The organism is Leeuwenhoekiella palythoae (assembly GCF_900130045.1).
Classification (GTDB): Bacteria; Bacteroidota; Bacteroidia; order Flavobacteriales; family Flavobacteriaceae; genus Leeuwenhoekiella; species Leeuwenhoekiella palythoae.
Genome location: NZ_FQXT01000006.1, coordinates 3,488 through 61,158 on the forward strand (window position 1 = coordinate 3,488; position 57,671 = coordinate 61,158).

49 protein-coding genes (1 of these 49 cut by a window edge) are annotated in these 57,671 nt (G+C 39.1%); 19 read left to right on the top strand and 30 right to left on the bottom strand.

Features of this window, described 5'->3' with window-relative positions:
* From BUA96_RS14895 to BUA96_RS14910, 4 genes are all read left to right on the top strand, one after another.
* The coding region (locus BUA96_RS14895; protein WP_175546505.1) for a T9SS type B sorting domain-containing protein at positions 1-1,872 on the top strand (1,872 nt) is incomplete at its 5' end.
* A gap of 32 nt (positions 1,873-1,904) precedes the next feature.
* Positions 1,905-2,828: a PorP/SprF family type IX secretion system membrane protein gene (locus BUA96_RS14900; protein WP_072984424.1), complete on the top strand. Its 924-nt coding sequence runs from the start codon at positions 1,905-1,907 to the stop codon at positions 2,826-2,828.
* Positions 2,829-2,839: 11 nt separating this feature from the next.
* Positions 2,840-4,765 carry an OmpA family protein gene (locus tag BUA96_RS14905; protein ID WP_072984426.1) on the top strand — a complete coding sequence of 642 codons (1,926 nt, stop codon included), beginning with the start codon at positions 2,840-2,842 and terminating at the stop codon, positions 4,763-4,765.
* Between the two features lie 610 nt (positions 4,766-5,375).
* Positions 5,376-6,860 carry an SLC13 family permease gene (locus tag BUA96_RS14910; protein WP_072984428.1) on the top strand — a complete coding sequence of 495 codons (1,485 nt, stop codon included), beginning with the start codon at positions 5,376-5,378 and terminating at the stop codon, positions 6,858-6,860.
* Positions 6,861-7,106: 246 nt separating this feature from the next.
* On the opposite strand, the gene rpe is transcribed toward BUA96_RS14910, so the two are convergent.
* The 11 genes from rpe to tamL form a co-directional block, all read right to left on the bottom strand.
* Entirely contained in the window at positions 7,107-7,766 is a 660-nt protein-coding gene (gene rpe, locus BUA96_RS14915) for a ribulose-phosphate 3-epimerase (protein ID WP_072984430.1), read from the bottom strand.
* A gap of 249 nt (positions 7,767-8,015) precedes the next feature.
* On the bottom strand, positions 8,016-8,879 hold the full coding sequence (locus tag BUA96_RS14920; protein WP_072984432.1) for a sigma-70 family RNA polymerase sigma factor: 864 nt from the start codon (positions 8,877-8,879) through the stop codon (positions 8,016-8,018).
* A 203-nt stretch (positions 8,880-9,082) separates the two neighbouring features.
* Entirely contained in the window at positions 9,083-11,836 is a 2,754-nt protein-coding gene (locus tag BUA96_RS14925) for an ATP-binding protein (protein WP_072984434.1), read from the bottom strand.
* A 235-nt stretch (positions 11,837-12,071) separates the two neighbouring features.
* Positions 12,072-13,271, bottom strand: coding sequence for a glutamate-5-semialdehyde dehydrogenase (locus tag BUA96_RS14930; protein ID WP_072984436.1), 1,200 nt, complete (start codon positions 13,269-13,271; stop codon positions 12,072-12,074).
* Between the two features lie 53 nt (positions 13,272-13,324).
* Positions 13,325-14,095 (bottom strand): glutamate 5-kinase, encoded by a 771-nt coding sequence (gene proB, locus BUA96_RS14935; protein ID WP_072984438.1) that lies wholly within the window; start codon positions 14,093-14,095, stop codon positions 13,325-13,327.
* Positions 14,096-14,099: 4 nt separating this feature from the next.
* Positions 14,100-14,906: a pyrroline-5-carboxylate reductase gene (gene proC, locus BUA96_RS14940; RefSeq protein WP_072984440.1), complete on the bottom strand. Its 807-nt coding sequence runs from the start codon at positions 14,904-14,906 to the stop codon at positions 14,100-14,102.
* 382 nt (positions 14,907-15,288) lie between these two features.
* A complete protein-coding gene (locus tag BUA96_RS14945; protein ID WP_072984896.1) occupies positions 15,289-17,514 on the bottom strand; it encodes a polyribonucleotide nucleotidyltransferase in 2,226 nt (741 codons plus the stop codon).
* Positions 17,515-17,772: 258 nt separating this feature from the next.
* The gene (gene rpsO / locus BUA96_RS14950) at positions 17,773-18,042 is read right to left on the bottom strand and encodes a 30S ribosomal protein S15 (protein ID WP_072984442.1); all 270 of its coding nucleotides are present in this window, start codon (positions 18,040-18,042) and stop codon (positions 17,773-17,775) included.
* A gap of 95 nt (positions 18,043-18,137) precedes the next feature.
* Positions 18,138-18,995: an acetyl-CoA carboxylase, carboxyltransferase subunit beta gene (accD, locus tag BUA96_RS14955; protein WP_072984444.1), complete on the bottom strand. Its 858-nt coding sequence runs from the start codon at positions 18,993-18,995 to the stop codon at positions 18,138-18,140.
* A 127-nt stretch (positions 18,996-19,122) separates the two neighbouring features.
* Entirely contained in the window at positions 19,123-20,190 is a 1,068-nt protein-coding gene (gene fbaA, locus BUA96_RS14960) for a class II fructose-bisphosphate aldolase (protein WP_072984446.1), read from the bottom strand.
* A 67-nt stretch (positions 20,191-20,257) separates the two neighbouring features.
* Entirely contained in the window at positions 20,258-22,852 is a 2,595-nt protein-coding gene (gene tamL, locus BUA96_RS14965; RefSeq protein ID WP_072984448.1) for a translocation and assembly module lipoprotein TamL, read from the bottom strand.
* A 5-nt stretch (positions 22,853-22,857) separates the two neighbouring features.
* Between tamL and BUA96_RS14970 the strand changes: the two genes are divergently transcribed.
* Positions 22,858-23,571, top strand: a complete 714-nt coding sequence (locus BUA96_RS14970; protein WP_072984450.1) for a TrmH family RNA methyltransferase — start codon at positions 22,858-22,860, stop codon at positions 23,569-23,571.
* A 2-nt stretch (positions 23,572-23,573) separates the two neighbouring features.
* Here the strand turns inward: BUA96_RS14970 and BUA96_RS14975 are convergent, their stop codons facing one another.
* Genes BUA96_RS14975 through ubiE form a run of 3 tightly spaced genes read right to left on the bottom strand, consistent with a single transcriptional unit; the run spans position 23,574 to position 25,756 of the window.
* A complete protein-coding gene (locus BUA96_RS14975; RefSeq protein WP_072984452.1) occupies positions 23,574-24,323 on the bottom strand; it encodes a class I SAM-dependent methyltransferase in 750 nt (249 codons plus the stop codon).
* Entirely contained in the window at positions 24,323-25,024 is a 702-nt protein-coding gene (gene porT, locus BUA96_RS14980) for a type IX secretion/gliding motility protein PorT/SprT (RefSeq protein ID WP_072984454.1), read from the bottom strand. Before porT ends, BUA96_RS14975 begins: the two co-directional genes overlap by 1 nt.
* Before the next feature lie 3 nt (positions 25,025-25,027).
* A complete protein-coding gene (gene ubiE / locus BUA96_RS14985; protein ID WP_072984456.1) occupies positions 25,028-25,756 on the bottom strand; it encodes a bifunctional demethylmenaquinone methyltransferase/2-methoxy-6-polyprenyl-1,4-benzoquinol methylase UbiE in 729 nt (242 codons plus the stop codon).
* A 214-nt stretch (positions 25,757-25,970) separates the two neighbouring features.
* On the opposite strand from ubiE, the gene trkA reads away from it, so the two are divergent.
* From trkA to BUA96_RS15005, 4 genes are all read left to right on the top strand, one after another.
* Positions 25,971-27,320 carry a Trk system potassium transporter TrkA gene (gene trkA / locus BUA96_RS14990; protein ID WP_072984898.1) on the top strand — a complete coding sequence of 450 codons (1,350 nt, stop codon included), beginning with the start codon at positions 25,971-25,973 and terminating at the stop codon, positions 27,318-27,320.
* A gap of 49 nt (positions 27,321-27,369) precedes the next feature.
* The gene (locus BUA96_RS14995; protein WP_084673184.1) at positions 27,370-28,833 is read left to right on the top strand and encodes a TrkH family potassium uptake protein; all 1,464 of its coding nucleotides are present in this window, start codon (positions 27,370-27,372) and stop codon (positions 28,831-28,833) included.
* Positions 28,834-28,932: 99 nt separating this feature from the next.
* Positions 28,933-29,913, top strand: coding sequence for a YpdA family putative bacillithiol disulfide reductase (locus tag BUA96_RS15000; RefSeq protein WP_072984460.1), 981 nt, complete (start codon positions 28,933-28,935; stop codon positions 29,911-29,913).
* Positions 29,914-29,999: 86 nt separating this feature from the next.
* Complete coding sequence (locus BUA96_RS15005; RefSeq protein ID WP_072984462.1) at positions 30,000-30,560, top strand: fasciclin domain-containing protein; 561 nt, start codon at positions 30,000-30,002, stop codon at positions 30,558-30,560.
* 71 nt (positions 30,561-30,631) lie between these two features.
* Here the strand turns inward: BUA96_RS15005 and BUA96_RS15010 are convergent, their stop codons facing one another.
* Both BUA96_RS15010 and BUA96_RS15015 read right to left on the bottom strand, forming a co-directional pair.
* Positions 30,632-31,828 carry a pyridoxal phosphate-dependent aminotransferase gene (locus tag BUA96_RS15010; protein WP_072984464.1) on the bottom strand — a complete coding sequence of 399 codons (1,197 nt, stop codon included), beginning with the start codon at positions 31,826-31,828 and terminating at the stop codon, positions 30,632-30,634.
* A gap of 15 nt (positions 31,829-31,843) precedes the next feature.
* Positions 31,844-32,950, bottom strand: coding sequence for a fatty acid desaturase family protein (locus BUA96_RS15015; protein ID WP_072984466.1), 1,107 nt, complete (start codon positions 32,948-32,950; stop codon positions 31,844-31,846).
* A gap of 138 nt (positions 32,951-33,088) precedes the next feature.
* On the opposite strand from BUA96_RS15015, the gene rsmG reads away from it, so the two are divergent.
* Positions 33,089-33,718, top strand: coding sequence for a 16S rRNA (guanine(527)-N(7))-methyltransferase RsmG (gene rsmG / locus BUA96_RS15020; RefSeq protein WP_072984468.1), 630 nt, complete (start codon positions 33,089-33,091; stop codon positions 33,716-33,718).
* Positions 33,719-33,766: 48 nt separating this feature from the next.
* Here the strand turns inward: rsmG and BUA96_RS15025 are convergent, their stop codons facing one another.
* The 5 genes from BUA96_RS15025 to BUA96_RS15045 form a co-directional block, all read right to left on the bottom strand.
* Complete coding sequence (locus tag BUA96_RS15025) at positions 33,767-34,045, bottom strand: hypothetical protein (RefSeq protein ID WP_072984470.1); 279 nt, start codon at positions 34,043-34,045, stop codon at positions 33,767-33,769.
* 153 nt (positions 34,046-34,198) lie between these two features.
* On the bottom strand, positions 34,199-35,824 hold the full coding sequence (pruA, locus tag BUA96_RS15030) for an L-glutamate gamma-semialdehyde dehydrogenase (RefSeq protein WP_072984472.1): 1,626 nt from the start codon (positions 35,822-35,824) through the stop codon (positions 34,199-34,201).
* Positions 35,825-35,955: 131 nt separating this feature from the next.
* Positions 35,956-36,342, bottom strand: coding sequence for a Co2+/Mg2+ efflux protein ApaG (apaG, locus tag BUA96_RS15035; protein ID WP_072984474.1), 387 nt, complete (start codon positions 36,340-36,342; stop codon positions 35,956-35,958).
* 2 nt (positions 36,343-36,344) lie between these two features.
* Positions 36,345-37,583, bottom strand: a complete 1,239-nt coding sequence (locus tag BUA96_RS15040; RefSeq protein ID WP_072984476.1) for a DUF3667 domain-containing protein — start codon at positions 37,581-37,583, stop codon at positions 36,345-36,347.
* Between the two features lie 29 nt (positions 37,584-37,612).
* Positions 37,613-38,872 (bottom strand): type IX secretion system plug protein, encoded by a 1,260-nt coding sequence (locus BUA96_RS15045; protein ID WP_072984478.1) that lies wholly within the window; start codon positions 38,870-38,872, stop codon positions 37,613-37,615.
* A gap of 243 nt (positions 38,873-39,115) precedes the next feature.
* Between BUA96_RS15045 and BUA96_RS15050 the strand changes: the two genes are divergently transcribed.
* The 8 genes from BUA96_RS15050 (at position 39,116) to BUA96_RS15085 (ending at position 46,621) form a co-directional block, all read left to right on the top strand.
* A complete protein-coding gene (locus BUA96_RS15050) occupies positions 39,116-40,468 on the top strand; it encodes a Na(+)-translocating NADH-quinone reductase subunit A (RefSeq protein WP_072984480.1) in 1,353 nt (450 codons plus the stop codon).
* Between the two features lie 5 nt (positions 40,469-40,473).
* Positions 40,474-41,685, top strand: a complete 1,212-nt coding sequence (locus BUA96_RS15055; RefSeq protein WP_072984482.1) for an NADH:ubiquinone reductase (Na(+)-transporting) subunit B — start codon at positions 40,474-40,476, stop codon at positions 41,683-41,685.
* Positions 41,686-41,687: 2 nt separating this feature from the next.
* Positions 41,688-42,422 carry a Na(+)-translocating NADH-quinone reductase subunit C gene (locus BUA96_RS15060; protein ID WP_072984484.1) on the top strand — a complete coding sequence of 245 codons (735 nt, stop codon included), beginning with the start codon at positions 41,688-41,690 and terminating at the stop codon, positions 42,420-42,422.
* Positions 42,423-42,424: 2 nt separating this feature from the next.
* The gene (locus BUA96_RS15065; protein ID WP_072984486.1) at positions 42,425-43,072 is read left to right on the top strand and encodes an NADH:ubiquinone reductase (Na(+)-transporting) subunit D; all 648 of its coding nucleotides are present in this window, start codon (positions 42,425-42,427) and stop codon (positions 43,070-43,072) included.
* A 49-nt stretch (positions 43,073-43,121) separates the two neighbouring features.
* Complete coding sequence (gene nqrE / locus BUA96_RS15070) at positions 43,122-43,853, top strand: NADH:ubiquinone reductase (Na(+)-transporting) subunit E (protein WP_072984488.1); 732 nt, start codon at positions 43,122-43,124, stop codon at positions 43,851-43,853.
* 2 nt (positions 43,854-43,855) lie between these two features.
* Entirely contained in the window at positions 43,856-45,163 is a 1,308-nt protein-coding gene (gene nqrF / locus BUA96_RS15075) for an NADH:ubiquinone reductase (Na(+)-transporting) subunit F (protein WP_072984490.1), read from the top strand.
* Positions 45,164-45,245: 82 nt separating this feature from the next.
* Positions 45,246-45,608: a Na(+)-translocating NADH-quinone reductase subunit F gene (locus BUA96_RS15080; protein ID WP_072984492.1), complete on the top strand. Its 363-nt coding sequence runs from the start codon at positions 45,246-45,248 to the stop codon at positions 45,606-45,608.
* Entirely contained in the window at positions 45,608-46,621 is a 1,014-nt protein-coding gene (locus tag BUA96_RS15085) for an FAD:protein FMN transferase (RefSeq protein ID WP_072984494.1), read from the top strand. Before BUA96_RS15080 ends, BUA96_RS15085 begins: the two co-directional genes overlap by 1 nt.
* Here BUA96_RS15085 and BUA96_RS15090 read toward each other — a convergent pair.
* The 8 genes from BUA96_RS15090 to BUA96_RS15125 all read right to left on the bottom strand — a co-directional run bounded on the left by BUA96_RS15090 (position 46,614) and on the right by BUA96_RS15125 (position 56,051).
* Positions 46,614-48,701 (bottom strand): T9SS type B sorting domain-containing protein, encoded by a 2,088-nt coding sequence (locus BUA96_RS15090; protein WP_072984496.1) that lies wholly within the window; start codon positions 48,699-48,701, stop codon positions 46,614-46,616. The genes BUA96_RS15085 and BUA96_RS15090 overlap by 8 nt on opposite strands.
* Positions 48,702-48,706: 5 nt before the next feature.
* Positions 48,707-49,471, bottom strand: coding sequence for a class I SAM-dependent methyltransferase (locus BUA96_RS15095; protein WP_128755739.1), 765 nt, complete (start codon positions 49,469-49,471; stop codon positions 48,707-48,709).
* On the bottom strand, positions 49,471-50,010 hold the full coding sequence (locus BUA96_RS15100) for an HNH endonuclease (protein ID WP_072984500.1): 540 nt from the start codon (positions 50,008-50,010) through the stop codon (positions 49,471-49,473). Before BUA96_RS15100 ends, BUA96_RS15095 begins: the two co-directional genes overlap by 1 nt.
* A gap of 19 nt (positions 50,011-50,029) precedes the next feature.
* Positions 50,030-50,848: a type I methionyl aminopeptidase gene (gene map, locus BUA96_RS15105; RefSeq protein ID WP_072984502.1), complete on the bottom strand. Its 819-nt coding sequence runs from the start codon at positions 50,846-50,848 to the stop codon at positions 50,030-50,032.
* Between the two features lie 85 nt (positions 50,849-50,933).
* A complete protein-coding gene (locus tag BUA96_RS15110) occupies positions 50,934-52,340 on the bottom strand; it encodes a TolC family protein (RefSeq protein ID WP_072984504.1) in 1,407 nt (468 codons plus the stop codon).
* Positions 52,337-53,695: an HlyD family secretion protein gene (locus tag BUA96_RS15115; protein WP_072984506.1), complete on the bottom strand. Its 1,359-nt coding sequence runs from the start codon at positions 53,693-53,695 to the stop codon at positions 52,337-52,339. The genes BUA96_RS15110 and BUA96_RS15115 overlap by 4 nt, the downstream gene beginning before the upstream one ends.
* A 6-nt stretch (positions 53,696-53,701) precedes the next feature.
* A complete protein-coding gene (locus tag BUA96_RS15120; protein ID WP_072984508.1) occupies positions 53,702-55,369 on the bottom strand; it encodes a peptidase domain-containing ABC transporter in 1,668 nt (555 codons plus the stop codon).
* Positions 55,370-55,376: 7 nt separating this feature from the next.
* Complete coding sequence (locus tag BUA96_RS15125; RefSeq protein ID WP_072984510.1) at positions 55,377-56,051, bottom strand: TetR/AcrR family transcriptional regulator; 675 nt, start codon at positions 56,049-56,051, stop codon at positions 55,377-55,379.
* Positions 56,052-56,307: 256 nt separating this feature from the next.
* On the opposite strand from BUA96_RS15125, the gene BUA96_RS15130 reads away from it, so the two are divergent.
* Complete coding sequence (locus BUA96_RS15130; RefSeq protein ID WP_072984512.1) at positions 56,308-57,426, top strand: DEAD/DEAH box helicase; 1,119 nt, start codon at positions 56,308-56,310, stop codon at positions 57,424-57,426.
* Here the strand turns inward: BUA96_RS15130 and trxA are convergent.
* Positions 57,423-57,671 carry the 3' portion of a thioredoxin gene (gene trxA, locus BUA96_RS15135; protein WP_072984514.1) on the bottom strand. 48 nt of this gene lie beyond the right edge of the window, so only the last 249 of its 297 coding nucleotides appear in the window; its start codon lies beyond the right edge, outside the window; its stop codon occupies positions 57,423-57,425. The two genes, BUA96_RS15130 and trxA, sit on opposite strands and share 4 nt — an antisense overlap.

Sequence of the window (57,671 nt, forward strand, 5' to 3'; positions counted from 1 at the left end):
ACCGAAGGCGACGGCAATCTAACGGATAACGGCGATGATACGTGGACTTTAGTTGTGCCAGATGCTAACGCACTTCCTGACGGAACTTACGATGTAATGGCGACCGCTACGGATGCAGCCGGCAATAGCAGCAGTGATGCAACCACTGATGAATTAACGATCGATACTACTGCACCGACAGTTCCAACGGTTGATCTGTTGACCACTAATGACAACACGCCAACCATTACCGGAACCGCGGATTCAGCAGATGATTTAACGGTGATGTTAAACGGTATAACCTATACCGAAGGCGACGGCAATCTAACCGATAACGGTGATCATACGTGGACTTTAGTTGTGCCAGACGCCAATGCACTTCCAGACGGAACTTACGATGTGATGGCAACTGCCACGGATGCAGCCGGCAACAGCAGTAGTGATGCAACGCTTGACGAATTGACTATTGATTCCACAGGACCTGGTATTCCAACAGTAAACAGTCAGACCACAGCAGACGTTACTCCGACGATTACCGGAACTGCAGATTCTTCAGAGAGTTTGACCGTAAGCGTTAACAGTGTAACCTATGTAGAGGGTGATGGGAATTTGGTTGATAATGGCGATGATACATGGACGCTGACTATTCCTGATGGAAATGAGATAGAAGAAGGGACTTACGATGTGATGGCTCAAAGTAGTGATGGTGTGGGGAATACTTCAGTAGATGCTACGATAGATGAGTTGGTAATCAACATAGGAATACCTTCAGGTGATGACAATCAGGTGTTCTGTTCAACAGATCCTGTGACGCTTCAGGATATTGTTTTAGATCAGTCAAACATTGTTTGGTATGATCAACAAACTGGAGGTGTTCAGCTTGATCCAACTACGCCTTTAGCAGATGGAGTCACCTATTATGCAGCTCTTGTAGTAGATGGAGTAGAGGGCAACGGTCGTTTTGGAGTAACTGTTATGCTCACGCAACCTACCACTGCGAGTATCGAAGCTTCACAGGCTAATGCGTGCTTGGGCACTGAGATAATCTACACCACACAGTCTGGCATGTCAAATTATATGTGGACGATCACTTCAGGAGGTTCAATCACTTCGGGAGGTGGCCTAGATGATAATTTTGTGGCTGTAATTTGGGATATCCCAGGAAACAATACTGTAAGCGTGACTTATGACACAACACTTTCTTGTATCGTTGAAACTTCGGCTGATCTGGAAGTTATTGCAGAAGCTTGTTCTGATTTAAGTATTTCTAAATCGGTAAATCTAATGAATCCGGCAATTGGCGAACAGGTAACGTACTTAATTGAAGTAACAAATACCGGCGAAACAGATATTACAAATATCCAAGTGAGTGAAGCCCTTCCGTCAGGTTTAGAGTTTGACAGTTTTACGGCACCAATTGGTAATTACAATCCGCTTACCGGAGTATGGACAATTCCTTCTTTAGCAGCAAATAGCAGCACAACATTAACAGTTGTAGCTACTGTTCTAAGCACAGGAGACTATAGAAACGTAGCTGAAATAATCACTTCTACACCAATTGATAGCAATACCGGAAACAATACTTCAGAAGTAGAGATCGATCCTGATTGCTTGATGGTATTCAATGAGTTTTCGCCAAACGGTGATGGGATGAACGATCTGTTTACGGTACGATGTATTGAAAAATACCCTAACAATACGGTAAATGTGTATAACAGAGTAGGACAGTTAGTCTTTACTGCTAGTGGTTATCTCAATACGTGGAATGGGGATTCTAATGTAGCTAACTCTATAAACAAATCCAGCGGTTTACCTGCAGGAACCTATTACTACGCTATAGAGTTGGGCGAGGGTGAGCGTACCCTAACCGGTTGGATTTATATAGCTCGATAATAAATTAATTCTCTCATTAAAATTTAATAATCATGACAAAAATAGTCACAACCTTAATCAAACTGATGATTGTGGCGTGTAGTGCTGCCGGTATTTACGGGCAGCAGGCGCCCAACTATACGCAGTATATGTACAATACAATGACAGTGAACCCAGCTTATGCAGGCTCATCTGATGCATTGAACATTACAGCAAATTATAAAGCACAATTCACCGGGATTGACGGGGCACCAGAGACCATTAACTTAGGTCTGGAAACACCGGTAACCTATAATGTAGGTCTGGGTTTAAACATAACTCGGGATGCCTTAGGCCCTTCAGAAGACTTGAATATTGACGGAAACTTTTCCTATGCCATTCAGTTGGCTGAGCGTACGTATTTGTCTTTTGGTTTAAAAGCCGGTTTTAGAGTACTGAACGTTGATTTTAGAAAAGGGGTTTTTGATAATCCTAATGATCCTTCATTTATGAATAATATCAACAATCAATTTCTAGGTGTATTAGGAGCCGGGACGTATTTATATAGCGATCAATGGTATTTAGGACTTTCAACGCCTAACTTTTTCTCACAGGAATATTATGATGAGGAAGATGATTTTGTGAACACAGAGCAGTTACACGTGTATCTCATTGGAGGATATATATTTGATATCAGTCAGAATACAAAATTCAAGCCGGCCGCTTTATTTGATTATGTAGAAGGTGCGCCTATAAGAGCAAATCTATCGGCTAATTTTCTTTTTCTGGAGCGCTTTACTATTGGGGCAGGGTACAGTATGGATGCCGCTGTGAGTGCATTGGCTGGCTTTCAGGTAACCAACAATATTTTTATAGGCTATGCGTACGATTATAATACTTCAGACTTTAATCAATACAATGAGGGGAGTCATGAGATCTTAATTAAGTTTTCTCTTGCTAGAAGACGAGGAGCAACTTTTTCACCAAGATTCTTTTAAAATTGAGACCCATGAGAACTATTTATATTTTACTACTATTTATAAGTGTTAATACTTTCGCACAAAGCAATCTAAAAAAGGCAAACGAACTTTATGATAGACATATTTATATAGAAGCTGCTCCGGCTTTTGAGAAATATATGGCTTCAGCAAAAAAAGAGAATGTAACGCCCGACATATATATGAAAATGGGTGATGTTTATTACAATCTTAAAGATTACTACAAGGCAAAAGAATACTATGAAATCTGGTATAAAAAGGTGGGGCCTAACCAAGATAACTCTCAAGGATTTCAGTATTACGACACCTTGCGTTATCTCAAAGAATACGATAAAGCGAGCCAAGTGGTTGAATTGTATCTGAAAGAAAAAGGAACGCCCGAAATGCTCAACGCATATTATGAAGAAAAATCAAGATTTGAAGAATTGATTAAGGGGGACACCCTGTACACAATTAAAAATCTGGAATTGAACTCACAGTATGCTGATTTTGGAGGTGCGATAAGTGAGGGTACATTTGTTTTTACTTCAGCCCGAAATAAAGAAGCTAATAAAATTTACGAGCGTGATAATACACCCTATTTAGCTATTTATAAGGCAGATATGAATGGTCCCGAATCCTTTTCGAATATTGGATTATTTAATAAAGAATTAGAAACACCATACCACGATGCAACCGTAAGTTTCTCACCTAATAGTAAATACATTTATTTTGCTTCGAGTGCTCAAGATAACAATAGAAAGATTTTTACGGGAGATAAGCGTAATTACTTCAATATTTATCGCGTAGATCTCACTGCAAAAAAAATCAAAAAAGAATTACTTCCTTTTAATGGAGAAACGTATTCTTCAGGACACCCTTTTGTAACCGAAGACGGTACCAAACTGTTTTTTGCTTCAGACATGCCGGGTGGTTACGGAAGAGCAGATATTTATGTTTGCGATATTTACGAGGACGGTACGTATTCAAAACCACGAAATTTGGGCCCTTTGATCAATAGTATCGTTGATGATTATTTTCCGTTTTATAAGGATAACACCTTGTACTTTTCATCCGAAGGGCACGTAGGCTTTGGCGGACTAGACGTTTATAAAACTAATTTTCAAGACGGAATTTTTGGAGCCGTTATCAATCTGGGGCCTAACATCAATTCTAATGCAGACGATTTTGCTTATGTCGCTGGTTTAGAACCTGACTCGGGTTATTTTTCCTCGGACCGTGCTGGCGGAAAAGGTGGTGATGATATCTATAGTTTTAAATATAACGTAAAAGAATGTTTACAAACGATCACCGGTACGGTGTATGATCTAGAAACAAAAGAGATATTATCTGGCGCTAAAGTGACTGCCTATATTAATGGTGATCAGGTACATCAAGAAGTGATTACCGATGAAAAGGGATCCTACACTATGATGTTAAACTGTGAAACTACCTATACCTTAGAGGCTACGAAAGCGGGCTATGGAGAAGACGCTTTAGATTTTTCAACAGACTTGATTCCTGGTCATCTAATGGATATGGTTGACTTTAGGCTAAAAGATCTTTCAGAAATTTTTGTGACCGATGGAGATGTCGAAAAGATACGTATAGATCCCATTTACTTTGAATATTATCGGTACAATATAAACGACGTGGCTGCAATTCAGCTAAAGCGGGTCATTGAAGTGATGGATTCTTATCCTGAAATGATCATTAAAATTGAATCGCACACTGATCAGCGCGGAACAGATTATTTTAATAAAACCCTATCCTCAAACAGGGCAAACTCAACAAAAGACTGGCTCATAGAAAATGGTATAGATCCTTCTCGTATAGAGAGTGCTATAGGCTATGGGGAGTCAAGACCCATACATATTTGTGATGAAGACGGAAAAACCTGTACAGAACTAGAATACTCTGAAAACAGGAGGTCTGAATTCATCGTTGTAAGCAGGTAATGAGAGGCGTTAGAATCATTTTTCTTCTTTGATTTTAACGTAGAAACTCCCTCTTTTGAGGGAGTTTCTTATTTTATAGAATTCCAGTTTTAGCTCATAGATTTTAAGAAATACTGTTAAACTTCTTTATTGTTGAATATCACTTAGTATCTTTAGTTATAAATAATGCTAAAGATAGTCGGTTGATTTTGAGAAAAATGTAAACCGAAGCTTTAATACTATAAGCAGGCTAAAACTAAACTTAACTTTGATTCATTAGCTGTAGGGGGCTCATGGATTTGTCTATAATAGTTAGCCTGCTTTTTCATTTCATTGCTTAAACCCTTGTAACCCGAAACTTCCCTCAAAATTTAATAGGTACGTTGGATCAATCTTCGTATTCTTCCTTTGAGATAGTCAACTTTAAAATGTTCATTCCACCTTTAGTTTAAGTAGTAACTAGAGTATTGTTTATAATTATACCTTTCAAAAATAATATATGATTCAAATTACTTTTTTCAATAATTAAATTGAATCCCTTTTTCCTATAGATTTTCAGTAATAAAATTTCTAGTATTTTGTGGGCTTAATGTAACAAAGCGATTTTACCCTATAACGGTCACTACATACCATGAAATTTAATAAGTTTATTTTCTTAGTACTGGGTCCTGTACTATTTTTAATACTGCAACAGTTAGACGCGCCAACCGGCATGTCACAGCCCGCTTACGATATTCTTTGCGTAACAATATGGATGGCATTATGGTGGGTTACCGAAGTTGTACCTATCGCAGTGACTGCTTTGCTTCCTATTGTATTGTTTCCGCTTACGGGGGCGGTAGATATCTCAACAACTACAGCATCGTATGGGCACAAATATGTGTTCTTGTATATGGGTGGTTTCATCTTAGCTATTGCAATTGAAAAATGGAACCTCCACAAGCGCATCGCTTTACACATCATCAAAATCATTGGGACTAATGTCAAAAATATTATTCTAGGTTTTATGGTGGCGACCGCATTTTTATCCATGTGGATTTCTAATACCGCTACTTCCGTAATGATGCTGCCCATAGGGATGTCAATCGTATCTCAATTAAAGGACAATCCCAATACTATTGCAGATGAGAATATGATTTTTGGGAAAGCACTGATGTTGGGTATTGCGTATAGCGCCTCAATAGGAGGTGTGGCAACTTTGATAGGAACGCCGCCAAACTTGGTTTTCGCCGGTTATATTGAAGAGGTTTATGCGATAGATATTAGCTTTTTTCAGTGGTTTAAGTTCGGTTTTCCTATTAGTTTGATCTTGCTCGTTATCAGTTGGTGGTACCTCACAAACATTGCTTATTCTTTTAAACAGAAAGACTTTCCCGGCGGAAAAGCAGAAATCAATCGCTTGCTTAAGGAGTTGGGACCTATGCAGCGTGAAGAGAAAACGGTGTTGGTTGTTTTTACAACTACGGCTATTTGCTGGATCACCAGATCTTTCTTCTTAGAAAATTGGTTTCCCGGCATTGATGATACCATCATTGCAATAGCAGCAGGTATTTTACTATTTACACTGAATGCTTCCGGAAAAGGAAAACGCATTTTACACTGGGAGGAAGCTGTAAATATTCCTTGGGGAATCATTCTTCTTTTTGGCGGCGGAATGGCTTTAGCTTCCGGATTTGAGGTTACAGGATTGGCAAAATGGTTCGGACTTCAGATGACTCTTTTAGATGCTTTACCGCTTTTATTGATTATTCTACTAGTGATTTTTAGTGTCAATTTTATTACAGAATTGACGTCAAATCTTGCCACCACAGCGATGTTGTTGCCTATTCTGGCACCAATAGCGCTAGAGCTTGATCTTAATCCTTATATGCTTCTTGTTGCAACCACAGTCGCCGCTTCTTGTGCATTTATGCTGCCGGTTGCTACGCCGCCTAACGCCGTAGTTTTTGGTTCAGGATATCTTAAAATACCTGATATGGTAAAAGCCGGATTTTGGATGAATATTGTTTCAATAATCCTATTAACCCTGTTTGTATATTTTATGCTTCCTGTTGTTTGGGATTTTGACCCATATGGATTCAGTAAAAAGTTTGTAACCGAAGGAATATCAGGGTAAGAATGCACTAAAGTATTAGTTATAATGTTAAAGTCGCTCTCCATTACGGAATTCCGTACTTTTTTCTGAATGCTTCTTCTTTTATTTGCTACGGATTAGATTTAAGATCAAGAACGAGCAGATTACTGTTACATTCTAATAATTTTGTTGGCTGTAGGGGGCGTTGCAAAGCGATTAGTACAAACAGATCTGCTCTTCTTTTTTCACTACACCCAAAGCGATTGAACCCCAATAAAAAAGAGCTGTTTAGGAGATAAGCTCTTTAATTGTTTTTATGGTTTCGGTTGGATTTTCAGCCTTAAAAATAAAGCTTCCGGCCACTAAAACATCTGCACCACTCTCTATCAATTGTTTTGCATTATGATCTGTCACTCCGCCATCAATTTCGATTAACGTATTGGCGTTATGTGTGAGAATGATCTCTTTTAATTCCCGCACTTTTCGGTAGGTGTTCTCTATGAACGATTGACCGCCAAACCCCGGATTTACACTCATGATTATGACTTGGTCGATGTCAGTAATTACATCTTTTAAAAGGTGTACTGGTGTGTGTGGATTAAGCGCTACTCCTGCTTTCATTCCTTCTGCTTTGATCGCCTGCAAGGTGCGGTGTAAATGGGTGCAAGCTTCGTAATGTACGGTAAGATTAGTGCTTCCTAAAGCTGCAAAAGTCTTGATATAGCGATCAGGATCTACAATCATTAGATGTACATCAATCACTTTTTTTGCGTGCTGCGTTATGGCTTGAACCACCGGCATTCCAAAAGAGATATTGGGTACAAAAACACCGTCCATCACATCTACATGCAGCCAGTCTGCATCACTAGCGTTGACCATTTTAATATCGCGTTCAAGGTTTGCAAAATCAGCAGCCAAGATAGAAGGAGCAAGGTATTTAGGAGTCATATCAAATTTTATTAATAGCGTAAATTTAAGAATTGCTGCTTTAGAAGTGGTGTCAATTTAGATTTATATCAGCTTAAATAGATACCATGAAAAATCCCCGGTAATCAGCCGGGGATTCATTCATCAATCAAAAAACGAACAGTTATGATGAACTGTTGTTACTTTAAATATTTTCTTGGGGTTTCAATATTAGTGCAATTTACTAAAAAGCTAGCGAAACACCCTATTTTTAACGAATTCTTGTAAAATCTAGCCTAAATAGGTTTTTAAAATTTTGCTGCGAGAGGTGTGTTTAAGTCTTCTGATCGCCTTTTCTTTAATTTGGCGTACACGCTCACGAGTAAGGTCAAAAGTCTCACCAATTTCTTCAAGAGTCATAGGGTGTTGATGACCTAAACCAAAATATAAACGCACAACATCAGCTTCGCGTGGTGTTAGCGTTTCTAGTGCACGTTCGATCTCTGTACTAAGGGATTCGCTAAGCAATTCACGGTCAGGGTTAGGAGACTCACCAGAGCGCAAAACATCATACAAGTTGGAATCTTCCCCTTCAATAAGTGGCGCATCCATACTTACGTGACGACCTGCATTCTTAAGCGATTCTTTTACCTCATTAACGGTCATATCAAGCTCTTTTGCAATTTCTTCAGGGCTTGGCGGACGTTCATTAGCTTGCTCTAGAAACGCGTAAGTTTTGTTGATTTTATTGATGCTTCCGATCTTGTTTAGTGGAAGACGCACAATGCGTGATTGCTCAGCTAATGCTTGTAAAATAGATTGTCTAATCCACCAAACAGCATAAGAGATAAATTTAAAACCGCGCGTTTCGTCAAAACGCTGCGCAGCTTTGATAAGACCTAAATTTCCTTCATTAATCAAGTCAGGAAGTGTAAGCCCTTGGTTTTGATATTGTTTTGCAACAGAAACCACAAAACGCAGGTTAGCTTTAGTCAATTTTTCTAAAGCACGCTGATCGCCTGCTTTAATACGTTGTGCTAATTCAACCTCCTCATCGGCAGTAATAAGGTCTACTTTACCAATTTCTTGTAAGTACTTGTCAAGCGAAGCGGTTTCTCTGTTGGTAACCTGTTTTGTAATCTTAAGTTGTCTCATAGGACCATCACATATTTAAAATGTTCCACCGGATTGATTATACCGGTACTCAATGTTTGAATCGCAGCGGCAAAATGCGTAACTGCTGATTTACCTATTATACGTAAAGAGGTAATTAAAGGTTACAGAAATATTTAATTTTTTTTAGAAAATTTTAACAAATAGCTGAACGACTGATTTTTTCGCTTAAAGACCAAAATCTGCTAAACTTCTTTTAGTCCAATCAGCTGAAGATTGACATCTACTAAAGCTTTGTTATATAGCATTTCAAAAGCTTTAAGATGCGTTTTTGCTTCTTCGATTTTATCAGCATTTTTAAGATGCGTTTCAATTTGTTGTAGATGATGACCGTGTTCTGTCATCCCAAGATTCATAAAACTCGATTTCATTTTATGAGCCAGTGTACTCGCTCTGGCATAATACTCTCGCTCAACACAGTTGCGCAGACTGTTGAAATCTTCAGGGGTTTCTGTAATAAACACTTCAAGAAGTGCAATTACAAAATCTTTGTCGTTATCAAAAATGGCAAAGAGTTGGTTTAAATCTATGCAAGAAGGTGCCATTTCAGGTTGTGCTTTTTGAGGTTCCGGTGGCTTAGGATGCTGCTGTTTTTGCTCAACAGATCTTTCAGAGGAAGAATTATCAGAAATTAACCAATATAATACCTCTTTTAGCGCTTCTTCCTTCAAGGGTTTTGTCAAATAAAAGTCAATACCTGCTTTAATGGCATTTTTACGCGCTTCCGGAAAAACATCAGCAGAGCACGCCACGATAGGTACTTTATTTAATTGATCTTGTTCTGACCTTCTAATGGCAGCTATAGCGTCGAGCCCATTCATAACCGGCATATGCATATCCATCAAAATAAGATCGTATTTTTTAGGTGCATTGGTGTAAATAGCGACCGCTTCTTCACCATTCTCAGCAATATCCGCTTGAACTTCTAAACCCTGAAGCAGTTGACGAATGTAAAACTGGTTCATCTTATTATCCTCAGCTACAAGAACGGTCAAGCCTTTTAAATGCTTCGGTTTACCGTCAACAGGTTTTTCGAGATCTTGAAGCTTTTTACGTTTACTCTTTTCAAAGCTTAGGTCAAAATAAAAGGTAGAACCCTCGCCAACGAGACTTTCAGCACTGAGTTTTCCGCCTTGTAAATTAATGAGCTCTTTGGTGATGGAAAGACCCAATCCTGTACCATTTATTTTAGCGTGCTCCGGCTCATCAACTTGATAAAAACTATCAAAGATTTTATTCAGTTGTTCGGCGGGGATTCCTATTCCTGTGTCTTTAACGGTAAACTTGATTTTGACCGATTCAGCAGTTTCTTCAACTAGCTTTAGATCAAGTTGTATGACACCGCGCTTGGTGAATTTAATAGCGTTACCTAACAGGTTTGTAATGATCTGATTTAATCGATATTGATCGCCAATCACAATATCCGGAATGCTTGGGTCAATTTCGGTATTTAGTTTTAACCCCTTTTCCCGAGCCTTTACTTCAAAAGCATTTGAGAGGTTGGAGACCACTTCTGCCAGATTAAAATCAGAAGACTGTAAGGTGAGCTTTCCTGCTTCGATCTTTGAAAAATCAAGAATGTCATTCACAATCGACAAGAGATTTTTCGCCGAAAAAGAAATGCCTTCTAAGTTCTTCTTTAAAAGTTGCTTATCGTCAAAACCTTTCTTGATTAAAATTTCAGAAAGTCCTAAGATCACGTTGAGCGGTGTACGGATCTCGTGACTCATATTAGATAAAAACGTCGTCTTTGCTTCTGCAGTGCGCTCGGCATTCATTTTAGCCTTCAAGGTATCTTTTCGCTCTGTGATATTTCTGATAAAAAGACTAAAAGTATCTACGGGTTCAGAATAGTTATTGGTAAAAGTGACCTCATAAGGCATGAGTTCACCTTGCGTATTTTTAATATCCAGCTCCACACGATTGCCAATGAGCGCCAGAGGTTGTTGTTTATAGAGGTTCTGAATGTCTTTATGCAGCTTTGTACTAATGGCCTCAGGAAATAATTTATAAACGGAAGTTTGCTTAAGCTGTTCCTTCTCGAGGCCAAAAATGCGGGTACTCAAGGTATTCATTCCTTTAATCGCCCCGGAATTATCAAAAAGCAAGTAACCGTCCAACAAATTCTCTAGTACATCTACGTGCGTAGTTTGCGCACTATGCGCCGAAGGTTTTTGCTTAGGTAAAGGGGGTTCCTGAGGTGGAAGGGGCTCTATAGGTGGTTTAAAATAATCTTTGTTGGCCGACTCGTTTAGCAACGAAGTAAAAAGCTGCGGCATCACATCATTGATGGCTACGACTGCATTTAATTTTTCATAATAGCTGAAAAACTCTTCTTTAGTACCCGAGAATGCTGAATCAACAAAGTCTTGCCCAAAGATCTCACCAAATTCTTTATTGATTTTATACGCATCATCCTTAATTCTTCTGAAGCTGTTAATCTGCTGAACAAGATCTGAAGAAGGCTCTGCGTGATATGCTTTTTCTAAAGAATTCAGCCACGAGATCGTAGTATTTAATTCCGGATCTTCATCTTTAAACTTCTTTAAAATCGTAATCAGAAAGAGTTGCGCAAGGCTGATTTCTTGGTTCTTTCCGCTAGTGTAGAGCGGTAAGAATGCATTGGAATTTGCAATTTTTGGAAATTGTTTTTTGATTTGTAAACGCAACTTCTCTTCTGTGTTGATGTAACGCGCATCGTGATTGATGAGGTAAAACTCTAAATCGAGATAAAAGTTGACAACACAGATTTCAGCCAAATAAGCATCTTCAGGAAACTCAAAATTTTCAATCTTCGATTCTAAAAGTTTCAATCTGGGGCCCGGCGTGCCCAAACTGATGAGGTAATTGAAAAAGTTTTTTATAGGATCTTCTGTAGAATCACTTTTAGTAATCCTAGTAGCACGATGATTGAGAAGACGATCTATAAATGAGCTCATTGGGTGTGAGATGGAAAAACAAAAGCTTTATTTCGTTTAAAGGCTAAATTAAATATTTTAAATGAATACTAATGGATTTTACTTGTAGGAAAAGTTTGAATTTAAGGCTTTTACCAAAAATCGAATTTCATTGCTTTTTTGCTGAAAAATTTTCAGTAGATGATTTTAAAACTTGATAAAAAAATAAAAGGGAGCTCAATGAAGAACTCCCTTTTTGAATAATATTTACTGATAATTAGACTCTTACGTGTCCGTCACCAAATACATAGTATTTATTTGTCACCAATTGTTTTAATCCTAACGGACCTCTGTGATGCAATTTATCGGTACTGATCGCTAACTCGGCACCAACGCCCATTTGTCCACCATCTGTAAATCGCGTGGAAGCGTTGTGATAAACCGCTGCTGTATCTATGTTTTCCATAAAGGTTGTCGCAGCCTCTTTATCAGTTGTCATAATCGCACTAGAGTGACCACCGCTGTAAGTGTTGATCTTTTCCATCGCTTCTTCCATACTGTCAACAGCGCCAAGAACAATTTTCATCGCTAAAAATTCTTCATACCACGTATCTTCATTTGGGATCACGGTGTTATCGCTAAGAACTTCTTTTGAAGCTTCGTCTGCTAATACTTCAACACCTTTAGCTTTAAGAATTTGATCTAATTCTTTGATCTTAGCTTCATAATCAGCAATGTTCTTGTCTACCAATACTTTATCTAGCGCGTTACATCCAGATATTTTATCGGTTTTAGCATTGATGATTACCTCAATAGTTTTGGCCCAATCTGCTTTTGGATGTACGTATAAGAAGTTATTTCCTCTACCGCTTACCAAAACAGCACATTTGGCGTGTTCCTTTACAAATCCTATTAAGCGCTCACCACCACGAGGAACAATCAAATCTAAAGGTTGATCAGGATTCTTTAAGAATGCCTGAGTTTCTTCACGATTCATTTGTAACATGGTGATCCAAGACTCATCAAGGTCATTCTCGCGTAAAGCTTGCTTCCAACAGTCTACAAGAACAACATTACTATGATGCGCCTCTTTACCACCTTTAAGCAAAATTTTATTGTTTGCTTTAAAAGCTAGAACTGCAGCTTCAATAGTCACATCAGGACGCGATTCATAAATGATCATAATGGTTCCAAATGGAGCCGTCTTGTTGATGATTTTTAAACCGCTATCAAGTGTTGTATTTGAAATTTCTTGACTTACAGGATCTTCTTGATCGCGCACCTCTTTAATCGCTTGAATCATACCACTAATTTTAGCATCATTTACAACCAATCGGTCGTAAAGGGCTTGATCGTCGCGATTAAAAGCCTCTAAATCTTTTTTATTAGCTTCTAAAATTTCGCTTTTTCTAGACTCAATAATATTCATCATTGAATCAAGAACTTTATTTTTTATATCTGAATTGAGTAATTGCATTTTACTTTTTTTCTTTTATTAATTTGAATTGAATGAACTAATCTATTTCAAACTTAAGCTTGAAACTTAGTACCAATTTCTTTACCTTCCAGAAGGTCGACAATCACATTAGGTTTTTTACCATTAGCAATAAAGCAAGTGATGTCTTTGCGAGCAGTTTCTTTAGCAATTTTAAGCTTAGATTTCATTCCTCCTCGTCCTTCACCTTCAGCTTTGTTATTCTCTTGAACGTATTGTTCTACTTTCTGCTCAGGATGCACTTCCGTTAATTTTTCTGATTCATCATCATCAGGATGCCCTGTATAAAGTCCGTCTGTATCCGTAAGAAGAATCAATGCATCTGCATTGATCAATTCGGCTACAAGACTTGCGAGCTCATCATTATCAGTAAACATTGACATAGTTAATGATACTGCGTCATCCTCATTTGCGATAGGAATAATACCTTCAGACAAAAGACCTTCATAGCAATTGATCATATTCTCGCGGTGCTTCCCTGGCGCAAAATCACGCTTAGTAGCAAGTAATTGAGCGCAATGCATACCGAAGCTATTAAATAGTGTATAATAGTGACGCATCATACGAGGTTGCCCAACTGAAGAGAATATTTGTCTACGGGTAGAAGCATCTTCATAATTGCATTCTCCTAAGACTTCTTTACCTGCAATTGCAGAACCTGAAGAAACTAAAACAGGCTGGTAACCTTTTTCATAAAGCTCTGCGATTTGTCTCACAAGTTCATGAAGAACAGGCCCAACAATTCTGTTGTTTCTATTGGTCATTACATTAGTTCCTACTTTTATAACTACACGTTTTGTGCTCATAATTTTATTTTTCTTTACCGAGTTCTGTTGCACGGTCAAATGCTGCGTATGCAGCTTCTTTAATTAATTCTTTAACGTTATTATCTTCCATTGAATCTAGTGCGGCACGCGTCGTACCACCTTTTGAAGCAACGCGATCCATCCATTTTTCAGGTGTAAGATCAGATTCATTAAATAGTTTCACAGCGCCTTCAAAAGTTTGTGATACCAATACTTTTGAATCGTTTGGAGAGAAGCCCATTTTTAATGCTGCTTCTAACATAGATTGCATAAAATAAAACACATATGCAGGACCACTACCAGAAATACCAGTGGAAGCATCAATAAATTGCTCTGTTTCTACGTGTATTGACTCACCAGTAGTATCTAAAAGACTTCTAACAGTCAATAATTCCACTCTACTAACCTCTTTAGATTCTGTAAAAGAAGTCACTCCTTTACCTACTTTAGCAGGTAAATTAGGCATAGTACGTATAACTTTTTTTACTCCTAATCCTTCTTGAATGGTATTTATAGTTACACCCGCCATTAACGATACAAAAAGTTGATCTTGGTTTATGTAGGGCTTAATACTGTCAAATAATGATTGACTGTGGTACGGTTTAACCGCGATAAAAATAACATCAGCTTGTGGCACACATTCTTCAATGCTGTCATAAGCATCAAACTGCGCCATAGTTGATAAAGCTTCTGTTTTTTGAGGTGAGACATCAAAGATCATAAGCTTGCGCTTATTTAAAAATGGGGAGTTTGCCATTCCTTCGGCATAGGTAAGTCCCATATTGCCAGCACCTAATACTAATACTTTCATTAAATAGTTTTTAATTAATTAGTTCGCCCTATTTAGTGCAAGTATCATGCGAGACTCAGAAAATGAGGAAGTATCCTAGAATATTGATAGGAAAAAGCCTGTTAGCGTACACCCTATGAAGCTTAAGAAAGGTTTGCTAACTAAATGTTAAAAAAGCATTGCGGATTTCGCAGTTCCTTTTTGGCAGTTTTTCTGCCAAATGCTGTACATCTGTCAGTTTTATGTCAGTTTTAGTAGGTAATATCCAAATATTATGAATCAAAGAATATTTTTAAAGGAAATAAATTGAATTAAGCAGGGATTTCAATTTTCAGCGATTTGACTCAAGAAACATAAAAAAAGGGAGCATTTAGCTCCCTTTTTCAATAAAATCTATCAGAAATTAATCTCTTTTGCGATCTTTATTTCTGTTATCGCGGCCTCGATTGTCGCGAGATCCACGGTCCTTGTTGTCATTATTTCTAGGAGCACGCTCTTTGTAACCTTCCGGTTTTGGCAGAAGTGCTTTACGAGAAACTTTTTCTTTGCGTGTACGAGAATCGATTCCGAAGTATTTTACTTCAAATTCATCTCCCATATTAACCACGTCGCTTACATTCTCTGTACGTTCCCAAGCAAGTTCAGAAACGTGAAGTAGTACTTCATTACCCGGAGCAGCAAGATATTCTACAACAGCACCAAAGTCAAGCATCTTGATTACTTTTACTTTGTAAGACTCACCAACTTTTGGTTTAAAAGTGATTGAATCTATTTTAGCAAGAACTGCGTTGATACCTTCAGTTCCTGTACCTAGAATTTCAACTATTCCTTCTTCGGTTACTGGATCTTCATTGATTACAATCGTAGTTCCAGTTTCTTTCTGAAGTTCTTGAATTACTTTTCCGCCAGGTCCTATAAGCGCACCAATGTATTCATTAGCGATGCGTGTAGTAACCATTTTAGGCGCGTAATCTTTAACATCTCCACGAGGTTCAGAAATTGTATCTGTAAGGTGGTTTAAGATGTGTAAACGACCATCACGTGCCTGATGAAGTGCTTTTACAAGAATTTCGTAAGAAAGACCTTTTACTTTAATGTCCATTTGGCAAGCAGTGATACCATCAGCTGTTCCGGTCACTTTAAAGTCCATATCACCTAAGTGATCTTCATCACCAAGAATATCAGAAAGTACAGCGTATTTACCGCTTTCAACATCAGTGATAAGACCCATTGCGATACCAGAAACTGGTTTCTTAAGTTTTACACCGGCATCCATAATGGCCATAGTACCTGCACAAACGGTAGCCATAGAAGAAGAACCGTTAGATTCTAAAATCTCTGAAACAACACGTACGGTATACGGGCAATCTGCTGGGATCATCCCTTTTAATGCACGTTGTGCTAAGTTACCGTGACCTACCTCACGACGAGACGTTCCGCGAATAGGACGCGCTTCACCGGTTGAGAAAGGAGGGAAGTTGTAGTGTAGGTAGAATGTTTCTTCACCTTCGTAAGATGGCATATCAATTTGATTAGCCTCTCTCGAAGTACCTAAAGTAACAGTAGCAAGCGCCTGAGTTTCCCCACGTGTAAAGATCGAAGAACCGTGTACTGATGGTAAATAGTCAGTCTCACACCAAATTGGACGAATCTCAGTAGTCTTACGACCATCAAGACGTAAACCTTCATTTAAAGTAAGATCGCGTACCGCAGCTTTTTCGGCTTTGTAGAAATACTTAGAGATCAAATCTCCAAACGCTTCAAGGTCTTCTTCTGAGAACGTTCCTTTTACTTCTTCTTTAATGGCATCAAAAGCAGTGCTACGCTCGTGTTTAGAAGAACCAGCTTTGGCTACTTCATACACTTTGTCATACGTTAAATCGTAAACTTTTTTCTCAAGTTCTGCGTCTTCAACTTCTGGTTCGTACTCACGGGTTGGTTTTTTACCAAAAGCTTCCGCAAGACGAATTTGAGCCTCACACTGAACTTTAATAGCCTCGTGAGCAGCTTTGATGGCTTCGGTCATTTCTTCTTCAGAAATTTCGTCCATCTCACCTTCAACCATCATTACAGAGTCAGCCGAAGCCCCAATAACCATATCGATGTCAGATTCTGCTAACTGTGTGCGAGAAGGGTTGATGATAAACTCACCGTTTACACGACCCACACGTACTTCAGAAATCGCACATTCAAATGGGAAATCTGAAAGTTGAATTGCTGCAGATGCTGCAAGACCTGCCATCGCATCAGGCATTACATCTTCGTCATGAGACATTAACTGAATCATAACCTGAGTTTCTGCGTGATAATCTTTTGGGAACAATGGGCGAAGTACACGGTCTACAAGACGCATGGTTAATACTTCACCATCACTTGGGCGAGCTTCTCTTTTGAAGAAACCACCAGGATAGCGGCCAGCGGCAGCAAATTTTTCACGATAATCTACCGTTAATGGAAGAAAATCAACATCACTTTGCTTGTAGTTTGAAACTACCGTACAAAGCAACATACATTTACCGGATTGAACAACAACAGAACCATGTGCCTGTTTTGCTAATTTTCCGGTTTCGATAGAGATCTCTCTACCATCACCAAGGTCAATGACCTCTTTGAAAGTCTTTGGAATCATATTTTGATTTTTCATCTGTATCCTAAATCGAGGATACTGTTAAACATAAGCTGCAAACCAAAAAGGTTAGCGGCAAGGTCGTTGTGTTGTTGTGTGTAGTGGTGACCAATGAAAAACCTAAGGATAGCTTTCTTTGCCCTTACGGGACTTGAACCAAAAATATGGTTTTTATTTTACTGAAGCTTCAAATATTATTCTGAAACAACCAGATTTTAAAAATAAAAGGGACTGAAAAACAGCCCCTTTTATAAATAAGAATTATTTTCTTAAACCTAATTCTTTAACGATAGCACGATATCTGTTGATATCTTTCTTAGTTAAATAGTCAAGTAATGCTCTACGCTTACCTACTAACTTTACTAGAGAACGCTCCGTGTTAAAGTCTTTGCGGTTTCTTTTTAAGTGCTCTGTAAGGTGGTTGATGCGGTGTGTGAACAACGCAATTTGTCCTTCTGCAGATCCGGTATCGTTTTTGTCTTTACCGTACTGGCTGAAAATTTCATCTTTTTTCTCTTGAGTAAGATACATGCCAATATTATTTAAATAGTTTTTATGTATTCAATGAGGTGATCTCATTGAGCCGGCAAAGATACAATTAATTTCTAAATACCGGTCTGTTATTTTTAATTGCGAACTGGCTGATTTAAAATCAAGTCTATGTAAAGGTTGATATTCTTTTTCAGTTCTTTTCGGTGTGATATAAAATCAAGGAAACCGTGCTCTTTTAAAAATTCTGCTGTCTGAAAATCTTCTGGCAATTCTTGGCCGGTAGTATCGCGTACAACACGAGGTCCTGCAAAACCAATTAAAGCTCCCGGCTCAGAAATATTAATATCACCTAACATCGCAAATGAAGCAGTGGTTCCACCGGTGGTAGGATCTGTACATAACGAGATGTATGGAATTTTTGCTTCAGCAAGTTGAGCTAGTTTAGCAGAAGTTTTTGCTAATTGCATTAAGGATAATGCAGCTTCCATCATACGTGCTCCACCAGATTTTGAAATGATCACTAAAGGAACGTTGTGCTTAAGGGAGTAATCTGCGGCACGCGCGATTTTCTCACCCACTACAGAACCCATAGATCCACCGATGAACTTAAAATCCATTGCAGCAACAACAAGGTCTTTACCCATACTTTTACCTACGGCAGTACGTACGGCATCTTTTAAACCGGTTTTTGCTTCTGCATCCTTGAGGCGGTCAACATATTTTTTAGTGTCTTCAAACCCTAGCGGATCTTTTGAAGTAAGATTTTTATCTAGCTCTTTGTATTTGCCTTCATCAAAAAGAATTGAAAAATACTCATTACTGCCTATTCTTACGTGATAATCATCTTCTGGACTTACGTAAAAATTCTTAGCAAGTTCATCTGCATCAATGATTTTACCGGTAGGAGATTTATACCAAAGTCCTTTAGGTACATCTTTTTTATTTTCGGTAGCAGTTTGTATTCCTTTTTCTTTCCGTTTAAACCAAGCCATATTTTGTGCTTTTTAGTTTGTAAGCTTTTAGGGGTGCTTCTTAAAAATTAAGAGGCTGTTTTTAAAGGTTGAAAAACCTCAGAATATAAATCCTGAGGTTTTAAAATTTCTTTTCGCGGATGCGAAATTACAAAGTATTTACGTTATTTAAATCTTCAAACGCTTTTTCTAAACGCGCAACAAAAGATTCTTCACCTTTACGTAACCAAACGCGTGGATCGTAAAATTTCTTATTTGGGCTGTCTTCTCCGGTTGGGTTACCTATTTGTGTTTGAAGATAGTCTGCATTTGCATCAAAATATTTGCGAATACCTTCAGTAAATGCCCACTGTAAATCAGTGTCAATATTCATTTTGATAACACCGTAGCTGATACCTTCGCGAATTTCTTCAACGGTAGAACCACTTCCTCCGTGGAATACAAAGTCGATATGGTTTTCTCCAACCCCGTATTTTTCTGAAATATATTCCTGAGAATTCTTCAAAATTTTCGGAGTCAATTTTACGTTACCAGGCTTGTAAACCCCGTGAACGTTACCAAAAGCCGCAGCGATAGTAAACTGATCACTTACTTTGCTTAATTCTTCATAAGCGTAAGCAACTTCTTCTGGCTGCGTATACAATTTAGAAACGTCAACATCAGAGTTATCTACACCATCTTCTTCACCACCGGTGATACCAAGTTCGATCTCAAGAGTCATTTCCATCTTGCTCATACGCTCAAGGTATTTTTTACAAAGCTCGATGTTCTCTTCAATAGGCTCTTCACTAAGGTCAATCATATGAGAGCTAAAAAGGGAATGCCCATGTTCTTTATAGTATTCTTCAGAAGCATCAAGAAGACCGTCAATCCAAGGTAAAAGTTTTTTAGCGCAGTGGTCAGTATGTAAAATAACTGTTGCGCCATAACGCTTTGCTAATTCGTGCACGTGTTTTGCTCCTGCGATTGCTCCTGCAACTGCTGCTTGCTGGTTATCGTTGGCATAACCTTTTCCTGCGTTAAATTGAGCACCTCCGTTAGAAAATTGAAGGATCACAGGTGCATTTAATTTTGCAGCTGTTTCTAAAACACCGTTTATGGTATTAGAGCCGATTACATTTACAGCTGGAAGCGCGTAGCCATTTTCTTTAGCGTGTTTAAAAATTGCCTGAACTTCTTTACCGGTTGCAACCCCCGGTTTGATACTATGACTCATAAGTTGTTGTTTACTTAGTTAAGGGCATAAAATTAATAAATAATTAGGGTTTGACCACCTAATTTGCTTAGAAAGGATAGTTAATACCCACGTTGTAGACCGCATTAGAAAAATTTGTGTTTTTAAACCAGCGTTCGCCGTTAGGTAGCGCGGGATCATAGGTTTTAAATCCTATATCAAAACGCAAAACAAAAAAGCTAAAATCATAGCGTAGGCCAAAACCGGTTCCTACGGCGATATCTTCAAGACTTTTAAGGCCAGTAAAAGTAGCCTGCGGATCTTCAATATTATCTAGAGCGTTCCAGATGTTTCCTACATCGGCAAAAATGGCGCCTTTTAAATCACCTAAAAAGGTAAAGCGTTGTTCTGCATTAAACGCCAGTTTCATATTGGCTTCATTAAAATCGTTAGGGCTATCCGTGCTTCCTGGGCCTAAGCGGTATGCTTGCCAAGCACGGTTGTCGTTAGATCCACCACCAAAAAAACTGCGAATAAAAGGGATGCTGTTTGAATTTCCATACGGAATCGCGATACCTCCGTATGCACGTACAGCCAATATATTATCGTTGCCAAAATCCCAATGTTTAATAAAATCCAATTCGGTTTTTACATATTGCGAGAAGGTCACGCCCAGAACTCTTGAGGAACCGTTTTCATTTTCTTCAAGTCCTATTAGATTACTAATGGCGCTTAGCGTATTACCGGCAACTTCAAGTTTGGCTCTAAAACTGGTAAACTCATCGTCAAATAAATTATCCCGGGTGTTTTTATAGTAGGTAAAACTAGAAGCTAGGATCAAGTTGTCTTCGGTAAGACGCTGGCGGCGTTCTTCAATATTTACAACGTCATTAAACTCTGTTGTGGTAACGGCAATATTTCGGTTTTGCACGGCATTTATAAAGTCTAAAGCACCATCCGGAATATCTAAATTGCCATCTTCATTTAAATACGGAAGCACCTGAGTAGGATACCCAAGAGCGATGGTGTTCAGTTCGTCATACGAATTCTCATAGACATTAAAATAGTTGGAGATATTCAAATTACGCACATACTGAATGTCAAAAAGATCAAAACGGTAATTCAAATTTTCTGAAGGGGTCCACTTATAATTAATCCCGCCGGTGACATTTTGTTTATCTAAACCTATGTTTTGCTGAATACCTATACCGGTCGTGAAACTGGTGGAAGGTGACATTTCAGGTGCGATGAAATTAGTGCGAATAGGGAAGAAGATACGCGGAATCGTCAGACTTACATCGGCACCTATTTCAGTGATATCAAAAAGCTCAGGGCTGTTGCTTCCTGCTGCGGTTCTGGAATCTCCTATACTCGCACGCCCGGAAATTTGCAAAGTTTCCATTCCGCCTAAAACATTTCTAATGCGTAGCGAACCACCGCCAGCAATCCCAAAACGTTGAATATTGGAGGTAGAAATATCAAAATCTGCCCTCAGATTGAATTTAGGCAGTGGGGTAAGCAGAATATTGGCGATAAGATCTGTGCCTTCTGGATCATCAGGATCTTCAGAAAATCGAAGGTCTGGATATCTAAAAGTGCCCAGCTGACTTAACCGAATTAAGGTCTGATTACGTGCCTCGTCGCTGTAGGTTTCTCCGGGCTCAATAAAAATCGCATCGATCAAGCGTTTAGACTTATACCGCAATTTGTCATAAGCATAGAGGTAATGATCATCGCGCACCAGACTATCTGAATAGGTGTCGTTGCGCAAGGCATAACCATAATCTGTTGTGACTTTAACCTTACTTATTTTATGAACTTTTAATGGTAATTCATAAACCGAATCTCTCCCGCGAATCTCCCTGTTTCTAATGTTCATCTCGAGATTAACCCGATGGTTGGTATTCACCGAGTCTCCTACAAAACTTATAAATTCCTGATCAAAATGAAACAAGCCGTTATTACGCATTAGTTCAGTGATGCGACTGGTTTCGGCGTTGATGTCGAGCAGTTCGTATTGCGCATCTTTCTTGATAAAAGACTCATTTTTATGCGCTTGGTAAATAGAATCTGCAGCAGCAGATTTGATAAAGGTTTTTAACGAATCAATGATATACGGTCTTTGCGTATTTACCGAATAGATCACCTTAGCACGTTTGTTTGCGCTGTCTTTCTCGATCTCATAGGTCGTTTCGGCATTAAACCAACCTTTACTGTTGTAGTATTCGGTTAAACGGTCTGCCGATCTTTTGGTAAGATTTTCGGTAATGATCGCGGGCTCTTCCCCAAAATCTTTAAGCACATCGTTAAAACCTAGTTTAAATTTGATGTACTTATCGAGTTGTTTTCGCGAGAGTACGCCAGACCAAAATTTTAACGTTCGCTGGTCGTTGTCGTTTAATTTATGCTGAAGAATGGTGTCTAAGTTGGGGCGCGCCCAATTGTAAATATATAGTCTAACTGGAGTTCCTAAAAGCGGAACTTTTGTATTGGGCTGTAAATACGGAATGTTATTGATGTTATAGGCTTCGTTGACTTCACCGTTAACGACAATCTCATTTTCAGAAAGTAAATATTTTCCTTGCGGAACACGCTTTACCGCGTCACAGGCAGCTAGAACGAGTAGCAGTATGATAAATAATCCTATTTTTGCGGAAAGTTTTTGCAAGGGCTTTTTTATAAAAATAACTTCAAAAATACACATTAGACGTGGTTAGCAAAAGCCAAATAAAATTAATAACGAGTCTGTCTCAAAAAAAGTACCGCCAGCAACACGGCTTATTTGTGGTTGAAGGAATTAAAGGCATTCAAGAATTTCTTGATTCTCATTATACGCTGCACAGTTTGTACGCTTTAAAGGGATATTTTGAAGCACAAAATGCTATTGAAATTGCTGAAGCGGCACTCAAAAAAATCTCATTTTTAAAAACACCACAGAAGGCTTTAGCTGTTTTTGAGATTCCGAAGCTGAGTAGTGAAAAAGAAGCGGGTTTTCAATTGGTGCTAGACGATGTACGCGATCCCGGTAATCTGGGTACTCTGATCAGACTTTGTGATTGGTATGGGATCAAAACGCTGGTGTGTTCTCAGCAAACAGTAGATTGTTTTAATCCTAAAGTAGTGCAGGCCACAATGGGATCACTTACCCGAGTGAAGGTACATTACACAAATTTGGATACCTATTTATCGGGGCAGACGCTTCCGGTGTATGGGGCGTTTATGGATGGTGAAAATGTGTATCGCGCGTCAATGCTCGAAGATGCTATTTTGGTTTTAGGCAATGAAGCAAACGGAATTTCAAGCGCTGTTTCAGAAAAAATTCAGCATAAAATATGCATTCCACAATTTGGGACTTCAACCACCGAAAGTTTAAACGTGGCAATCGCCGGGGCAATTTTAGTAAGCGAATTTAAACGCGGATAAGCCTATTTGATCGCGCAGATACGCAGTCTTTTATAGTCGGCATAATAATGCCCGTCTCTAAACAAAGCTTGATGCACCTGCTCCTGAACCTCTTTGCGAATGGCGTCAGCTTCGGCGTCTGGGATATCGGTAAAATAGTGTTTGGCAAACATATTGAGCCAATCTATAATGCCGGTTTCAGGATCTTTTAATTTTGTAGGTCGCTCGTATAAATGCGCAAAGGTGACTTGAAATCCTGATTTTTCTAAGAAATAACAATATGTCCCCAACTTTGGGAAATACCAATTGATTGTTCGGGATTGTTTGATGTATCCTTTTTCTTTTAGAACCGCACTTAAAGCAGTGATGATGGTTTCAATATTTCCGGCTCCACCCATTTCTAAGAGTAATCTACCGCCGGTTTTTAGGTTGCTGTACATCGCTGAGATCGCAGCCTCAGGATTCAAGATCCAGTGCAAGGTTGCATTACTAAAGATGGCGTCATAGGGTTTTTTATCAATAAAACTCTCACCCCGCGCCGTGATGAATTCAATACCATCAAATTTTGATTGAGCAGCATCAATCATCTCTTGCGAAGCATCAATACCTACCAGTTGAGCGCCACTTTCGGCAATCGCAGCAGTAAGTTCGCCGGTACCACAACCCAGATCTAAAATGCGTTCACCTTCCTGTGGATTAAGCATACTGATGAGGTCTTTTCCGTAGTTGAATACAAAACCGTGTTTTTCTCTATATAAATCTGCTTCCCACATTATTGAAAGGTAAAGTTTAAAAATATGCCGCGCGACTGCATAACTTCAATATTTGAAGTGTACAAACTATTAGGATCTTCATCTCTAACGAGTTCATCAGACAATGCAAATACACCGCGAATACTTGGTGAAAATTTAAAATAAGGTAAATATAAGTCAATGCCGAAACCTACCTCATAATAAAAGGTATTGTTAGTCATTCTAAATTGGCCAGAGCTATTATCGTCCGGATTTTTCTCGTTGCTCGACAGGTTATGCGAATAGCTAAAGCCACCCACTACAAAAGGTTTGAAATTGTTTAAGCGTTTAGTGGAAAACTTAAGCAAGAGCGGAAAATGAATGTAGGTAGAATTTAATTCTCGTATGCGATCGTTCTCATCTCCCGGAATATCCAGATAAAAAAGCGTTCTGGCATTGTAAACGAGTCCGGGTTCAAAACGCAGATCTAGGTATTCATTTATGCGTTTATTTCCCAAGAGCCCAACATTGAAGCCATAGTTTTGTTCCACATAAATATCTGGTCTGTCTTCTTTATAATCAAAATTGAAATCATACCTGTTGATCCCAAAGTAATAACCCCAACTCCACGATTTTTTGTCAAAATTCTCATCGTTGAGAATGCGCTCGCGGGTTAAAAATTGAGCTTGAATTTGAGAACCAGCCCAAATCAAAAAGAAAACAAGTACCAGTTTTTTTTGCATAAGTTACTTTGATGCTGAATAAATTGTGGCTACACCCATTGTTTGTGGGTGATCTTCAACATGTGTAAACCCTGTTTTTCTTAAAATATTGTTGAGTTTTTCACCATAAGGAAAAACAGAAGCGCTTTCGCTCAAATAAGCATATGCGTCGCGGTCTTTAGAAAATACGCGTCCTATGAGCGGAAGTAAGGTTTTGGTATACAACCCGTAACCTTGTTTAAACGGAAATTTAGTAGGTACTGAAGTTTCTAGAATCACAAAAATTCCGCCGGGTTTTAGCACGCGAAGAATTTCGGAGAGGCCTTTTTCTAAGGTTTCAAAATTGCGAATCCCAAAAGCTACGGTGATGGCATCAAAATAATTGTCTTCAAAAGGAAGGTTTTCAGAATCTCCCTGAACCATTTCGATCGTGGTACTCAGGTTTTTTGATGCAATCTTATCCTTTCCTACTTGCAGCATTCCGGCAGAAATATCAAGACCAATGATCTTTTCGGCATCTGTTTTCGCCAGATTAATCGCCAGATCTCCGGTGCCTGTAGCAACATCAAGAATGCGTTTAGGCTGTGTGGCAGCAACCATATTCACCACTTTTTTACGCCATTTTACGTCAATCCCAAATGAAATAACCCGGTTGAGCCCATCGTATTCTTTTGAAATTGTGTCAAACATTTGCTCAACTTGCTCGCGTTTTGACCTGTCTGAATTCTTATACGGATTAACGTTACCGCTCATAACTTACTTTTATTGGCAAATATAGTATTTGTTGCGTGATAGGACGACCTGTTTTAGAAGGCTGTTATATTTAAAGTTATCTCTAGTAAATCTTATATCTTTGCAAGGTTTTGCTCACAAAGTGACAGCAAAAGGCGTCGGTTTTTTATCGATGTTTGAACCTAACTCAAATTGCCTTACACCTCGTGTGGCGGGCTGTTTATTAAAAATTGCTATGAAGATTGTTATCGCAGGTGCCGGGGAAGTTGGCTTTCATTTGGCTAAACTTCTTTCTTTTGAATCGCAAGATATTACGCTTATCGATGTTGATAAAGACAGTATCTCCTATGCGGATACGCATCTTGACATTCGCACCATTCGCGGAGATTCGACCTCTATCGCCGTTTTAAAAGAAGCGCGTATAGACACCACCGATCTTATTATTGCAGTTACCGCAAGTGAGACTACCAATATCACGGTTTGTGTTTTGGCTAAGCAAATGGGCGCAAAGCGCACGATTGCACGGATTTCAAATACCGAGTTTATAGAAAATCAAGAAGTAGCCGGATTTAAGAAATTTGGAATAGACGAACTCATTTCGCCTGAAAGTCTTGCGGCTTCAGAAATAGAATTGCTCCTTAACCAGTCTGCATTTAATGATAGTTATGAGTTTGAAAACGGAGCATTAACAATGGTTGGGACTTCGCTGAGCAGAACAGCTTCTTTTGTAGGAAAGAGCGTTAAAGAGGCGGCGCGTATTTTTCCCACATTGCACTTTATGCCGATCGCAATTCAGCGAGAAGGCACGCAGTATACTTTGATTCCGAGAGGAGATACGATCTTTAAAGAAGGTGATCAGGTTTATTTTATGACGGTAAAAGAAGGGGTTGAAGAACTCTACAAGCTTACCGGTAAAATGAAGCAGGAGATCAGAAACGTGATGATTTTAGGCGGAAGTAAAATAGGTTATAAAACGGCACGTGATCTTTGCTCGCATAATTTTAAGGTAAAACTGGTAGAAAAAGACAATGATAAGGCTTACGATCTAGCCGAAAACCTACCCAAAACCTTGGTGATCAACGGGGACGGAAGAAACGTAGAACTTCTTGAAGAAGAGAATATCTACGATATGGATGCTTTTATTGCGGTAACCGGAAATAGTGAGACTAATATAATGTCGTGCTTGGTAGCCAAGTCTAAGAGCGTAAAGAAAACCATCGCTCTAGTTGAGAATATGGATTATTTTCAGCTTTCGCACAGTATAGGAATCGATACCTTGATTAATAAGAAATTACTCGCGGCGAATAATATTTTTAGATACATACGTAAAGGTGATGTTGTGGCAATGACCAAACTTAATAATATGAATGCCGAATTGCTAGAATTTAGCGCTAAGCCTAATTCTAAAGTTATAGGCAAACGCATTAGAGATTTAGATTTTCCGCGCTCAGCAACCATAGGAGGTATCGTGCGCGACGGAAAAGGAATAATTCCGCTTGGAGAAAACCGCATAGAGGTGGGAGATCGTATTGTTGTATGTTGTTTATTGCGATCGATTAATAAAGTAGAACGCATGTTTATCTAAGTATATGCCTAGCAGACCCAGACTCAATTTTAAAATCATCTTTCATTTAATGGGAGTATTGCTCCTTTTTAATGGAGCTTTTATGCTGGTTTCGGCCATTGTAGGCTATTTTTATGATGCAGTGTCTGTCGCTGTCGGGATCATTTCTGCCGGTTTGTTGACCGTTTTCTTAGGAATGATATTTATGTTCTTCACACGAGATCATAAAAAAGAAATTCAAAAACGAGAAGGGTATATCGTTGTTACTTTTGGATGGATCTTTATGTCCTTGAGTGGTTGTTTGCCGTATTTGTTTACAGGATCTATCCCTTCTTTTACAAACGCATTTTTTGAAACCATAAGTGGTTATACCACCACTGGAGCTTCTATTTTAAATGATATCGAAGCGATTCCTAATGGAGTTTTGTTCTGGCGAAGCACCACACATTGGATAGGTGGTATGGGAATCATTGTGCTCGCGATTGCGATTTTACCTTTATTAGGAATAGGAGGAATGCAGCTTTTTGCGGCCGAAGCCCCGGGACCCAATGCCGATAAATTGCACCCGCGAATCACAGACACGGCTAAGCGGCTTTGGCTTATCTATTTTGGCTACACCGTAGCCGAAACGATTCTTCTTCAGATCGCCGGAATGTCTTTTCTAGATGCTGTCAATCACGCGATGAGTACCTTGTCAACAGGTGGTTTTAGTACAAAAAATGCAAGTGTCGCGTACTGGAATGATAATCCTGCAGTGCAGTACATCATTATTCTTTTTATGTTTTTGGCAGGAACCAATTTTGTCTTAAGCTATTTCGCTTTTAAAGGAAAATTGCGCAACGTTTGGAAAGATGAAGAGTTCAAACTGTATTCTGCTTTTACGGTGGGATTTACCTTATTGGTGGTTTTGATCATAATTTTCCGTGCTGATGTGTCGGTTTCTTCCATCGATCATCCTATGGTTTTAGGAGAATATGAGAGCGCGATCAGACACGGCTTGTTTCAGGTGATTTCGGTGATTACAACTACAGGTTTTGTTTCGGCAGACTTTACGATGTGGGCACCGTTTGCTACAATAATCTTTTTCGGACTCATGTTTTTAGGTGGTTCTGCAGGTTCAACTTCCGGTGGAATTAAAGTAGTGCGACACCTTATGATCGTGAGAAATGGCGTGCTCGAATTTAAACGTACGCTGCATCCTAACGCAATTTTGCCCGTGCGTCACAACGGTAAAGCGGTCAAAAAAGAGATTGTTTTCAATATTCTGGCGTTTTTCATTCTCTATTTACTGGCTTGGATTATTGGTGCTTGTGGACTGGCTTCGATGGGACTCGATTTCCCAACAGCTTTGGGAGGATCAGCGTCTTCTCTGGGTAATGTAGGTCCGGCTTTTGGTATTTTAAGTCCGGTGAATAATTTTGATGCCTTACCGGTTTTGGGTAAATGGTGGTGCGCCTTTTTAATGCTCATCGGTCGTCTGGAGCTCTTTACTGTTTTGATTCTGTTAACGCCGTTCTTTTGGCGTAATCGCTAGTAAGGGTTAACTTTGTTAGTGCTGTGAATTCAGCTGAAAAGCAAAAGTCAGGTCGCTTTTGTTTTTCGACTAATCCCAACCAACCCAAAAATAATTGTTTTGAAAAATTACGATCTCATTATCATAGGTGGTGGCCCTATAGGTTTGGCCTGCGGAATTGCCGCTACAAAAGCCAATCTCAATTATATAATTCTTGAAAAAGGAGTGCTTGTCAATTCGTTGTATAATTTTCCTGAGCAAATGACCTTTTTCTCTACTTCTAATCTACTCGAAATAGGGGATGTGCCATTTGTTGCGCATAATGATAAACCTACACGCAAGGAAGCCTTAGAATACTATCGCCGGGTTTATGATAGTTGGAAATTGAATGTGCAACTCTACACCCCTGTAGAAAGTATGACGCAAAGCGAAGGGGGATATGTACTTCAAACACCAAAAGGAGCATACAACACTTCTGCTGTAATTGTTTCTACAGGATTTTACGATACTGCAAGACGTTTGAATGTTCCGGGAGAAGAGCTTGCCAAAGTGCGCCATTTTTATGACAGTCCGCATCCTTATGTCAACCAAAAGATCTTAGTGGTTGGCGCTGCCAACTCTGCTTGTGATGTTGCTTTAGAAACGTATTATAAAGGAGCCGAAGTGACGATGGCTATTCGGAGCAATGAGATTTACCCAAAAACTAAATATTGGATCAAGCCCAATATTGAAAACCGAATTAAAGAAGGTTCTATAAAAGCCTATTTTGAGTCTACTGTTGAAGAGATTAAGCCGCATAGTGTAATTCTCAATACCCCAGACGGAACGGTTGAATTAGAAAATGACTTTGTATTGGCTATGATTGGCTATACCCCGGATTTCAATTTGTTTGAACGTTTAGGAATACCTGTAGATGAAGAAAATCATAAGAAACCAATTCATAACGAAGAAACTCTTGAGACTCCATTGCCCAATGTGTATGTTGCTGGAGTTATCAATAGCGGATTAAAAACAAGTAAATTGTTTATTGAAAATACACGCGTGCACGCTGATATGATCATCAAGGATCTTAAAAAGAAGCTTGCGGTAACTTCAGAATAGTTAATGAATCCCTAAAGTTCAATTTGCCAAAAACCAATAGCGTTTTTCTTCTCGTAAGTGTAGTGTAACTAAAAAAAACTTACATTATGAAAACGAGAAATTTATTTTCTACAATGCTTGTAGCCTTAATGATGGTTGCAACCACTCAAGTATTTGCACAAGAAACCAAAATGGTAGGCGGTGCAGCGATGTTTCCTACGAAGAATATTGTAGAAAATGCAGTCAACTCTAAAGATCACACCACTCTGGTTGCAGCTGTAAAAGCAGCAGGCTTGGTTGAGACTTTGCAAGGTGAAGGACCGTTTACAGTATTGGCACCTACCAATGCAGCTTTTGAAAAACTTCCGGAAGGAACTGTGGCTAACTTATTGAAGCCTGAAAATAAAAAGGCTTTACAAGGTGTTTTGACCTATCACGTGATTGCCGGTAAAAATTCGGCAGCAGCAATTATTCAAGATATTAAAGATGGTGGAGGAACTGCCGAATGGACAACCGTAAACGGTCAAAAGTTATGGGGTATGCTCGATGGCGACATGGTGCAAATCAAAGATCAAGCAGGTAACGTAGCAACGGTTACAATTGCCGATGTTAATCAGTCCAACGGAGTGATTCACGTAATTGATACGGTACTGCTTCCTGAGATGTAATCGAGATAATATCAAAAGTAAAAAGCGACCCATAGAGGTCGCTTTTTTAATGTTATAAAGCTAATTTTCTTTTAGGAAACCGCTTTTTTAATTCGAGCTAAAGCTTCTTTGATTTGATCTTGACTTGCTGCATATGAAATACGTATGCAGTTAGGATTACCAAATGCTTCGCCGGTTACCGTAGCAACGTTTGCTTGCTCTAGAATATAAAGTGCAAATTCTGAAGCATTGTTTATGGTTGTACCATTAAGCGTTTTTCCGAAGTAATGCGAAATATTAGGGAAAACGTAAAATGCACCTTCAGGCTCGTTACACTCAAAACCTTCAATATTATTGAATAAACCTAAGATCAATTTTCTACGCTCTTTGAACTCATCAACCATATATTGAATTTTGCTCACTGGAGCTTCAAGGGCTGTTATCACGGCACGTTGTGCGATACAGTTAGCACCACTGGTCACTTGACCTTGAATTTTGTTACACGCGCGTGCGATATATGACGGAGCTCCGATATAACCAATTCTCCATCCGGTCATAGCAAATGCTTTTGCTACACCATTCACGGTTACAACACGGTCGTACATATCTTCAAACTGTGCCATACTTGCGTGACCACCTACGTAATTGATGTGCTCATAAATTTCATCACTCACCACTACAATTTGTGGATGCTTTTGAAGCACATCGGCAAGCGCGCGCAATTCAGCTTCACTATAAATAGATCCACTAGGATTACAAGGCGAACTATACCAAAGCATTTTAGTTTTTGGAGTGATCGCAGCTTCTAATTGTTCTGGGGTCATTTTAAAATCGGTGTCCAATGAAGTTTCAATTTCTACAGGCACACCTTCAGCAAGCTTCACAATGTCTGAGTAGCTTACCCAATACGGGCAAGGTAGCAACACCTCGTCACCCGGGTTTAAGCAAACCTGAGCTACGTTGTATAAAGATTGTTTTGCTCCGGTAGAAACCACGATTTGAGAGCGATCATAAGTAAGCTTATTGTCTCGCTTAAATTTGTTGATGATCGCGTCTTTTAATTCTACATAACCATCAACAGGAGTGTATGAATTGTAATTGTCATTAACAGCTTGTATTGCTGCGTCTTTAATAAAATCTGGCGTGTTAAAATCTGGTTCTCCAAGGCTAAGCCCTATAATGTCTTTTCCTTCAGCACGTAGTTCACGCGCCTTTGCGGCCATTGCAAGGGTAGCCGAAGCGGCCAGGTTATTAATTCGGTCAGATAATTGGTTGGTAAGTGTTTCCATTTAAAAAATGTAAAATTAAGCAGTTTGAAGAGCGGGGCGCATGCCCATCTCTTTTAAGTATCTAAAATGAGCAATTACCGCTTTACGTGTGGTCTTATACTCATTATAGGGTAAGTTGAATTCTTGAGCCGTTTCCTTCACGATTTTTGAAATTTTCGTGTAGTGAATATGGCTGATGTGTGGAAAAATATGATGTTCTACCTGATGATTTAATCCACCAGTAAACCAGTTTACAATCTTGTTTTTAGTCGAAAAGTTAACCGTTGTAAACAACTGGTGAATGGCCCAAGTATTCTTCATAGTTCCGGTCTGGTCCGGAAGCGGCATATCTGCTTCGTCGATCACGTGTGCTAATTGAAACACAACACTTAAAATAACGCCAGCTGTATAATGCATCACAAAGAAACCTAATAAAACTTTCCACCAGGCAATGTCTAAAATCAATAACGGAAGAATGATCCAAATGCTTAAATAGATCAACTTTGTGATCACCAGTTTGGTCCATTCTAACTTCGGATTTGGGAATTCACCATAAGATAATTTACGCTTCAGGTAGCGTTTCATCTGAAGAAAATCAGTGGTAAGTGCCCAGTTAAAGGTTAATAAGCCATATAAAAAGATCGAATAATAATGCTGAAAACGATGGTGCTTATACCATTTTGCGTGTTTTGAAAAACGTAGAATGCGTCCTGCTTCGAGATCTTCGTCGTGACCATGTATGTTGGTATACGTGTGGTGCAATACATTGTGTTGAACTTGCCAATTGTAAACATTTCCGGCAAGAATGTAGATGCTGCTTCCCATCACTTTATTTACCCATTTTTTCTTAGAGAATGAGCCGTGATTACCATCGTGCATTACATTCATTCCCACTCCGGCCATACCTACACCCATTACAATGGTCAATAGCAATTGAGCCCAACCCGGCATATCTATGCTGAGCAGTAAGAAGTATGGGGTAAGAAATAGCGAAAACATAACTATTGTTTTCACGTATAATTTCCAGTTTCCGGTGCGTTCTACATTATTATCTTTAAAATAAGCGTTTACGCGCTTATTGAGTGTTCGGAAAAATTTAGCCGAATCAACTCTTGAAAATTTTATTGTTTTTGTGTCTTCCATAGAATAAAGCTTATCGCAAAAGCACTTTTTAAGTGTTTTTTAACGCGACCTCAAAAATAAGATTTATATCGTTTTAAGGTCTGAAAATCCTTTAATTTAACGCCCGAAATCCTAATTTTGTTGCCATAAAATTCTATTATGGAGCTAATCAAGCACTATTTTTCAGATCTTGATGAAAATCAATTGATTCAGTTTGGAAAGTTGAATGAATTGTATCAGGATTGGAATCTAAAAATCAATGTGGTGTCTCGTAAAGATATTGATGAGATCTACTTGCGACACGTTTTACATTCTTTAGGAATCGCTAAAGTGCAAGCGTTTAAACCGGGAGCGCAAATTCTAGACGTGGGTACAGGTGGTGGTTTTCCGGGAATTCCGTTAGCGATTTTATTTCCTGAGACGCAATTTCATCTCGTAGATAGTATCGGGAAGAAAATAAAAGTGGTTGAAGAGGTTGCTGCAGGGTTAAATCTAAAAAATGTAAAAATTACAAATGATCGCGTTGAAAATATTTCGGGCGAGTATGATTTTATCGTGAGTAGGGCAGTAGCGCAAATGGAAACTTTTGTACGATGGATTAAAGGTAGAATCGCTAAAAAGAGTGAGCACCAACTTAAAAACGGAATTCTTTATCTCAAAGGTGGTGATCTAACCGAAGAACTTCAACTGTATAAGTCGGCTAAGATCTATGACTTGAGTGATTACTTTAAAGAAGACTTTTTTGAAACTAAAAAAGTGGTGCATCTTCCCTTAAAATACAAAGGATAACAAGCATTTATACAAAAAAATAGCGGCTCAAGGAGCCGCTATTTTTGTTTAAGTTCGTAGCATATTTAGGTACGTTCGGTTACATCGTGTTCCAAAACTTCTCAAGAAATCTTTTGCTCTGTTGAGCAGCGTGGTGCGCTGCTCCTGATCGATCTCAAGTAAGGTGTCTTCAAGTTCTTTAAGCTTGTCATCAATACTTTCTGGATCGCGAACCAGATAGAGTTTTTCTTTCTTTCGGGTTATTCTGCGTTTGCTTTTCTTTTTTGAAACATCAATAACTGAATATTTTACTTTCAGTACATACATTTTATTATCCTCCGTCGTCATAATCATCGTATTTTGATTACTCAAAGGTAAAAAAAATAGTTCAGATAACCTTAAATTTAAGTTTACGTAACATTAAGTTAACATTAGAAGTAGGGTTAAAAGAAAAGCTACCGTCTTGAAGACGATAGCTTTATGTTAGATTTTAAGAAGAATTTACTCTCCTAAAAATGGATATCTGTAATCCTCTGGGGTAACAAATGTTTCCTTAATCAAGCGTGGAGAAACCCAACGTAATAAGTTGAGAACGCTTCCTGCTTTGTCGTTTGTTCCCGAAGCACGAGCACCACCAAAAGGTTGTTGTCCTACCACTGCACCTGTAGGTTTATCATTGATGTAGAAGTTACCCGCTGCGTTTTGCAATGCATCTGTAGCTTCAACAATTGCATAACGATCTCCTGATAGTACAGCACCTGTTAATGCATAATCGCAATCGTCTACAAGCTCTAGAGTTTTAGCCCAATCAGCATCTTCATATACGTAGATAGAAACTACAGGACCAAACAATTCGGTAGTCATTGTGGTATATTTAGGATCTGTAGTAACGATTACTGTAGGCTCTACAAAGTAACCGGTAGACTTGTCATAATTTCCACCAGCAATGATTTCAGCTTCGCTGTCTTCTTTAGCTTGGTCAATGTACTTGGCTAGCTTATCAAAAGAACCTTCGTGAATCACAGCAGTGATGAAGTTGCTCATATCTTCTGGTGATCCCATTTTAAAAGATTTAATATCTTCCAGTAAGAATTCTTTAACCTCTGACCAGATCGATTTTGCCACATAAACCCGACTTGCTGCGCTACATTTCTGTCCTTGGAATTCAAAAGCACCCCTTGAAATCGCGGTAGCAACTTGTTTTGGGTTTGCCGTAGGATGCGCGAGGATAAAATCTTTACCTCCGGTTTCTCCAACGATACGTGGGTACGTTTTATAAGTGTGAATATTTGCGCCAATTTTTGCCCAGATATCTTTAAATACGTGTGTTGAACCGGTAAAGTGAATTCCAGCAAAATCCGGACTCGCCAAAACCGTGTCTGTGATCATCTCGGGATCTCCCATTACCATATTGATCACGCCGGCAGGAACACCTGCTTCTTCAAAAACTTCCATAATAACCTGAGCAGAATAAACCTGACTGTCACTTGGTTTCCATACCACGGTATTACCCATCAATGCCGGGGCAGCCGGTAAGTTTCCTGCGATTGCGGTAAAGTTAAATGGCGTTACGGAATAAATGAATCCTTCAAGTGGGCGGTGCTCAACGCGGTTCCAAGCAGCAGCTGAAGACTCAGGCTGTTCAGAGTAAATTTCACTCATATATTGCACGTTGAAGCGCAAGAAATCTATTAGCTCACAAGCACTATCAATTTCCGCCTGAAAAATATTCTTAGACTGTGCCAGCATAGTCGCTGCATTAATCTTATAACGGTAAGGTCCTTGAATGAGTTCTGCGGCTTTTAAGAAAATAGCTGCACGTTGCTCCCAAGGCATTTTTGCCCATTTTTTACGAGCTTCTAATGCGGTTGAGATTGCATCTTCAACGTGTTTTTTTTCAGCTAAGCTATACTTTCCTAAAGCGTGTTTGTGATCGTGTGGCGGAGACATCGTACGCGTATTTGACGTTTCGATTTTTTCGCCATTTATATAAAGAGGCACATCAATCGTGCTGTTGTATAAATTTTTATAGGCTTTTAATACTTCTTCTCGTTCTGGAGTTCCCGGAGCGTAGCTTTTTACAGGCTCATTGATCGCAACAGGTACTTCAAAAAATCCTTTTGACATATAATTATTTTTTGTTGTTTTTAGTATTTGTTCGTGCTAAACTTTGAACGTGCTAAAGTTACAAAATATAAAAGGCAATACCTTGCGCGAACGAGATGCGATTTATATACTATTTTAATGGAATTTTGGGCCTAGTTGAGCAAATGGGTAGCGCTAAGCTTAAACGTGGGTATTGAAACTTGAAATTGAGCGGAATTTGTAAAATTGATCATCGTATAATACCCGTTCATTGCCCCAAAAGGAGAACGTAGCAAACAGCCCGAAGAGTAGGTGTGTGTTTCTCCCGGTTTAAGTACGGGTTTCTGGCCAATTACGCCTTCGCCAACTACTTTCTCTTGAATATTTAGTGCATCGTAAATATCCCAAGATCTGCTTAGTAATTGCACGGTGTCTTCGCTGTTATTGGTGATACTTACTTTATAACCAAAAGCATAGAAGAGCATGCCTTCTTTTGTGAAGGAGCCTTCAAAATAAGTGTCTACAGATACCCGAATGCCTTTAGTTACTTGTTCTACCATAATCAATAAAGCGCGGCAGTGAGAAAAAAGAATACGCTGCCGGTAAGTATTCCTAGCATTAAAAATACAATATTTAGTATAAAAAACTTCATTAAAGTGCGCAGGCGGCTTTCTTGGTAGAAGTTTCGCAGCGCTTTGTAAAAATAAAATGGCGCAACAAAACTGATAAAAAGTCCGGAGAGCAAACTGCTGCCCATTAGGAATTCAGGAACGAGTAATAATAGAAGTACGAGAAACAGAAAGGTGAATATATGGAAGATAAAAATGACGTGTTCCATATAGTTATAACTTCTTCTCACAACGAAAACGGACCGTAGTGAAGCCAGGCAATAAAGACAGAAGCCCCCTATGTAAGGTGTCTTAAATAAGGACTGTAACTTCTTGCGGGATGTGGCTCGTAATTTATTCTTGTGGAAGCGAACTGATTCAGATTTATAGTAAAGTAGCAAGAAAAAACACGCAAATAACGGTGCTAGAAAAAATAAGAAAACCGGGATTTTTTTTGCGAGGTACTGGCCAAAGGCTACCGGATTTTCTTGAATACGTTTTAAGCCTTTTTCACGATCATACAGCCAAACATTCAATTTGCTTTTAGAATACTCAAGACTATCTAAAGCCTGATATGGATTTTCAACTTTTGTCTGCAATGAGAATATGTGGAACATTTTTAGCTTAAATGCGGTGCGGCTGACAAAATTGAGCGTGTCTAAACTGCTTTCTCTTCTGTAAATAAGGGGCAGTTGCTCAAGACTGTCTTTGTCTTTAGTATTTAACGCAAGCGTTTTGTAATAGTTGATGGAATCAAGAGGGATCTCCGCCTGATCGTCGTCATCTTGAAAGTTGAAAATGTTTTGTAGCGACGGATTTTCTTCAGACTCAGCATCTGCAATTTGAATGAAATCAAGAAAACCGCTTAGTAAAAAATAAATAATGCTAACGCTCAAAAAAAATCGAAACGGATTAGCATAGCGCATACGCTTTCCGCTAGTGAAATTTCGAGTGATGACTCCGGGTTTAAACAGAAGGTCTTTAACGGTGTATCTAAACCTGCTGTCATAATTGACGATACTGATGATGAATTCGCCAAAATAATCTTGAAGCGATAATTTTTTAGTCGAATTGAGTTGGCCGCAATACGAGCAATAGCGGTCGCTGATTTCCAGCGGATGCCCGCAGTTGAGGCATTCATTACCTCTGTAGCGCAAAGATTTTCTGGAAGTCTGCTCTAGTTGTTTACCCACGTTCTAAAGATAGAACGATTTTCTTAAAGTTAGTCTCTGCGTACATTAGAAATTGAGGTAGAGAGCGCATTCCCTCTGCCTATGAGTTCGTCGTATCTGCTTCCCGGAGCTCTGTAGTACACGAGAACATCGTAAACATTTTCAGTCTGCCAAAAATCTCCATCAACGGGATTGTATTTGAGCATTTTACCGTCCTTAACCACCACATAGCGGTAATTGTAGTAGCCTTGTTTGAGCAAAATGGGCAATTCGTAGCGCTGATTTTCAGGATTGAATTGCAATTTGGTAGCATCTTCAATTACAAAATTATTGAAGTTTCCGTAGAGGTGTATCTCTTCACCTTCAGGTCTTTGTGGGTGATCTAGGCTAAAATGAATCCACGCATATTCCGCATTCACTTTAGGTTGATCTCCTTGTATGGTGTTGATCTGAAAATTTCCGTTAAGGTCAGGATTGTAAGTGTAAACGCCGTCCTTTCGAGTGTTGTTTCCATATAAATAATTGTGGTAAAGTTTAAGCAACTCTATATACTGAACGCGATTGGTCGCAGCCCTAATGTCTTTATTGTCATAATCAAAAAACTCATTTCCTGCGTAAAAAGAGGTTTCGTCATCATAACGGTATTGCAAAAGATTACCTATGCTGTATTGAGGAGGTATGTTGCCCACAGACCTTTTTAGATCGTTATTTTGAATAATCAAGGGTTTTACAGTTTCATCAGGGTTAATTAATATATTTTCACCGGAATCAACATTAAAATTCACCACTTGTTTTTCTTCTATAAATTCCAAATTTCGGGTACGTAAAACCTCGACGCCCACTGTAACTTGAGGATCGTAGATCATAAATTTTCGCGAAAAAATAAGCTCGTCATCGTTGTTAAAAATGCTTAGTAAATAATTGCCAGATTTTAAGATCGCAGTACTGTATTGGTTAGGGATTTGCAATTCGTAATGTGTATACAGCTGAAGCGTGCTCACCGAATTGGTGTAATTCATAATACGCACATCATCTACACCTTTGAGATATTCAGTTTTTGCTAAGACTGAAGTAGTCCAGTCATAATTGTGATGGGTAATGGTGTAATAATAATCAGCTTCATCGCCAATGATGTCGTCAAAACTCAAATTAAGCGGGTCACCCAATCTGATCACCGGAAGCTGACTTTGTGCGGTATTACCATAAAATTGCACAGATTTGATATAGGGTGGGGCAGGAACTTCGGTAGCCACCTGACCAAAAAGAGAACAGATGGCTAGAAGTAAGAATAATGTCGAAAACGTTTTCATTTAGCAAATTAAGGTGTAAAGCGGCATCATTGCAGCACCTAAGTCTTATTTGGAAACAATCTATATAAGTCCGAAAACTAGGTGGTATAAGCGGTTCGCGCTGCTTCAAATGTAACGAAAATTATGCCGCTTTATTTTTATAATCTAGTTTGTGTAAGAACCTTGTAAAATTTGTAAATTCGCACACCTCAATTCAAGCATATAAAGGGTTGAGAATAACAAGAACTTTAACATATACTTCCTATGTCAAAAGACATTAAGATCAAAAAAGGTCTTGATATTAAATTGGTAGGTGAGGCTGAAAAGACACTCGCCGAAGCGCCAAAATCAAGAACTTATGTGATCAAGCCTTCAGATTTTCATCTTGTAACTCCTAAGATGCTATTTAAAGAAGGAGCTAGCCTAAAAGCAGGAGAGCCACTTTTCTTCGCTAAAAAAGATGAAAGTATCAAATTTGTTTCGCCGGTAAGTGGAACGCTAACTGAGATTAAACGAGGAGCAAAACGTGTGATAACACATCTTGTCATTGAGGCAGATGGTAAAGACACGACAGTAGAATTTCCTACTCTTGATGTTGCTACTGCAAATGCAGAAGCGATTAAAGCCAGAATGTTAGAATCTGGTTTATGGCCGTTCATCAAGCAGAGGCCTTATGATATCATCGCTAGCACTAAAACCACTCCGGATGCTATTTTTATTTCTGGCCACAATAGTGCGCCTTTAGCACCAGATTATAACTTTAGTCTCAAAGGAAAGGAAGCTTATATTCAAGCTGCGATTACAGCATTAAGTAAATTAACCAGTGGTAAAATTTACTTAGGTGTTGCTAAAGCTGCAGATTCTGTTTTTGCAAATATTAGCGAAGTAGAAATGCATACTGTATCAGGACCGCATCCTAGCGGAAATGTAGGTACGCAAATCAATAAAATTGCTCCTATTAATAAAGGAGAAACCGTATGGACCATCGCTCCTGAAAATTTAGCGATTATCGGAGAGCTTTTCCTTACAGGTAAATTTAATCCTGAGCGTGTGATCTCGGTTGCAGGTTCTGGAGTTAAAGCACCAAAGTATTATAGAACAAAAATAGGAGCTGAGGTTTCTACTTTTGCGTATTCTGCAGGTGTTGAGGGAGATAATGTAAGAATGATTTCAGGTAATGTATTGACGGGAGCGCAAGTTGCAGCAGACGGTCATTTAGGATATTACCACAATGAATTTACCGTGATTCCTGAAGGTGATGATTATGAATTATTCGGGTGGAATAAACCGGTATTCAATAAGATTTCTTCTTCAAGAGCATTGACTTTTTCTTGGTTATTCCCGAATAAAAAATACGATCTAGATACCAATACAAACGGAGAGCACAGAGCTTTTGTGGTTACCGGAAATTATGAGGAAGTTTTTCCTTTAGATATTTATCCGCTACAATTATTAAAAGCTTGTATGGTGCAAGACCTTGATGCGATGGAAGCTTTAGGGATGTACGAGGTTGCACCTGAAGATTTTGCGCTTACAGAGTTTGTTTGTGTGTCAAAACAACCACACCAAGCCATCATTCGTAAAGGATTAGATTTAATGCACGCTGAAATAGGATAATAGCTATGGGATTAAAAGAAAAACTACACGGAATTAAAGAGGATTTCAAGGGCAAAAAAATGGCGCCGGCTTTTAATGCGCTGCACACTTTTTTGTATACGCCTAATGAAACCACACACAACGGGTCGCACATTAGAGCTGTTGATGATTTAAAGCGAACCATGAACACTGTGATTATGGCGCTTGTACCTGTTTTAATATGGGGAATTTTTAATGCAGGTTATCAGCACTATGCTGCTGTTGATGCTGCAAACGGAGTGATTCGTGAAGCAAGCCTTTTTGGCAACTTCTTCACTTGGGATAATTTTACGATGGGAGCGATTACCGTGCTTCCGCTAGTAATTGTTTCTTATGCGGTAGGACTGGCTGTAGAATTTGTTTTTGCGGTAATTAAAGGTCACGAAGTAGAAGAAGGTTATCTGGTAACCGGTATGCTTGTGCCTTTGATCGTACCAGTGGACATCCCGCTTTGGATGCTTGCTGTTGCGGTTATTTTTGGTGTTGTAATAGGTAAAGAAGTTTTTGGTGGAACCGGAATGAATATTCTTAACCCTGCACTTACTATTAGAGCCTTTTTATTCTTTGCGTATCCTACCTGGATGAGTGGAGATAAAGTTTGGGTACACGGTGCAAAAGAAGCAGTTGGCACTCCGGATGCTATTTCTGGAGAAACTATATTAGGTTCTTATGCTCAGAATTCTTCAGTAGTATATGATTTTACAGATAAGTTCTTTGGGTTTATTCCCGGATCTGTAGGAGAGACTTCAACCTTCTTAATCTTATTAGGTGGACTGTTCTTGATGTTTACTAAAATCGCAAGTTGGAGAATTATCCTAAGTGCGATCGTTGGAGCTGCTGCAATGGGGCTTATTTTCAACGGTGTTGTAGATGCAGGATGGATCACGGAGTCAAGTAAATTCTATGGATTGATGAGCACGCCTTATTGGGAGCACCTGATCATTGGGGGTATCGCTTTTGGTATTGTATATATGGCGACTGATCCTGTGTCAGGAGCGCAAACCAATACGGGTAAATACTGGTACGGTTTCTTAATTGGTTTTATTTCAATTATGATTCGCGTATTCAACCCGGCATATCCTGAAGGAGTATTCTTAGCGATTCTTTTGATGAACGTTTTTGCTCCTACAATTGACCACTATGTGGTTCAAGCCAACGTCAAAAAACGTATGAAACGTTTAAAACTTAAAACTGCTTAATAATGGCAAATACAGATAAAAACAGTTACACGATAATCTTTGCTATAGTGATGGTGCTTGTAGTAGGGGCGTTATTAGCCTTTACAGCATCAAGTCTTAAGCCTACGATTACCGAGAATGAGCGCTTTGAGAAACAACAGAACATTCTTTATGCGATGGGCATCAATGAGAATGTGGAAGGTTCAGTAAATTTTATACCTACCGCAGAAGTTGAAGCAGAATTCTCAAAATACATCAAACAACAATTAGTTATCCAGAATGGTGAAGTAAAGCAAGACAGTGCGGCTTACTTGATTGACCTTAAAGGCGAATTAAGTAAAGATATGTCTGAGCGTAAGCTTCCATTGTTTGTTGGAGAAAAAGAAGGTAAAGATTACTACATCATCCCACTTTATGGTAAAGGATTATGGGATGCGATCTGGGGCTTTGTAGCACTTGATGCTGACTATGTAGTACAAGGTGTTTTCTTTGATCACAAAGGAGAAACTCCGGGTCTTGGAGCAAACATCAAGGAGCGTTATTTTATGGATGACTTCACGGGTGAAGAGATTATGAACGGTACCCAGTATGAAGGTATTACTGTAGCGAAGGGAAATAACGACCCGTTAAACGACAGAAAAGATGATGGTAAGGTTGATGCCATTGCAGGAGCAACAATTACCGGAAACGGAGTAACTGCAATGATTAACAGTACGGTTAAGCTTTATATTCCTTACTTAAAAGATATTAAATTATAATTATGGCACTACTATCTAAAAAAGACAGAGGTCTTATAATGGACCCTCTAGCAGATAACAACCCAATTACCATTCAGGTTTTAGGAATTTGTTCGGCACTGGCGATTACGGCGCAGTTAAAAGCTTCGATAGTAATGGCAGTTTCAGTATTGTTTGTACTATCAGTAGGTAACGTTGTGATTTCGCTTATGCGAAATATCATTCCTTCTAAGATCAGAATTATTGTTCAGTTAGTTGTAGTTGCTGCTTTGGTAATTATCGTTGACCAAGTGCTTAAAGCATTTGCTTACGAATTGAGTAAGACGCTTTCAGTTTTCGTGGGACTTATTATTACTAACTGTATCATTATGGGACGTTTTGAAGCGTTTGCTTTAGGAAATGGTCCATACAGATCTTTTCTTGACGGAATAGGAAATGCTGCAGGATATGGAGCAATCTTAATTATCGTTGGATTCTCTAGAGAGCTTTTAGGTTCAGGTACGTTACTTGGATTTAAAGTACTTGGTGATCCAATCGAAAAAACAGGTCTTTACGCAATAGGTTATGAAAACAACGGTTTTATGTTGCTTTCGCCAATGGCGCTTATTGTCGTAGGGATTATCATTTGGGTTCAGCGTTCTAGAAACAAAACCTTAATTGAAGAAAACTAAAGATTACGATTTGAGTTAAAACTCATTTCTAACTTCTTATTATAAAAAAATGGAACACGTAGAGTTATTTTTTAAATCAATCTTTATAGACAATATGGTATTTGCCACGTTCTTAGGAATGTGTTCTTACCTGGCGGTGTCTAAAAAAGTTTCTACCGCTGTAGGTCTAGGGGCTGCTGTAATCTTTGTATTAGCAGTTACGGTACCTATGAACTGGTTACTTGATCAATATGTATTGCGCCCGGGAGCTTTAACTTGGCTAGGCCCTGAGTATGCAGAGTACGACTTGAGCTTCTTATCTTTTATTCTATTTATCGCAACGATTGCAACAATGGTGCAATTGGTTGAGATCGTGGTTGAGAAATTTGCGCCTGCATTATATACTTCTCTTGGTATTTTCTTACCGCTTATCGCTGTAAACTGTGCGATTTTGGGAGGTTCTTTATTTATGCAGTCTAGAGATATTCAAACTTTAGGTTTGGCTTTTAATTACGGTTTAGCTTCAGGAATCGGTTGGTTCTTGGCAATTCTTGCAATTGCAGCGATCCGTGAGAAAATCAGATATTCTAACGTTCCTGCGCCGTTAAGAGGATTAGGAATCACCTTTATCATTACTGGACTTATGGCTATTGGTTTTATGAGTTTTGGTGGAATGTTAACCGGTGGCGAAGAGAAAACCGAAACTACTGACGAAGTAGCAAAAGTAGAAGTTCAAAGTCAAGATACTGTTGAAGAAGAGGAGTCTTTAGCCGAAGTATCTCAAGAAATAAACAACAAGTAAATATGTTTTTAGCAGCAAGTACAGGAGGAGTTATCGCAGCAACTGTAGTGGCGTTTTTAGTACTAACACTTGTGTTAGTGGGACTACTACTTTTTGCAAAAGAAAAATTATCTCCATCAGGTCCGGTAAAAATTACCATTAACGGAGAAAAAGAAATTGAAGTTGATTCAGGAAGTTCGTTGCTTTCAACTTTAGGTGGAAAAAAAGTATTCTTGCCATCTGCTTGTGGTGGTGGTGGTACTTGTATTCAGTGTGAGTGTCACGTACTTTCAGGTGGAGGTGAGGCGCTTCCTACCGAAACACCACATTTTACACGTAAAGAATTAGCAGCAGGGGCGCGTCTTGCTTGTCAGGTAAAGGTGAAGCAAGATATGGACATCACTATTCCTGAAGAAGTATTCGGTATCAAGAAATGGGAGGCTACTGTAGTGCGTAACTATAACGTAGCATCATTCATCAAGGAATTTGTTGTTGAGATCCCTGAGGATATGGACTACAAAGCGGGTGGATATATTCAGATCGAAATTCCTGAGACTACAGTGAAGTTCGAGGATATTGACATTACCGCGCATCCAGAAGAGCACGAAACTCCTGATAAATTTAAAGAAGAGTGGGATAAGTTTAAACTTTGGCCACTTGTAATGAAGAATACAGAGACTGTAGAGCGTGCGTATTCAATGGCCTCTTATCCTGCAGAAGGACGTGAGATTATGTTGAATGTACGTATTGCAACACCTCCATTTGACCGTGCTAAAGGTGGATGGATGGATGTAAATCCTGGAGTTGCCTCTTCATATATATTCAGTAGAAAGAAAGGAGATAAGGTAACAATTTCTGGTCCTTACGGTGAATTCTTCATCAACGAGTCTGAAGCAGAAATGCTTTATGTAGGTGGTGGAGCAGGTATGGCGCCAATGCGTTCACACTTGTATCATCTATTTAAAACCCTCAAGACGGGTCGTAAAGTGACTTATTGGTACGGTGGTCGTTCTAAGCGCGAGTTATTCTACCTTCAGCATTTTTATGAGCTAGAGAAGGAGTTTGATAACTTTAAATTTTATCTAGTACTTTCTGAACCTTTAGAAGAGGATAATTGGAAAGTAAAAGAAGATATTGATAGCCCAGGAGATGGTTTTGTTGGATTTGTACACAATGCTGTGATCGAGCAGTACTTGAGCAAGCACGACGAGCCAGAAGAAATCGAATTGTATTTCTGTGGGCCTCCATTGATGAACAAAGCAGTTCAAAAAATGGGAGAGGATTTTGGTATTCCAGACGAGAATATTCGTTTTGATGACTTCGGAGGATAGTCAGAACTTAAATTATCAAAAAGCCGTTACGAAAGTAGCGGCTTTTTTTCTGCTATAATTCCACGCGCTGTATCTTTGCTTTATGGCAGAATTATTAAATAAACAGGAGCTTCATAACCTTGCGATGAATATCGTAGGAAAAGATCTGGAAGCTCAGGGTTTTGAATTTTTAGGAGTGAATAGTGAACTCAAACGCAATCCGCAGTTTGTAGCTTTACGCGACAAAAAATTGCATTTTGTGATCGTGCGGGCTGTGAGTTATCCCGAAAATGCTAATGCCTACGACGAAGGTTTTATGAGTGAAATGAAGTTACACGCAGATAAATTTAATGCAAAAACCTTTTATGCAGGAGTGGGTTTAGGTAGTGCAGAGGATTACGGAAAACCCGTAGAAAAGGGAGATTCTTACACAGTTATATATAACGGCTTACAAGAAATAGAATAATGAAGTATTTATTAGGTTTAGTATTAGGTTTGATTGCTATAAGTTGCGATACAGATCCAAAGTTGGTTGTGCTTTCAGGACAGGCATTAGGAACGGGATATCAAGTACAATTTTATGCCGATGAACGCTTTGAGGTTTCTCAGAAGTTTGATTCTACAATCGCAGCAATTAACAAGTCCATGAGTACGTACCAGCCGGATTCTGATATTTCAAAGATCAATGCCGGGAATACAACGGTTGTTGTTGATGCTATGTTTAAAGAAGTGCTCGCGTTGTCTAGAAAAGTCTATCAGGCTACTAATGGCTATTATGATCCCACTGTGGGGATTTTGGTTAACGCTTATGGCTTCGGCCCTGGAAAACCTTTAAAACAACTTGACAGTACAACATTAGACTCTTTAAAAGCATACGTAGGTCTTGATAAAATTAAAATTTCTGAAGAAGGAAAAATAATCAAGGACGATAAGTCGGTGTATCTTGACTTTAATAGTATCGCTAAAGGCTATTGTATTGATAGAATTGGGGCAATGCTTGAGGAGAATGGTGTTGAGCATTATTTGATTGAGTTAGGAGGCGAACTTTTAGCGCACGGAAAGAATTTGTCTAAAGATCAAGCATGGAGAGTAGGTATTGAAAATATCAACGCTCCGGTCACAGATAGAGATTACACTGAAGCTGTTTCCCTAGAAAATAAGGGTATGGCGGGCTCTGGTAATTATCGCAAGTTTAGAGTAGACTCTGTAACGGGTCAGCGTTATGTACATACGGTGAATCCATTAACGGGTTTAGCTGAAAAAAGTGATGTGCTGAGTTCAACAGTCATTGCTAAAACCTGCGCAGAGGCTGATGCCTATGCAACTGCATTTATGGCTTTAGGTTTTGAACGTTCTAAACAAGTTTTAGAACAAGCTGATGCTATTGATGCTTATTTGCTTTACACGCAAAGTGAAGGAGACAGCGTGCAGGTTTATATGTCAACTAAGTTTCAAGAGTATTTGATTCCGGCTAATTAATCAAGCTAAAGTGGCCGGTTACACGAGCTCCTTCGGGTAAAACGAGTTCGAACCAATAGTCGTCCGGTTTAAGAATCTTGTCTAAATACGTTCCATCCCAGCGGGCATCTTGAGCGCTCAGCTCTTTAAGCAATTTTCCATACCTATCATAAATGCGCACATAAGCTCCGGGATATTCATTTAAACCAATAAGTTCCCAAGTATCGTGGTAACCATCGCCATTGGGAGTGAAATATCTGGGATAATCCAGAATAAGAAAGGCTTGGGATTGCACAGAACCACATCCGTTAAGGTCTCTTACTGTAATAGTATGGTAACCTCTGGATAAGCCGGTAAATGAGTTGTTTGACGTATAGCCTCCGTTATCTAATGAAAACTCATAGGCTCCTTGTCCGGTAACATTGATGATCGCTTCATTCTGCGGATAGTTTAGACCTACAACTTCAACATCGACAATTGTTGCGCGCTCTGAGGCTAGCACTTGTGTGGTTTTGGTTGTGGAGCATCCATACGAATTGAATGCGGTTACACTATAGGTTCCAGGTTGATTGACGGTGATTGAGTTTAAAGTAGCCCCGCTTTGACCCGTACTCCATTCATAACGGGTAAACCCTGCATCAATTTGTAAAGTAAACGGATTGGGGTCATCTATACATAAGTATTGAATTTCTTCAAAAGCGTAGTCAGGGGAATCCACAACCAAAATGTCAAAAGAGCCGTCAGTGTAACAGCCGGTTGCTGAATTTATAGTTCTAAAATAAAGCGTTCGGGAATTTGCCGAAGCATCCCAGCTTATCGGAAGTCGGTCAACATCATTTGCCCGATTTGCGGTTGATTCATAAAAATAAGTGTCAAAATCGTCAGGATCTAATCCATTTAACGCCTCACTTTCAATGTCTGACAAATCATAAGTGAGTGTGGTGTTATCATCGCGACAATATATCAAAGGGTCGGGTTGACTCAATATTGGGCCATATTCATAGTCTAGTCTGAAACTATCTGTAATAATGCATCCTGTTGCAGTATTTCTAATATTGAAGAATATTTCAATTCCGCTAAAAGGAACATTGATGTTAGTTATAGCCCCGCGATTTGTAAATGCATCAATTGAAGAACTGTAATAAGTAATATTTAGATCGAGGTCAGAACCTGTGATCTGGTCGTTCAACGCGGCAAGGTCATAATTTTCAACGGTGGTAACATTACAAATATAAAGCTGATTTGGATTAATATAAACCGGATCTCTATTCACAATGAGATCAAATGTTTCAATCGAAGAGCAGGGCCCGGTTCTACTACTAATGCGCGCGTAGATAGTTTGCCTATTTGCAGTGGTGTTAGTGTATGTGTTGGGTAGCGGATTTTGGTCAAGGTTGGCATCACCTAACGAAGCGTGAAAACTAACCTGAGAGTCGGGGTGCCCGCTTGTGATACTTGAAGCTTGACTTGCGAGGTTAAAATCGTAAAAGCCGTCGTTGTTGCCTACAACATCACAAACTTCTATATCTTGAACGGTATTGTAATCGGGCGTTTCAGGAAACGTGGCAGTAACATTTAAATTAATTGAAAACCCTCCGGCGCCTATGGCACGATCAACTAAGAGATAATAGCGCTCTCCGGCATTTACTGTTAATTCTTGCAGATACCCATTACCATTGCCTCCCGGTCCCTCAGTAACATCTGTTTCTGTTGCGTTTAAACCTGTATTTGCACTTACTCCTGCATTTTGAGGATTGGTGCTACTGCAGCGAATAGACCTTCCTAAATTAGCACAATCAGTAACCGGACCATAAACCGCAAAGTCATAATCATCTGTGCCATTACCGGGAACGATATCAAAGCCTAATGTTCCGGCTTGATCAATATTGATCTCAAACCATACCGTAGCTGTGTTAAAACTGTAACAGGGAGGTACAAAGTTTCCGGGGAGACTGAATTCATCAAAGCCAATACCATTTGGTTCTACACCTACCGGAGTGTTGCCGCAAAGAATGATAGCATTGGTACAATCATTTGCTTGACTATATATCCAGTTGTTGAAAGCGAGAAGGACAAACAGAATAAAATAGCTTTTTTGCATAGCGATCATTTAAAACATACGGGCAAGAGCTCTCCTGGTGCTAAGCGGTATTTATCTACAGTTTCTACTGGCATCTTAGCGGTCAGGTCAATTTCTTTTACCTCAAAACCTATAGACCGTAATTTATCAAAATAATCGCGACCATAAATCCTAACGTGGTCATATTGACCAAATACTTTTGCGCGTTCTTTAGGATCTGTTATAGAATCATCAGCAAAGGTCTTGGCTCTACTCAGATCTTGCGGAATTTGTAAGATGGCCATTCCGCCCGGCTTGAGTACACGATATAATTCTTGCATCGCTTTAGTATCATCAGGAATATGTTCTAAAACGTGATTACAAAAAATGATATCATAAGTATTTTCACTGAAGGGCAAATCACAAATATCTGCTTTGACATCCGCGAGAGGAGAATTCAAATCAGTAGTAGTATAATCAAGATTTTGCATCTGCTTAAAGCGCTTGTAAAAGGCTTGTTCTGGTGCAAAATGAAGTACTTTTTTCTTTGCTTTAAAAAAATCAGTTTCCTCTTTTAGGTATAACCACAGCAGGCGATGTCGCTCTAACGAAAGGGTAGAAGGGGAGAGCACATTCTCTCTTTGGTTTTCGTAACCGTACGGCAAAAACTTCTTAAAGGTTTTTCCGTCTATAGGATCTTGATAGGTGTTGCCTCGTAGACTGAAGGCGAGAAAAGGTCTTGCAATGTAACTGAGACGAATTAATAAAGGGCGCGGAACACTATTTAAAACACGCTTAAAAAGACTTGAAATCATACTTGAAGATCTCCCCAGTTTTCTCCGGTTTTAATACGATGCAATTGCATTTCTGAAACACCAAATTGTTTCGCCAAAACTTTTAATCGGGTACGCCTGTTAGGGTCAAGTAATTTTTTCTTAAGTACTTTAGCTTCGGCGTAACTTAATTTAGTGTAGTGACGTTCCCCTGAAGTACGGCGCTTAATATCTAACGGACTCGTTTTTTGATGCGCATAGCGCTCTTTGTGTGTGGCCCATTTTAGGTTTGTAACTCTATTGTCAGTCTTGTCGTGATTGAGATGTAGTACCGCTTTTTCGTTTTCTCCGGCCTTTAAAAACGCTTTTGCCAGCAACTTGTGCAGATAGAAATTACGGCGTTTGCCATTAGCTAATTTGATGTTTACCGTTACATAGCCATTAATGTGTCCGCCTTTAATAATATTCCCATTTGGGTTTTTATTGTAGCTGCGCACTTGACCATAATTTGAAAGCCCTATTTTATAGCCTTCTTCCCAGTTATCTTCACGATAATCAATCCAAGTTTCTAACTGCATGGCACTTGGTATTTAAAAATTAATTGGTAATAGGTTGAGCTCTAAATGCATCTTCTTCATCGCTGGTAATGCCTAAAGCGTCATAAATATACTTAAAAGTTGAAAGAAGCTCAGGTTTTCCGTCTACTAAAGCAACATCGTGCTCAAAATGAGCGCTAGGCTCGCCGTCGCGGGTAGTGATCGTCCAGCCATCGCGATGTTGTTTGATGCGGTGTGTTCCTCTATTTACCATAGGTTCAATAGCGACAACCATTCCTTCAATAAATTTTTTACCGCGGCCTCGACGTCCGTAGTTAGGCATTTCAGGATCTTCGTGCATTTTAGCGCCCAGACCGTGACCTACTAATTCACGTACAATGCCATAACCGTGATCTTCACAATACTTCTGAATCGCATAACCTACATCTCCTACGCGATTACCAAACTTAAATTGTTCAATCCCTTTATAAAGCGATTCTTTAGTGACCTTCAATAATTTTTTAGTTTCAGGAGCTACTTCGCCTACTTCAAAAGTATAGGCGTGATCCCCGTAAAAACCATTTTTTAAAGCACCACAGTCTATTGAAATAATATCGCCGTTTTCAAGCGGTTTGTTATTAGGAATTCCGTGTACCACTTGCTCATTAGGGCTCATGCAAAGCGAATTAGGAAAATCGTAAAGTCCGAGAAATCCGGGAATAGCACCGTGGTCGCGAATACAGGTTTCGGCGATCTTATCAAGTTCTAATGTGGTTACACCGGGTTTTACTTCTGCTGCTAAGGCACCAAGAGTTTTAGACACGATTAGCGCGCTTTCACGCATAAGTTCTATCTCTTCTCTTGTTTTTACGATAATCATAGTCTCCTTTTTGAAGCTGCAAAGTTACAAAGTTTACTTGATAATCTACTTGTAATGCGCGAGGCTTATATAACTAAAATGCTCCTTATATATTATCAGGATTATTAGCGATCGTTTTAAAGAGTTTAGCCTTTGCTTTATAAAGCTTGTACGTGAGTTCTATTTGCTTCAGCTGGGAATCAATAAGTTTCAATTCGCGCGAATTGATCAAGAAAATCGAACTTTCGCCTACTTGATATTTACGCTCTTCTGCGTTGAGCATCGTTGCGTAATTGGTAACCAGTTCTTCGGCCATTGCATTTTGCTCTTGCAAGGTGAACAACTCAGTATTCACAGCTTTTATTTTATTCTGAAGTTGCAAGCGCAAGTTGGTCAGATCCAGTTCGGTGTCTTGTAATTTTAATTTAGCAAGTTCAAGATCTCCACGTTCTTTCCGAAGAAATAAAGGCATTTTAAAATGCAGTCCGGCTTTATAATTCTGAGTATAAAAACTGTCCAGATTCTCAGGTTCTGATGAAATAAAATTATAATTCACATCAATCACCGGAAGCAATTTATTGGCTTTAAGTCGCTTTTCAATTTCTAAACCTTCCACTTTATACGCCAGAGAGCGCATTTTAGGATGCTCGTTGATCTGAAAATCTGCAAGGTCAAAACCGGTAATATCCAATGTTTCATCAATAACAAAAGCTAAATCGTCTTGAGGAAAAACATCATCCTGTAGCTCCACAGGAATATTATTTCCTAACCACAGATAATTAGCCAATTCTAATTTTTTCTGAACGTACTCGAGTTCGACCTCTTTTAAACTCAGCGCTCTGCTTTGAACACTGATTTTAGCTTCAGTCGTATCAATTAACGGAATATCGCCCAGCAACGCACTTTGCTTAATTCCTCTAAAACGAACGATGGTATTTTCTAAAGAACGCTCGTAAAGCAGCACTTTTTTATAGGCTTGTAACCAGTCAAAATAAGCTACAGCCGCATCGTGCAAAATGGCGTTCACTGCCAGATCAAGATCAGCTCGCGCTTGCTGCTGATATACTTTAGCCTGTTTTAATGTGGCCATACGCTCATTGATCCATAAGCCTTGTCCTAAAGAAGCAGAAATCCCCGCAGTATAGAGTCCGTTTTCAGGAACTGTTTTTTGCGGATTTAAATAATATCCTTCGTTTTCTTCAAATTGTGCCTTAAGATCAATTCCGTACCAGGTAGGGATTTTAAAAGTAGCATTGAGCAAGTCATAATATTCAGTTTCTTTAAAAACCTTCTGATCAAAATCTACTTCAACTTTTGGGTCAAAACCACCACGCGCTTTGAGTAGTTTAGCATCTCCGGTTTCTAAAATCAGGTTGGCTTGCTTCGCTACAGGATGGTTTTGTTTCACCAGACTTATATACTCTGAGAAACTTAAAACCTGCAATGAATCTACCTGAGCTTGAAGCCCGGAAACACAACATAGAAAGGCCAGTATGATTATAGCTTTTCTCATTTTTTAGCAGAATCTTTATTAGGTGTTGCTGTTGTTGGGGTATAGTAGTTAGGTGGGAAACCGTTGAGTTTTCGCCACAACTCATACCAGATGGGCACGTCTTCTAAAAGTGCTAATGTGTTTGCACCGGCGCCTATACGCAAAGCTTCGGGCCAAGGCTGCTCATCAGGATCGGGAGCTAGAAGCACACGGTATTTTCCGTTAGGGCTTATGAAGCGCTCTACGGCAACTACCTTTCCTCCAAAAGTTCCGAAGGAATTATATGGCCAACCGCTAAAAACTATGGAAGGCCATCCATCAAACTGAATACGCACTTTTTCACCATCATGAATCAACGGAAGGTCTATGGGTTTTACATAAGTTTCTACCGCAATATCATAATTAGTAGGCATAATACTCACCAACTGTTGCCCTTCTTTAAACGTCTCGCCAATACCGCCTATGATTGCTTTATTAATAAACCCATCTTGTGGCGCTCGCACGTAATACAAGTTATTGCGGATCTCATAATTGGTGCGGGTATTTTCTAATTTGCTCACCGCAGCTTCGGTGTCTAGTTGTGTAGAAAGCGCTGTCGCTTGATCACTTTGAGCTTTGGAAATCTTATCTGCGTAGGTTGCTTCAAGACGGTTAAGCTCTATTTGTGCGTTTAACAATTCATTGCGACTGGCCAATAATTTATTTTCTTGCGAAATGATCTTAGCCTGAGCTTCCTGCAATTTCAAGCGTTTTTCTTCAACATCGGTCACAGCTTTTAAGCCTTCTTGTTGTAAGGCCAGCGTTCGCTCATACTGACGCTCGGCAATCCTAAGATTGGTTTTGGTTGCCTCAAAATCAATACTGTCGCTTTTGATCTTTAGCTGCGCTTGAATACGTTTGTTATCTGCTTGTTTCAGCTTTAAAATACGTTCGCTGCGCAAAGCTTCGATCTGATTACCTAAGGCGTTTACCTTGTTTTTATAGGATTCTACCGAACTGGCTTTAGCACGTACCTGTTGGTCTGTACGTTCTACCAGGTTAGGGTCAAAATATTCATTTTTCACTTCGGTAATAAAAAGGATCGTATCTCCTTTTTTTACCGACTCTCCCTCGCGTACATACCATTTTTCAACACGCCCGGGAATGGGAGATTGTATGGTTTGCGGTCGCTGCTCAGGGGTAAGTGTCGTTACATAACCTATACCAGAAATGGTCTGCGTCCACGGCAGAAAAAGTACTACGATTAAGATCACCGTAAACACTTTGAGAAAGCGATTAAAGTAGGCATAATGCTTTTTCTCTAAGACCTTTTTTGAAGCCTTATAGCCGCTAATATCTACCTTTTCGTTTATTTTATCTTGAGATATATTAAGCATAGGAGTTTAATTTGAAGTTGAAAGTTTGCCGCCGTCTAGCCACAAAGTGCGTTCACAGCAGTTGCGCCAAGCTTCGTCTTTACTGGCAACGATGATTGCCCAGGAGTTAGACTTGTCAAATAAAAAGTTTACGATGCGCTCTTTTTCTTCCGCAGAAAATTTAGTCAGCGGTTCTTTTAAGATCAAAACTTTAGGCTTTCGCACAATACTGCGCGCCATCACAATCTTATCAGCAATGGTTTTTGAAAGTCGCTGCCCTTCTGGTTTTATTAGCGTATCTAAACCTTTTGGTTGATCTTTTACAAAATCAGACAGCCCCATTTTTTCAATTGCCCAGTCTATATTTTCCTGCGGAACCGTTTTGTCACCAAACGTAATGTTGTCTAAAATGGTGCCTTCAAACGGAGTTTCCTCAGGAAAGGATTGCCCTAACAAGGCTCTGTAATGATTGAGCTGAATCCCTTTAACCGATTTGTTATTGATAAAAAATTCACCTGAAGTAGGTTCTAGAATTCCGGCGATGATCTTCAGTAAGGTTGATTTTCCGGCGCCGTTGGGGCCGTTAATCAGTACGTGTTCGCCGGGATTAATTTCAAGCGAAACCTTGTCAAGAATGATAACTTCATCAGCTTTATCTACATAGCTTACGTTGCGTAATTCCAGATTAAGATTGTCTGCATTGTCAAAAGGTTTTGATAACTCTTGATCTTCAAGTTTTTTGTCAACTACCTGACCAACTTTTTCTAAAGCCGTAAGCAGATCGTAAAAATTCTCAAGTCCTAAAATGAGTTTTTCAACCGAATTGATGATCAATACAATTATAATCTCAGCAGCCACAAATTGACCAATATTCATAGTTTGATTCAGTACGAGAAAACCACCAATTAATAATAGACCGGCGGTCACTAGTACTTTAAAAGCGATCATTTGTATAAACTGAATGCGCAAGATTTTAAAGTGACTCTCACGCGCATCTACATAATCACTCACCAAAGCATCATTTTTGTCGAGCGCAAGACTAGATCTGCCGGAAAGCTTAAAGCTCACCAGTGCTCTCGCGATCTCTTGGATCCAATGTGCGATTTTATATTTGTATTTTGATTCGGTAAGACTGGTTTGTAACCCGGTGTTTCCGGTGAATTTAAATACTAAATAAATCAAGAGAATCAGAAGGATTCCGTAGAAAATAAAAAACGGATGGTAAAACGAAAGCAATACCAATCCGAAAACAATTTGAACCAAAGCAGCCGGAAAATCCAGCACCAGTTTATACAAACTCTTCTGTATTGTGAGAATATCAAAAAAACGGTTTGCTAATTCCGGCGGATAATAATCTTTAAGTTCGCTCATCTTTATCTTCGGAAAGCGATAAGTAAATTCAAAAGACGCACGCGTAAAGATCTTTTGCTGCACATTCTCCAGAATACGTATTTGCATCAGTTGCAACGCACCTACAAAGGCAACTCCCAAAGTCACTAATACAACGAGAATAATCCAGGAAGTAGTGATCTGCGCACCTTGAATAAGATTTACGATCGCCTGAATCCCTAAAGGAAGCGATAAACTTACGAGACCGGCAAAAATGGCATAATAGAGAATTTGTAAGAAATCTTTCTTCTCTAATTTAAGTAGCCTTACAAAACGTTGCCAGGGCGTTAATGTCTTAGAATCCATATAGTGTTTAGGAGTTTAAAAGGTTTGAAGTAAGGTGGATAAAGTATTGTGACGGTGAGGTCTTCTTTCCACAATCTGTTAAAGAGGTAAAATGATCCTTTAGAAAATGCTGATGTAATGAGCCCGCTAAAATGGTACTTGCCAGACTTGCGGGGTAAGGATAGCCTTCATTTACATCGGCGATCATTTCTTTCAACCGGGTTGAAAGTCGTTTGTAAATAACAAAATAACCTTCTTTATTTTCATCATCAACCTCTTTAGTAAGGTAAGATTTTGAATATTCATTGATAACGATCTTGTTAAGCGCTACCTCATTAATATGATTAAATGAATGATCTTCTTCAACCTCACGCGTAAGAATCTCGATGGCTTGTTCTAGCTTTTCTTTAGGATCATGAATGTTTGCAGTAGCAAAAGCGAGTTGGTATTCTTTCCATCCCCAATACCAATTCGTTAAATAAATCAAGAATTTATGCTTGTTCTCAAAATACCTGTAGATCGAACTTTCGTTAGATTCAATACAATCGCCTAATTTTTTGAATGTAAAATTATCAAAGCCTAATTCGTTGATTAATAAAATACCGTGCTTAACAATACGTCTTCCTAATAGCGAAGATTCGGGGTCTTTTAAATAGACATTGTCGTTGATAATGATCTTCAAATTGCGAAGTAACTCATCCATAAAAACAAATTTTGATCGCTAAATTAATAGTAATACTATTAATTCTGAAAATTTTACAATTATTTTAGTCTATAACGTTATAGTGGTTGGAAATAGGCTTTTGATTTAGAGTTATTTATGGATGAAAGGCTAAGAGTATTGATGACTTCAGAGGAACAATTCGATTAAAAAAATAGTCTTTTAGGAGTTCACCTTTTGATTTCTTCAAGGAATACCGTGTACGCTTTATGTATCTTTGCGCAATCAAAATTGAAAAATGGCACAGAATTTTAAATCCTTAGGACTGAATAAAAACCTGATCAAAGGCTTGAATGAGCTTGGCATTGTAAAGCCAACTCAAATTCAGGAAGAAGCTATTCCGTTGCTTTTAGAAGGAAATGCGCATTTAGTTGGGCAGGCTCAAACCGGTACCGGAAAAACTGCAGCTTATGGATTGCCAATTCTGGAGCGTATAAATGCGAATCAAAAGAGTATACAGGCGCTGATTCTGTGTCCAACGCGTGAATTGAGTCAGCAGGTAGCAAAGCAGCTTTTTAAATTCACAAAATATACCGAGAAGATTTTTACCGAAGCCGTTTACGGTGGGGAGAAGATAGATATTCAGATCAAAAATTTGAGCAGGCCTACACATATCGTTGTGGCTACTCCGGGACGTTTGATCGATTTGCTTAACCGAAAGGCAATTGACCTATCTCAGGTGCATACCGTGGTGCTTGACGAAGCAGATGAGATGCTGAGTATGGGCTTCAAGCAGCAGCTTGACGAAATTTTAAGCGCGTTGAGAAATGTTGAAAATAAATGGTTATTTTCAGCGACTATGCCGCACGGAATCAAACAGATCGTTAATCAGCATATGGCTGAAGATGCGTACCGTATTCAGATAAGTCGCGATGTGGTGAATAAAAATATCGAGCATAAATTTTTGCAGTGTGAAGAGGTTGATAAACTACCTATTCTTTTGGACTTCCTGAGAAGTAAAAAAGGAGAACGCGGAATTATTTTCTGTAAAACCAAAGCGGCCACAGCAAAACTGGCCAAGCAATTGATTGCCAAAAATGTTGCTGCCGAAGCTCTTCAAGGAGATATGCTACAAAAAGAACGCGATAAAGTGATGCGTGCTTTTAAAAACGAAAGTTTGCGCCTACTTGTTGCAACAGATATTGCTGCCCGTGGGATTGATGTTCAGGATCTCACTTTTGTGATTCATTATCAAATGCCTGATCAAGAAGAATATTATACCCATAGAAGCGGCCGAACTGCAAGAGCCGGTAAAGAAGGCTTATCGCTGGCTTTAGTGACTTCTAAAGAGTTGCGCACTCTTCGTAATTATGAAAAATCTTTAGGAATTGGCTTTAGTGAGGTAAAAGCACGCTAGTAGCTTTCAATAACCTTTTTGATATCGGCACGCGTTAAAACACCGCTTTGTCGCCAAACCTGCTCACCATTTTTAAAAAGCATTAGGGTAGGAACGCCGCGCACCTGAAATTTCTGAGCTAAGGTTTGATTTTTGTCGACATCAACTTTTACGATCTTGACCTTTTCGCCCAGATCTTTTTTTACGTCTTCAAGTATAGGTGCTAACGTTTGGCACGGTCCACACCATGTCGCAAAAAAATCTAT

What these genes read in the sequence shown, in the direction of transcription:
- BUA96_RS15050 (WP_072984480.1), top strand. Translation starts at nt 39,116, where the DNA reads ATGTCAAAAGACATTAAGATCAAAAAAGGTCTTGATATTAAATTGGTA.
- rsmG (WP_072984468.1), top strand. Translation starts at nt 33,089, where the DNA reads ATGGAGCTAATCAAGCACTATTTTTCAGATCTTGATGAAAATCAATTG.
- BUA96_RS14925 (WP_072984434.1), bottom strand. Translation starts at nt 11,836, where the DNA reads ATGAGCTCATTTATAGATCGTCTTCTCAATCATCGTGCTACTAGGATT.
- BUA96_RS15100 (WP_072984500.1), bottom strand. Translation starts at nt 50,010, where the DNA reads ATGCAGTTAGAAACTTGGATTGATTATCGTGAAGATAACTGGGAAGAA.
- BUA96_RS15115 (WP_072984506.1), bottom strand. Translation starts at nt 53,695, where the DNA reads ATGCTTAATATATCTCAAGATAAAATAAACGAAAAGGTAGATATTAGC.
- tamL (WP_072984448.1), bottom strand. Translation starts at nt 22,852, where the DNA reads ATGTGTATTTTTGAAGTTATTTTTATAAAAAAGCCCTTGCAAAAACTT.
- ubiE (WP_072984456.1), bottom strand. Translation starts at nt 25,756, where the DNA reads ATGAGCGGTAACGTTAATCCGTATAAGAATTCAGACAGGTCAAAACGC.
- BUA96_RS14995 (WP_084673184.1), top strand. Translation starts at nt 27,370, where the DNA reads ATGGGAGTATTGCTCCTTTTTAATGGAGCTTTTATGCTGGTTTCGGCC.
- fbaA (WP_072984446.1), bottom strand. Translation starts at nt 20,190, where the DNA reads ATGAGTCATAGTATCAAACCGGGGGTTGCAACCGGTAAAGAAGTTCAG.
- BUA96_RS14930 (WP_072984436.1), bottom strand. Translation starts at nt 13,271, where the DNA reads ATGCAATTACTCAATTCAGATATAAAAAATAAAGTTCTTGATTCAATG.
- rpsO (WP_072984442.1), bottom strand. Translation starts at nt 18,042, where the DNA reads ATGTATCTTACTCAAGAGAAAAAAGATGAAATTTTCAGCCAGTACGGT.
- BUA96_RS15090 (WP_072984496.1), bottom strand. Translation starts at nt 48,701, where the DNA reads ATGCAAAAAAGCTATTTTATTCTGTTTGTCCTTCTCGCTTTCAACAAC.
- BUA96_RS15045 (WP_072984478.1), bottom strand. Translation starts at nt 38,872, where the DNA reads ATGAAAACGTTTTCGACATTATTCTTACTTCTAGCCATCTGTTCTCTT.
- rpe (WP_072984430.1), bottom strand. Translation starts at nt 7,766, where the DNA reads ATGACTCCTAAATACCTTGCTCCTTCTATCTTGGCTGCTGATTTTGCA.
- BUA96_RS14900 (WP_072984424.1), top strand. Translation starts at nt 1,905, where the DNA reads ATGACAAAAATAGTCACAACCTTAATCAAACTGATGATTGTGGCGTGT.
- BUA96_RS14905 (WP_072984426.1), top strand. Translation starts at nt 2,840, where the DNA reads ATGAGAACTATTTATATTTTACTACTATTTATAAGTGTTAATACTTTC.
- BUA96_RS15120 (WP_072984508.1), bottom strand. Translation starts at nt 55,369, where the DNA reads ATGGATTCTAAGACATTAACGCCCTGGCAACGTTTTGTAAGGCTACTT.
- BUA96_RS14910 (WP_072984428.1), top strand. Translation starts at nt 5,376, where the DNA reads ATGAAATTTAATAAGTTTATTTTCTTAGTACTGGGTCCTGTACTATTT.
- BUA96_RS15060 (WP_072984484.1), top strand. Translation starts at nt 41,688, where the DNA reads ATGGCAAATACAGATAAAAACAGTTACACGATAATCTTTGCTATAGTG.
- BUA96_RS15015 (WP_072984466.1), bottom strand. Translation starts at nt 32,950, where the DNA reads ATGGAAGACACAAAAACAATAAAATTTTCAAGAGTTGATTCGGCTAAA.
- nqrF (WP_072984490.1), top strand. Translation starts at nt 43,856, where the DNA reads ATGTTTTTAGCAGCAAGTACAGGAGGAGTTATCGCAGCAACTGTAGTG.
- accD (WP_072984444.1), bottom strand. Translation starts at nt 18,995, where the DNA reads ATGGCTTGGTTTAAACGGAAAGAAAAAGGAATACAAACTGCTACCGAA.
- nqrE (WP_072984488.1), top strand. Translation starts at nt 43,122, where the DNA reads ATGGAACACGTAGAGTTATTTTTTAAATCAATCTTTATAGACAATATG.
- BUA96_RS14920 (WP_072984432.1), bottom strand. Translation starts at nt 8,879, where the DNA reads ATGAGACAACTTAAGATTACAAAACAGGTTACCAACAGAGAAACCGCT.
- trkA (WP_072984898.1), top strand. Translation starts at nt 25,971, where the DNA reads ATGAAGATTGTTATCGCAGGTGCCGGGGAAGTTGGCTTTCATTTGGCT.
- BUA96_RS15110 (WP_072984504.1), bottom strand. Translation starts at nt 52,340, where the DNA reads ATGAGAAAAGCTATAATCATACTGGCCTTTCTATGTTGTGTTTCCGGG.
- pruA (WP_072984472.1), bottom strand. Translation starts at nt 35,824, where the DNA reads ATGTCAAAAGGATTTTTTGAAGTACCTGTTGCGATCAATGAGCCTGTA.
- proC (WP_072984440.1), bottom strand. Translation starts at nt 14,906, where the DNA reads ATGAAAGTATTAGTATTAGGTGCTGGCAATATGGGACTTACCTATGCC.
- BUA96_RS15010 (WP_072984464.1), bottom strand. Translation starts at nt 31,828, where the DNA reads ATGGAAACACTTACCAACCAATTATCTGACCGAATTAATAACCTGGCC.
- porT (WP_072984454.1), bottom strand. Translation starts at nt 25,024, where the DNA reads ATGCAAAAAAAACTGGTACTTGTTTTCTTTTTGATTTGGGCTGGTTCT.
- map (WP_072984502.1), bottom strand. Translation starts at nt 50,848, where the DNA reads ATGATTATCGTAAAAACAAGAGAAGAGATAGAACTTATGCGTGAAAGC.
- BUA96_RS15005 (WP_072984462.1), top strand. Translation starts at nt 30,000, where the DNA reads ATGAAAACGAGAAATTTATTTTCTACAATGCTTGTAGCCTTAATGATG.
- BUA96_RS15065 (WP_072984486.1), top strand. Translation starts at nt 42,425, where the DNA reads ATGGCACTACTATCTAAAAAAGACAGAGGTCTTATAATGGACCCTCTA.
- BUA96_RS15025 (WP_072984470.1), bottom strand. Translation starts at nt 34,045, where the DNA reads ATGACGACGGAGGATAATAAAATGTATGTACTGAAAGTAAAATATTCA.
- BUA96_RS15130 (WP_072984512.1), top strand. Translation starts at nt 56,308, where the DNA reads ATGGCACAGAATTTTAAATCCTTAGGACTGAATAAAAACCTGATCAAA.
- BUA96_RS15125 (WP_072984510.1), bottom strand. Translation starts at nt 56,051, where the DNA reads ATGGATGAGTTACTTCGCAATTTGAAGATCATTATCAACGACAATGTC.
- BUA96_RS15085 (WP_072984494.1), top strand. Translation starts at nt 45,608, where the DNA reads ATGAAGTATTTATTAGGTTTAGTATTAGGTTTGATTGCTATAAGTTGC.
- BUA96_RS15080 (WP_072984492.1), top strand. Translation starts at nt 45,246, where the DNA reads ATGGCAGAATTATTAAATAAACAGGAGCTTCATAACCTTGCGATGAAT.
- BUA96_RS15055 (WP_072984482.1), top strand. Translation starts at nt 40,474, where the DNA reads ATGGGATTAAAAGAAAAACTACACGGAATTAAAGAGGATTTCAAGGGC.
- apaG (WP_072984474.1), bottom strand. Translation starts at nt 36,342, where the DNA reads ATGGTAGAACAAGTAACTAAAGGCATTCGGGTATCTGTAGACACTTAT.
- BUA96_RS14975 (WP_072984452.1), bottom strand. Translation starts at nt 24,323, where the DNA reads ATGTGGGAAGCAGATTTATATAGAGAAAAACACGGTTTTGTATTCAAC.
- proB (WP_072984438.1), bottom strand. Translation starts at nt 14,095, where the DNA reads ATGAGCACAAAACGTGTAGTTATAAAAGTAGGAACTAATGTAATGACC.
- BUA96_RS14945 (WP_072984896.1), bottom strand. Translation starts at nt 17,514, where the DNA reads ATGATTCCAAAGACTTTCAAAGAGGTCATTGACCTTGGTGATGGTAGA.